General features: G+C 67.0%; 46 protein-coding genes and 1 pseudogene (2 of these 47 running past the window's edge). 37 read left to right on the top strand and 10 right to left on the bottom strand.

The features are described 5' to 3' along the window. The 19 genes from ACN22W_RS00525 to ACN22W_RS00615 form a co-directional block, all read left to right on the top strand. Positions 1-840, top strand: the 3' portion of a protein-coding gene (locus ACN22W_RS00525) for an ABC transporter substrate-binding protein (protein ID WP_193097390.1). Its footprint begins 318 nt before the window's first position; only the last 840 of its 1,158 coding nucleotides appear in the window; its start codon lies beyond the left edge, outside the window; the stop codon is at positions 838-840. Between the two features lie 199 nt (positions 841-1,039). Then, complete coding sequence (locus ACN22W_RS00530) at positions 1,040-2,095, top strand: branched-chain amino acid ABC transporter permease (protein WP_419685702.1); 1,056 nt, start codon at positions 1,040-1,042, stop codon at positions 2,093-2,095. A 4-nt stretch (positions 2,096-2,099) separates the two neighbouring features. Next, positions 2,100-3,884 carry an ABC transporter permease subunit gene (locus tag ACN22W_RS00535; RefSeq protein ID WP_129513363.1) on the top strand — a complete coding sequence of 595 codons (1,785 nt, stop codon included), beginning with the start codon at positions 2,100-2,102 and terminating at the stop codon, positions 3,882-3,884. Further along, entirely contained in the window at positions 3,884-4,639 is a 756-nt protein-coding gene (locus ACN22W_RS00540) for an ABC transporter ATP-binding protein (RefSeq protein WP_419685704.1), read from the top strand. The genes ACN22W_RS00535 and ACN22W_RS00540 overlap by 1 nt, the downstream gene beginning before the upstream one ends. A 608-nt stretch (positions 4,640-5,247) precedes the next feature. Continuing rightward, positions 5,248-7,218, top strand: coding sequence for a tRNA uridine-5-carboxymethylaminomethyl(34) synthesis enzyme MnmG (gene mnmG / locus ACN22W_RS00545; protein WP_419685706.1), 1,971 nt, complete (start codon positions 5,248-5,250; stop codon positions 7,216-7,218). After that, the gene (gene rsmG / locus ACN22W_RS00550) at positions 7,215-7,901 is read left to right on the top strand and encodes a 16S rRNA (guanine(527)-N(7))-methyltransferase RsmG (RefSeq protein ID WP_419685707.1); all 687 of its coding nucleotides are present in this window, start codon (positions 7,215-7,217) and stop codon (positions 7,899-7,901) included. Before mnmG ends, rsmG begins: the two co-directional genes overlap by 4 nt. Before the next feature lie 50 nt (positions 7,902-7,951). Further along, positions 7,952-8,731, top strand: coding sequence for a ParA family protein (locus tag ACN22W_RS00555; protein WP_129513366.1), 780 nt, complete (start codon positions 7,952-7,954; stop codon positions 8,729-8,731). Between the two features lie 31 nt (positions 8,732-8,762). After that, complete coding sequence (locus ACN22W_RS00560) at positions 8,763-9,656, top strand: ParB/RepB/Spo0J family partition protein (RefSeq protein ID WP_129513367.1); 894 nt, start codon at positions 8,763-8,765, stop codon at positions 9,654-9,656. Between the two features lie 10 nt (positions 9,657-9,666). Then, entirely contained in the window at positions 9,667-10,797 is a 1,131-nt protein-coding gene (locus ACN22W_RS00565; RefSeq protein ID WP_343494385.1) for an SLC13 family permease, read from the top strand. A gap of 564 nt (positions 10,798-11,361) precedes the next feature. Next, entirely contained in the window at positions 11,362-11,898 is a 537-nt protein-coding gene (locus ACN22W_RS00570; protein WP_129513369.1) for an ATP synthase subunit I, read from the top strand. A 112-nt stretch (positions 11,899-12,010) separates the two neighbouring features. Next, on the top strand, positions 12,011-12,862 hold the full coding sequence (atpB, locus tag ACN22W_RS00575; protein WP_412023366.1) for a F0F1 ATP synthase subunit A: 852 nt from the start codon (positions 12,011-12,013) through the stop codon (positions 12,860-12,862). Positions 12,863-12,940: 78 nt separating this feature from the next. Continuing rightward, complete coding sequence (atpE, locus tag ACN22W_RS00580; RefSeq protein ID WP_025990054.1) at positions 12,941-13,210, top strand: F0F1 ATP synthase subunit C; 270 nt, start codon at positions 12,941-12,943, stop codon at positions 13,208-13,210. Positions 13,211-13,337: 127 nt separating this feature from the next. Beyond that, on the top strand, positions 13,338-13,808 hold the full coding sequence (locus ACN22W_RS00585) for a F0F1 ATP synthase subunit B (RefSeq protein ID WP_048247917.1): 471 nt from the start codon (positions 13,338-13,340) through the stop codon (positions 13,806-13,808). A 2-nt stretch (positions 13,809-13,810) separates the two neighbouring features. Beyond that, entirely contained in the window at positions 13,811-14,350 is a 540-nt protein-coding gene (locus ACN22W_RS00590; RefSeq protein WP_048247914.1) for a F0F1 ATP synthase subunit delta, read from the top strand. A 48-nt stretch (positions 14,351-14,398) separates the two neighbouring features. Continuing rightward, positions 14,399-15,940 (top strand): F0F1 ATP synthase subunit alpha, encoded by a 1,542-nt coding sequence (gene atpA / locus ACN22W_RS00595; protein ID WP_096506711.1) that lies wholly within the window; start codon positions 14,399-14,401, stop codon positions 15,938-15,940. Between the two features lie 70 nt (positions 15,941-16,010). Next, positions 16,011-16,886, top strand: a complete 876-nt coding sequence (gene atpG / locus ACN22W_RS00600; RefSeq protein ID WP_193097392.1) for a F0F1 ATP synthase subunit gamma — start codon at positions 16,011-16,013, stop codon at positions 16,884-16,886. A 66-nt stretch (positions 16,887-16,952) separates the two neighbouring features. Then, complete coding sequence (gene atpD, locus ACN22W_RS00605; protein WP_129513371.1) at positions 16,953-18,347, top strand: F0F1 ATP synthase subunit beta; 1,395 nt, start codon at positions 16,953-16,955, stop codon at positions 18,345-18,347. Positions 18,348-18,495: 148 nt separating this feature from the next. Further along, entirely contained in the window at positions 18,496-18,921 is a 426-nt protein-coding gene (locus ACN22W_RS00610) for a F0F1 ATP synthase subunit epsilon (protein ID WP_048247907.1), read from the top strand. 243 nt (positions 18,922-19,164) lie between these two features. After that, a complete protein-coding gene (locus tag ACN22W_RS00615) occupies positions 19,165-20,892 on the top strand; it encodes an AMP-binding protein (protein WP_419685710.1) in 1,728 nt (575 codons plus the stop codon). 296 nt (positions 20,893-21,188) lie between these two features. Here the strand turns inward: ACN22W_RS00615 and ACN22W_RS00620 are convergent, their stop codons facing one another. Continuing rightward, on the bottom strand, positions 21,189-21,344 hold the full coding sequence (locus ACN22W_RS00620; RefSeq protein ID WP_412022722.1) for a hypothetical protein: 156 nt from the start codon (positions 21,342-21,344) through the stop codon (positions 21,189-21,191). 279 nt (positions 21,345-21,623) lie between these two features. Further along, entirely contained in the window at positions 21,624-22,418 is a 795-nt protein-coding gene (locus ACN22W_RS00625; RefSeq protein WP_419685712.1) for a transporter substrate-binding domain-containing protein, read from the bottom strand. Positions 22,419-22,566: 148 nt separating this feature from the next. Here ACN22W_RS00625 and hemE point away from each other — a divergent pair, with 148 nt between their 5' ends. The 4 genes and pseudogenes from hemE to ACN22W_RS00645 all read left to right on the top strand — a co-directional run bounded on the left by hemE (position 22,567) and on the right by ACN22W_RS00645 (position 31,907). After that, complete coding sequence (hemE, locus tag ACN22W_RS00630) at positions 22,567-23,661, top strand: uroporphyrinogen decarboxylase (RefSeq protein WP_319022246.1); 1,095 nt, start codon at positions 22,567-22,569, stop codon at positions 23,659-23,661. A gap of 448 nt (positions 23,662-24,109) precedes the next feature. After that, positions 24,110-26,371 (top strand): annotated as a pseudogene (locus tag ACN22W_RS00635) (primosomal protein N'). 379 nt (positions 26,372-26,750) lie between these two features. Beyond that, entirely contained in the window at positions 26,751-30,683 is a 3,933-nt protein-coding gene (gene putA, locus ACN22W_RS00640; protein WP_419685713.1) for a trifunctional transcriptional regulator/proline dehydrogenase/L-glutamate gamma-semialdehyde dehydrogenase, read from the top strand. Positions 30,684-30,767: 84 nt separating this feature from the next. Next, complete coding sequence (locus ACN22W_RS00645; RefSeq protein WP_048247892.1) at positions 30,768-31,907, top strand: branched-chain amino acid ABC transporter substrate-binding protein; 1,140 nt, start codon at positions 30,768-30,770, stop codon at positions 31,905-31,907. Positions 31,908-32,015: 108 nt separating this feature from the next. Here ACN22W_RS00645 and ACN22W_RS00650 read toward each other — a convergent pair whose 3' ends face one another. Both ACN22W_RS00650 and ACN22W_RS00655 read right to left on the bottom strand, forming a co-directional pair. Next, positions 32,016-33,527 carry a class I adenylate-forming enzyme family protein gene (locus tag ACN22W_RS00650; RefSeq protein ID WP_419685716.1) on the bottom strand — a complete coding sequence of 504 codons (1,512 nt, stop codon included), beginning with the start codon at positions 33,525-33,527 and terminating at the stop codon, positions 32,016-32,018. Between the two features lie 46 nt (positions 33,528-33,573). Beyond that, a complete protein-coding gene (locus ACN22W_RS00655; RefSeq protein WP_419685717.1) occupies positions 33,574-35,226 on the bottom strand; it encodes an acyl-CoA dehydrogenase family protein in 1,653 nt (550 codons plus the stop codon). A 120-nt stretch (positions 35,227-35,346) separates the two neighbouring features. Between ACN22W_RS00655 and ACN22W_RS00660 the strand changes: the two genes are divergently transcribed. From ACN22W_RS00660 to ACN22W_RS00675, 4 genes are all read left to right on the top strand, one after another. After that, positions 35,347-36,015, top strand: coding sequence for a TetR/AcrR family transcriptional regulator (locus tag ACN22W_RS00660; protein WP_419685719.1), 669 nt, complete (start codon positions 35,347-35,349; stop codon positions 36,013-36,015). Positions 36,016-36,255: 240 nt separating this feature from the next. Next, positions 36,256-37,410, top strand: a complete 1,155-nt coding sequence (locus ACN22W_RS00665) for a pyridoxal phosphate-dependent aminotransferase (protein WP_419685720.1) — start codon at positions 36,256-36,258, stop codon at positions 37,408-37,410. 52 nt (positions 37,411-37,462) lie between these two features. After that, on the top strand, positions 37,463-38,251 hold the full coding sequence (locus ACN22W_RS00670) for an ABC transporter substrate-binding protein (RefSeq protein WP_129513382.1): 789 nt from the start codon (positions 37,463-37,465) through the stop codon (positions 38,249-38,251). Between the two features lie 13 nt (positions 38,252-38,264). After that, complete coding sequence (locus ACN22W_RS00675; RefSeq protein ID WP_419685722.1) at positions 38,265-39,695, top strand: FAD-binding oxidoreductase; 1,431 nt, start codon at positions 38,265-38,267, stop codon at positions 39,693-39,695. Positions 39,696-39,740: 45 nt separating this feature from the next. Here ACN22W_RS00675 and ACN22W_RS00680 read toward each other — a convergent pair whose 3' ends face one another. Both ACN22W_RS00680 and cadR read right to left on the bottom strand, forming a co-directional pair. Beyond that, the gene (locus ACN22W_RS00680; RefSeq protein WP_343494375.1) at positions 39,741-40,313 is read right to left on the bottom strand and encodes a PadR family transcriptional regulator; all 573 of its coding nucleotides are present in this window, start codon (positions 40,311-40,313) and stop codon (positions 39,741-39,743) included. Between the two features lie 68 nt (positions 40,314-40,381). Next, positions 40,382-40,813, bottom strand: a complete 432-nt coding sequence (gene cadR, locus ACN22W_RS00685) for a Cd(II)/Pb(II)-responsive transcriptional regulator (protein WP_129513385.1) — start codon at positions 40,811-40,813, stop codon at positions 40,382-40,384. Positions 40,814-40,894: 81 nt separating this feature from the next. Here cadR and ACN22W_RS00690 point away from each other — a divergent pair, with 81 nt between their 5' ends. Both ACN22W_RS00690 and ACN22W_RS00695 read left to right on the top strand, forming a co-directional pair. Beyond that, entirely contained in the window at positions 40,895-43,549 is a 2,655-nt protein-coding gene (locus ACN22W_RS00690) for a heavy metal translocating P-type ATPase (RefSeq protein ID WP_419685724.1), read from the top strand. A gap of 10 nt (positions 43,550-43,559) precedes the next feature. Then, positions 43,560-43,925 carry a zinc ribbon domain-containing protein gene (locus ACN22W_RS00695; RefSeq protein ID WP_193097405.1) on the top strand — a complete coding sequence of 122 codons (366 nt, stop codon included), beginning with the start codon at positions 43,560-43,562 and terminating at the stop codon, positions 43,923-43,925. Between the two features lie 80 nt (positions 43,926-44,005). Here ACN22W_RS00695 and ACN22W_RS00700 read toward each other — a convergent pair whose 3' ends face one another. Then, complete coding sequence (locus ACN22W_RS00700) at positions 44,006-44,884, bottom strand: AraC family transcriptional regulator (RefSeq protein ID WP_419685726.1); 879 nt, start codon at positions 44,882-44,884, stop codon at positions 44,006-44,008. A 276-nt stretch (positions 44,885-45,160) separates the two neighbouring features. On the opposite strand from ACN22W_RS00700, the gene ACN22W_RS00705 reads away from it, so the two are divergent. From ACN22W_RS00705 to eutC, 4 genes are all read left to right on the top strand, one after another. Beyond that, positions 45,161-46,624 carry a mechanosensitive ion channel gene (locus ACN22W_RS00705; protein ID WP_129513389.1) on the top strand — a complete coding sequence of 488 codons (1,464 nt, stop codon included), beginning with the start codon at positions 45,161-45,163 and terminating at the stop codon, positions 46,622-46,624. 186 nt (positions 46,625-46,810) lie between these two features. Further along, positions 46,811-48,223 carry an ethanolamine permease gene (gene eat, locus ACN22W_RS00710; RefSeq protein ID WP_048247867.1) on the top strand — a complete coding sequence of 471 codons (1,413 nt, stop codon included), beginning with the start codon at positions 46,811-46,813 and terminating at the stop codon, positions 48,221-48,223. Between the two features lie 91 nt (positions 48,224-48,314). After that, complete coding sequence (locus ACN22W_RS00715; RefSeq protein WP_193097408.1) at positions 48,315-49,712, top strand: ethanolamine ammonia-lyase subunit EutB; 1,398 nt, start codon at positions 48,315-48,317, stop codon at positions 49,710-49,712. Continuing rightward, positions 49,709-50,500 (top strand): ethanolamine ammonia-lyase subunit EutC, encoded by a 792-nt coding sequence (eutC, locus tag ACN22W_RS00720; protein ID WP_419685728.1) that lies wholly within the window; start codon positions 49,709-49,711, stop codon positions 50,498-50,500. The genes ACN22W_RS00715 and eutC overlap by 4 nt, the downstream gene beginning before the upstream one ends. A gap of 10 nt (positions 50,501-50,510) precedes the next feature. On the opposite strand, the gene ACN22W_RS00725 is transcribed toward eutC, so the two are convergent. Further along, positions 50,511-51,395 carry a LysR family transcriptional regulator gene (locus tag ACN22W_RS00725; protein ID WP_419685730.1) on the bottom strand — a complete coding sequence of 295 codons (885 nt, stop codon included), beginning with the start codon at positions 51,393-51,395 and terminating at the stop codon, positions 50,511-50,513. Between the two features lie 150 nt (positions 51,396-51,545). On the opposite strand from ACN22W_RS00725, the gene ACN22W_RS00730 reads away from it, so the two are divergent. Next, on the top strand, positions 51,546-53,159 hold the full coding sequence (locus ACN22W_RS00730) for an MFS transporter (protein WP_419685731.1): 1,614 nt from the start codon (positions 51,546-51,548) through the stop codon (positions 53,157-53,159). 111 nt (positions 53,160-53,270) lie between these two features. Here the strand turns inward: ACN22W_RS00730 and ACN22W_RS00735 are convergent, their stop codons facing one another. Further along, a complete protein-coding gene (locus ACN22W_RS00735) occupies positions 53,271-53,699 on the bottom strand; it encodes a pyridoxamine 5'-phosphate oxidase family protein (protein WP_419685733.1) in 429 nt (142 codons plus the stop codon). Positions 53,700-54,035: 336 nt separating this feature from the next. On the opposite strand from ACN22W_RS00735, the gene ACN22W_RS00740 reads away from it, so the two are divergent. The 3 genes from ACN22W_RS00740 (at position 54,036) to ACN22W_RS00750 (ending at position 57,517) form a co-directional block, all read left to right on the top strand. Further along, positions 54,036-55,562 (top strand): aldehyde dehydrogenase family protein, encoded by a 1,527-nt coding sequence (locus ACN22W_RS00740; RefSeq protein ID WP_193097411.1) that lies wholly within the window; start codon positions 54,036-54,038, stop codon positions 55,560-55,562. Between the two features lie 168 nt (positions 55,563-55,730). Continuing rightward, complete coding sequence (locus tag ACN22W_RS00745) at positions 55,731-56,282, top strand: hypothetical protein (protein WP_419685735.1); 552 nt, start codon at positions 55,731-55,733, stop codon at positions 56,280-56,282. Positions 56,283-56,482: 200 nt separating this feature from the next. After that, the gene (locus tag ACN22W_RS00750; protein WP_129513397.1) at positions 56,483-57,517 is read left to right on the top strand and encodes a helix-turn-helix domain-containing protein; all 1,035 of its coding nucleotides are present in this window, start codon (positions 56,483-56,485) and stop codon (positions 57,515-57,517) included. Positions 57,518-57,565: 48 nt separating this feature from the next. On the opposite strand, the gene ACN22W_RS00755 is transcribed toward ACN22W_RS00750, so the two are convergent. Next, positions 57,566-57,671, bottom strand: the end of a protein-coding gene (locus ACN22W_RS00755; RefSeq protein ID WP_419685737.1) for an ADP-heptose--LPS heptosyltransferase. Its footprint extends 992 nt past the window's final position; only the last 106 of its 1,098 coding nucleotides appear in the window; the start codon falls outside the window, past its right edge — the gene reads right to left on this strand; its stop codon occupies positions 57,566-57,568.

Genomic DNA, 57,671 nt, shown 5'->3' on the forward strand with positions numbered 1-57,671 from the left:
GTGTCGCAGGGCAAGACGCCGACGATTTCGCTCGCGGCGAGCGCGCAGATCATCGCGCCGATGGACGCGAAGCGCGCGTGGATGTTCAAGGTGCCGCAGAACGACCAGCTGATGGCGGACGCGATCGCCGGTTACATGGCGAAGCACGGCGTGAAGACGGTCGGCTTCATCGGCTTCGCCGATGCGTACGGCGACAGCTGGTACAACACGTTCAACGCGGCGGCCGCGAAGAACGGCCTGAAGGTCGTGTCGAACGAGCGCTTCAACCGTACCGACGCGTCGGTGATGGGGCAGGTGCTGAAGCTGATGGGCTCGAATCCCGATGCGGTGCTGATCGCCGGGTCCGGCACGCCGGCGGCGCTGCCGGCCAAGACGCTGAAGGAGCGCGGCTACAAGGGCAAGGTGTACCAGACGCACGGCGTCGCGAACAACGACTTCCTGCGCGTGTGCGGCAAGGATTGCGAAGGCGAGATCCTGCCGGCCGGCCCGGTGCTCGTGACCGACCAGCTGCCCGATTCGAATCCGGTGAAGAAGGCGGCGCTCGGGTACAAGGCCGCGTACGAGAAGGCCTACGGCGCGGGCTCGCTGGCGACGTTCGGCGGCCACGCATGGGATGCGGGGCTGCTGCTGCAGCGTGCGATTCCCGACGCGCTGAAGAAGGGCCAGCCGGGCACCGAAGCGTTCCGCGAAGCGCTGCGCGCGTCGCTCGAAAGCGTGAAGGATCTGCCCGTGTCGCACGGCGTGATCAACATGACGCCGACCGATCACAACGGCTTCGACACGCGTGCGCGCGTGATGGTGCAGATCGTCGACGGCAAGTGGAAGTTGCAGGCCGAGTAAGCATCACGTGAAACCGGCGTGCGCGGCGCGAACGGTGCCGCGCGCGCCGTCGGCAGGGCGCCGGGCCTGACGGGCCGCGCCCGTGCCGCATGGAACCACCGGGCACGCCGCGTGGCGCCTGACGCGCCGATCTTGCGGTCCGTGCACCCCGGCCGTTCCCGTCGCCGTTTCTCCGCAACATTCTCGATACACGAAACGTATGGATCTCTCGATTGCGGCGATCCTCGCGCAAGACGGCATCACGACCGGCGCCATTTATGCATTGCTGTCGCTGGCGCTCGTGCTGGTGTTTTCCGTCACGCGGGTGATCTTCATTCCCCAGGGCGAATTCGTCGCCTACGGTGCGCTGACGCTTGCAGCGTTGCAGGCGCAGAAATTTCCCGCCACCTGCTGGCTTTTATTCGTGATGGGCATCGCGTGCTTCCTGCTCGAAGTCGGCGGCCTGATCCGGCATCGCGAACGCCGCCATCAGCTCGGCCGCACGCTCGCGACGCTCGGCAGCCGCTACATCCTGCTGCCGCTCGCGGTGTTCGCGATTACGCGCAGCGTTGCCGCGCAGCCGTTGCCGATGCTCGCGCAGATCGCGCTGACGCTTGCGATCGTCGTGCCGATGGGGCCGTTCGTCTACCGGCTCGTGTACCAGCCGATTGCCGAAGGCACCACGCTGCTGCTGCTGATCGTGTCGGTCGCCGTCCATTTCGCGATGGTCGGCCTCGGGCTCGTGATGTTCGGCGCGGAAGGTTCGCGCACCAACGGGTTCTCGGATGCGTCGCTGTCGATCGGCAGCATGACGGTGTCGGTGCAGAGCATCCTGGTCGTCGTCACCGCACTCGTGCTGATCGGTGCGCTCTACGTGTACTTCGGCCGCACGATCGCGGGCAAGGCGCTGCGCGCGACGTCGGTGAACCGGCTCGGCGCGCAGCTCGTCGGCATCGGCACGACCGACGCAGGGCGGCTCGCGTTCACGTTCGCGGCGGGGCTCGGCGTGCTGTCCGGCATCCTTGTCGGCCCGCTGACGACGATCTACTACGACTCGGGCTTCCTGATCGGCCTGAAGGGCTTCGTCGGCGCGATCATCGGCGGGCTCGTCAGTTATCCGCTCGCGGCCGCCGGCTCGCTGCTCGTCGGCGTGCTCGAATCGTATTCGTCGTTCTGGGCGAGCGCATACAAGGAGGTGATCGTGTTCACGCTGATCATTCCGGTGCTGCTGTGGCGGAGCTTCGCGACGCCGCACGCGGAAGAGGAAGAGGAGTGACACGATGAAGACGATGGTACGCAACAAGACCTTCTGGGTGTTTCTCGTGGTGCTGTTCTCGCTGCCGGTGCTGCCGGGCGTGCTGCAGGTGCCCGAGTACTGGATCACGCTGCTGAACTACATCGGCCTCTACGCGATCGTCGCGATCGGGCTCGTGCTGCTGACGGGCGTCGGCGGGATGACGAGCTTCGGGCAGGCCGCGTTCGTCGGCATCGGTGCGTATGCGACCGCGTTCCTGACGACGCGGTACGGCGTGTCACCGTGGCTCGCGCTGATCGTCGGCGTCGTGCTGACGGCGCTCGTCGCGCTCGTGCTCGGCGCGGTCACGATGCGGCTGTCCGGGCACTTCCTGCCGCTCGGCACGATCGCGTGGGGCCTCGCGCTGTTCTACCTGTTCGGCAACCTCGAACTGCTCGGCAAGTACGACGGGATCAACGGGATTCCGGCGCTGAACCTGTTCGGCATCGCGCTCGAAAGCGGCCGCAGCCTGTACTTCCTGATCTGGGCCGTCGTGCTGGCCGCGATCGTGTCGGTGCAGAACCTGCTGAACAGCCGCCCGGGCCGCGCGATCCGCGCACTGCGCGGCGGCGGTGTGATGGCCGAGGCGATGGGCGTGAACACCGCGTGGATGCGCGTCGTGATCTTTGTCTACGCGGCCGTGCTCGCGGCCGTGTCGGGTTTCCTGTACGCGCACCTGCAGCGCGCGGTGAATCCGACCCCGTTCGGCCTGAACCACGGGATCGAATTCCTGTTCATGGCCGTGGTCGGCGGCGTGTCGCACGTGTGGGGCGCGGTGCTCGGCGCGGCGATCCTCACCGTGCTGCAGGACTACCTGCAGACGCTGTTGCCGAAGCTGCTCGGCTCGGAAGGCAACTTCGAGATCATCGTGTTCGGCGTGCTGATGGTGCTGCTGCTGCAGTACGCGCGCCAGGGCGTGTGGCCGTTCGTCGCGAGGCTGTTCCCGCGCGGGCCGCGCGCGCATGTGCCCGAGCACGCCGATCCGTTGCCGCAGCGCGCGAAGCCCGCGGCCGGCGAGCCGCTGCTCGTTGTCGACAACGCGCGCAAGCAGTTCGGCGGGCTCGTGGCCGTCAACGATGTCAGCTTCGACGTGAAGGCAGGGCAGATCATCGGGCTGATCGGCCCGAACGGTGCCGGCAAGTCGACCACGTTCAACCTCGTCACAGGCGTACTGAAGCCGACGAGCGGCACGATCACGTTCCGCGGCGAGCGCATCGACGGGCTCACGTCGCGCCAGATCGTCCGCCGCGGCATCGGCCGCACGTTCCAGCACGTGAAGCTGTTGCCGGCGATGACGGTGCTCGAGAACGTCGCGATCGGCGCGCATCTGCGCGGCCATACGGGCGTCTGGCGCAGCATCGCGCGCCTCAATGCCCACGAGGAGGCGCAGTTGCTGGCCGAAGCCGCGCGCCAGATCCGCCGCGTCGGGCTCGAAAAGCACATGTACGACGAAGCGGGCAGCCTCGCGCTCGGGCAGCAGCGGATTCTCGAGATTGCTCGGGCGCTGTGCTGCGATCCGACACTGCTGCTGCTCGACGAGCCGGCCGCCGGGTTGCGTTACCAGGAGAAGCAGCAACTCGCCGACCTGTTGCGGCGGCTGAAGGCGGAAGGCATGAGCGTGTTGCTCGTCGAACATGACATGGATTTCGTGATGAACCTCACCGATCGGCTGGTGGTGATGGAATTCGGCACGCGGATCGCGGAAGGGCTGCCGCAGGACGTGCAGCAGGATCCGGCCGTGCTCGAAGCGTATCTGGGCGGGGTGGAGTGATGACGGACACGACGATGCCGATTCTCGAAGTGCGCGGGCTGGCGGTCCGGTACGGGAAGGTGGAGGCACTGCACGGCGCGGCGATCAAGGTCGGTGCGGGGCAGATCGTCAGCGTGATCGGCCCGAACGGCGCCGGCAAATCGACGCTGCTGAACGCGATCATGGGGGCGCTGCCGGTGACCGGACATGCGTCGGGCGCGGTCGTGTATCGCGGCAGCGACGTCGGCGCATTGCCAGTCGAGCAGCGCGTCGCGCGCGGGATGTGCCTCGTACCGGAAAAGCGCGAGCTGTTCAGCACGATGACGGTCGAGGACAACCTCGTGCTGGGCGCGTATCGGCGCAAGCGTGCTGGTGAAGCGAACTTCCTGGACCAACTCGATCACGTGTTCGCGTTGTTTCCGCGGCTGAAGGAGCGGCGCAAGCAGGCGGCCGGCACGCTGTCGGGCGGCGAGCGGCAGATGCTTGCGGTCGGGCGAGCGCTGATGGGCAAGCCCGACCTGCTGATGCTCGACGAGCCGAGCCTCGGGCTGGCGCCGCTGATCGTGAAGGAGATCTTTCATATCATCAGTGCGTTGCGCGGTACGGGTGTTGCGACGTTGCTGATCGAGCAGAACGCACGGGCCGCGTTGCAGATCTCCGACTACGGTTATGTGCTGGAGACGGGCGAGTTTGCGCTGGAGGGGCCGGCAGCCGAACTCGCGCAGAATCCGCGCGTGATCGAGACGTACCTCGGGCTGGCGAAGAAAACGGCCTGATTGTTCGAGCGGTTGGCGGGAAACGGGCGGCGTGTTTCACGTGAAACACGCCGCTTTTGTTTGGAGGATCGGGCGATGCCTCGATGGCCCGAGGCCGGGGGATAAGTATCGGGTGAATAGTTGGAAGTTCTGTGTGGTGCTGGCGGATAAGGTGTCCACAGTGCGGTTGATGATCCTGCGTCTTGCTTCACAGGTTGGGTTCACGGTGCATGGATTTCTGCACAGACCAGCGATGTGCTGGTTCTCGGTGGATAAGTGCCGGATCAATAGCCGGAAAGTCTGTGAGGAAGAGGGCGGGCGCGGCAGGCAGAGGGTGTTGTGTCCGGGTTGTTGCGTCGACCACAGGCTTTGATTGCCGCATGTGTTCCTCGTGCGGCTTTCCCGATGCGGTGGTCTTTGCACAGCCGCTGCGATGTGCGGCGAACTGACCGAGAGTATTGTCGGAGCAGGCCTAGCACCACGAATTCATGTGGCTACCGTCGAAAAATCGACGAAATGCACAGACCCTACCATTCGGACGGCCTTCGGGTGAAAAGCGAACCCGCTATAATTCCGCCCATACATTTCTCAGATAGGTTCGTGCGCAGTCCTGCGTACGGAATCCCACCATGCTTTTTCCCACAGAATTTGACGTCATCGTCGTCGGTGGCGGTCACGCCGGCACGGAAGCCGCGTTGGCGTCCGCCCGAATGGGCGCGAAGACACTGCTGCTGACCCACAACATCGAAACGCTCGGGCAGATGAGCTGCAATCCGTCGATCGGCGGCATTGGCAAGGGCCATCTGGTCAAGGAAGTCGATGCGCTGGGCGGCGCGATGGCCGCCGCGACGGACGAGAGCGGTATTCAGTTCCGGATCCTCAATTCGTCGAAGGGCCCGGCCGTGCGTGCGACGCGCGCGCAGGCCGATCGCATCCTGTACAAGGCCGCGATCCGTCACCGGCTCGAAAACCAGCCGAACCTGTGGCTGTTCCAGCAGGCTGTCGACGACCTGATGGTCGAAGGCGACCGTGTGGTGGGCGCCGTCACGCAGATCGGCATCCGCTTCCGCGCTCGCGCGGTCGTGCTGACCGCCGGCACGTTCCTCGACGGCAAGATCCACGTCGGCCTGAACAACTACACGGGCGGCCGCGCGGGCGATCCGGCGGCCGTGTCGCTGTCGTCGCGCCTGAAGGAACTGAAGCTGCCGCAGGGTCGCCTGAAGACCGGTACGCCGCCGCGTATCGACGGCCGTACGATCGACTTCTCGAAGCTGGACGAGCAGCCGGGCGACCTCGATCCGATCCCCGTGTTCTCGTTCCTGGGCCGTACGGAGCAGCATCCGCAGCAGCTGCCGTGCTGGGTCACGCACACGAACGAGCGCACGCACGACATCATTCGCGGCGGCCTCGACCGTTCGCCTATGTATACAGGCGTGATCGAAGGCGTCGGGCCGCGTTATTGCCCGTCGATCGAGGACAAGATCCACCGGTTCGCATCGAAGGAATCGCACCAGATCTTCCTCGAGCCGGAAGGGCTGACGACCAACGAGTTTTACCCGAACGGGATCTCGACGAGCCTGCCGTTCGACGTCCAGCTCGAGCTCGTGCATTCGATGCGCGGCCTCGAGAACGCGCACATCCTGCGCCCCGGCTACGCAATCGAGTACGACTATTTCGACCCGCGCGCGCTGAAGGCGTCGCTCGAGACGAAGGCGATCAATGGGCTGTTCTTTGCGGGCCAGATCAACGGCACGACCGGCTATGAAGAAGCGGCCGCGCAAGGCCTGCTGGCCGGCCTCAATGCGGGCCGCTATGTGCAGGAGAAGGACGCATGGTGTCCGCGCCGCGACCAGGCCTATCTGGGCGTGCTGGTCGACGATCTCGTGACGCGTGGTGTGGCCGAGCCGTACCGGATGTTCACGAGTCGCGCCGAGTATCGCCTGAGCCTGCGTGAAGACAACGCCGACATGCGCCTGACCGAGATGGGTCGCGAACTGGGGCTCGTCGACGACGCGCGCTGGGATGCGTTCAGCCGAAAGCGCGACGCTGTTTCACGTGAAACCGAACGCCTGAAGTCGACGTGGGTCACGCCGAAGACGCTGCCGCCGGAAGAGGCGACCGCGCTGCTTGGCAAGGCGATCGATCACGAATACAGCCTCGCCGAGTTGCTGCGCCGCCCGGGTATCAGCTACGACGGCGTATGTGGTCTGAAGGGCGGCGAATGCGGCCCCGCGGAGCCGCTGGCCGACGATCCGGTGATGCTCGAGCAGATCAAGGAACAGGTCGAGATCGGCATCAAGTATCAGGGTTATATCGAGCGCCAGGCATCCGAGATCGAACGCAACGATGCGAACGAGAACACGCGCCTGCCGGACGGCATCGATTACCGCGAAGTTCGCGGTCTGTCGTTCGAGGTGAGCCAGAAGCTCAACGAGTTCCGACCGGAAACGATCGGGCAGGCGTCGCGCATCTCGGGCGTCACACCGGCGGCCATCTCGCTGCTGATGGTGCACCTGAAGCGCCGTGGCCTGGGGCGTCGTAATGGCACTGCCGCAGAGGCAACGGAGCAGGGGGACGGTGCCGTCCCGACGCAACAATGACGGCGCGTCGCGCGCCGGCGGTTAATCGGGACGTACTGGAACAGATGCTCGTCGACGGCACGACTGCGCTCGACATCACGCTGACGGATGCACAACGCGACCAACTGCTCGATTATGTCGCGCTGCTCGGCAAGTGGAACGCGGTCTACAACCTGACCGCGATCCGCGACCCGAAGCAGATGCTGATTCAGCATATCCTCGATTCGCTTTCCATCGTCCCGCCTCTGCGCGGCCGTGCATCGGCCCGCGTGCTCGACGTCGGTTCGGGTGGCGGGTTGCCGGGTATCGTGCTGGCGATCGTCGAGCCGGACTGGCAGGTCACGCTGAACGATATCGTGCAGAAGAAGTCTGCATTCCAGACGCAAATGCGTGCGGAGCTGAAGCTCTCGAACCTGTCGGTCGTCACCGGGCGGGTCGAATCGCTGCAGCCGGGCGTCGAAGTGCCGGAAAAATTCGACATGATCGTCTCTCGCGCCTTCGCTGATCTGTCCGACTTCGTTAAACTTGCTCGACATCTGGTTGCGCAGGGCGGATCGATCTGGGCGATGAAGGGCGTACACCCGGACGACGAGATTGCACGGTTGCCGGAAGGCAGCCGCGTAAAGCAGACGATGCGGCTGGCGGTGCCGATGCTCGATGCCGAACGGCATCTGATCGAAGTGGCCGTCGACGAAGCGAATTGAAGGCGCGCTGTAGCGCGCCGATTGTTTGAAGTAAGAGGAACACACCTACGATGGCAAAGATCTTCTGCGTTGCAAACCAGAAGGGGGGCGTCGGCAAGACGACGACATCGGTCAATCTCGCCGCAAGCCTTGCAGCGCAGGAGCAACGAGTCCTGCTGATCGATCTCGACCCGCAGGGCAACGCGACGATGGGTAGCGGGATCGACAAGGCCGCGTGCGAATCGACCGTGTACGAAGTACTGGTCGACGGCGTGTCGGTGAGCGACGCGCGCGTGCGCCCGGAGGGCGTCACCTACGACGTGCTGCCCGCGAACCGCGAGCTGTCTGGTGCCGAGATCGAACTGATCAGCATCGACAACCGCGAGCGCCGGCTGAAGGCCGCGCTCGAGTCCGTCGCCGACGACTACGATTTCGTGCTGATCGATTGCCCGCCGACGTTGTCGCTGCTGACGCTGAACGGGCTGTGCGCGGCGCATGGCGTCGTGATCCCGATGCAGTGCGAGTACTTCGCGCTGGAGGGGTTGTCGGACCTCGTCAACACGATCAAGCAGGTTCACGCGAACATGAACCGCGACCTGAAGATCATCGGCTTGCTGCGCGTGATGTTCGATCCGCGCATCACGCTGCAGCAGCAAGTCTCCGATCAACTGAAAGCGCACTTCGGCGACAAGGTGTTCGACGCGGTGATTCCGCGCAACGTGCGCCTGGCGGAAGCGCCGAGTTACGGGCTGCCGGGCGTCGTGTTCGACCGCAGCTCGCGCGGTGCGCAAGCGTATCTCCAGTTCGGTGCCGAGATGATCGAACGCGTCCGCGCGTTCGAGGTGTCGTGATCCGGACATGAGCGAAGCGAGGAAGAAAGACATGAACGCGGTACCAAAGAAGAAGGGCTTGGGACGTGGCCTCGAAGCGCTGCTCGGTGGCAGTGCCGATATCACCGAAGCGGTGAAGATCGAAGGGGCGCCGAACACGCTCGCGCTCGGCAAGCTGCAGGCCGGCAAGTACCAGCCGCGGACGCGGATGGACGAAGGCAGCCTGCAGGAGCTGGCGGCAAGCATTCGCGCACAGGGCGTGATGCAGCCGATCCTGGTACGGCCTATTTCATCAGACAAATACGAGATCATCGCAGGTGAGCGGCGCTTCCGCGCGGCGCGCCTGGCCGGCCTCGACGAAGTGCCGGTGCTCGTGAAGGACGTGTCCGATCAGGCCGCCGCGGCGATGGCGCTGATCGAGAACATCCAGCGCGAGGATCTGAATCCGCTTGAAGAGGCGCACGGTATCCAGCGCCTGCTCGACGAGTTCGGTTTCACGCACGAGCAGGCGGCCGAATCGGTCGGCCGTTCGCGCAGCGCGGTGTCGAACCTGCTGCGCCTGCTGAACCTCGCGTCGCCGGTGCAGACGATGCTGCTGGCCGGCGATCTCGACATGGGGCACGCGCGTGCGCTGCTCGCCGTCGATGCGGCAACGCAGATCACGCTCGCCCATCAGGTCGTCAACAAGCGCATGTCGGTGCGCGAGACCGAGAAGCTCGTCGCACATACGACGAAGGAAGCGCCGGCCGTGAAGGCGCGCGCGAAGGACGATGGCGGCCGCGATACGCGCCGTCTTGAAGAAGAGTTGTCCGACTTGCTCGCATCGACGGTGAAGATCAAGCTCGGCCGCCGCGGGCGAGGGCAGGTGATGATCGACTTCGGCAGCCTCGACTCGCTCGAGGGCATTCTCGCGCGGCTGCGCGGCAACGTCGCGACCGAAGAGTAACGGGTTGCCGATGGAGAAGACGGGCGCACCGGCGCCGCGCCGGTGGCTCGGATGGCTTGCGCAGGAGCCGGTACTGTCGGTGCTCGCGCTTGGCCTGATCGTGCTGCAATGGGTGCGTCCGCAACCATTTTCCGTGCTGGCCGGTCGCGTCGACTGGCAGACGGTCGCGACGCTCGCGGGCCTGCTGATGCTGACCAAGGCACTCGAGTTGTCCGGTTGCCTGATGTGGCTCGCACACCGTATCGTGCATCACGTGCACTCCGAACGCGGGCTCGCGATGCTGCTCGTCGTGTTTGCCGCGGTGCTGTCGATGTGGCTCACCAACGACGTCGCGCTGTTCGTCGTCGTGCCGTTGATGGTGTCGCTGCGCGCGCTGACGCCGCTGCCGTTCCGGCGGCTCGTGATCGTCGTCGCGCTGGCCGTCAATGCGGGGTCCGTCGCGACGCCGCTCGGCAATCCCCAGAACCTGTTCCTGTGGCAATTGAGCGGCGTGTCGTTCGGCCACTTCGTGGTCACGCTCGGGCCGCTCGCGATCGCGTTGATGGTGCTGCTGCTCGCGCTGACCGCGTGCGCGTTTCGCGCGAAGCCGCTCGACCTGTCGGGCGACGTTGTCGCACTTCCGGTGCAGCGCATGCATGCGTTGATCGCCGCGGTCCTGTTCGCCGCGTTCGTGCTGCTCGCCGATGCGCACCACCCGCTGCCGGGCCTGGTGGCGGTCGCGATCATGCTGCTCGTCGTAAAACGTGATGCAGTCCTCAGGATCGACTGGCTGCTGCTGCTGATTTTCGTGCTGATGTTCGTCGTGCTGCGCAGCGCGGCTGCGCTGCCTGCTATCCATGACGCGATTGCGCGCGCCCAGCTCGATTCGCCGCTGCGTGTCTTTGCGGCCGGCGCCGTGCTGTCGCAGGGGATCAGCAACGTGCCGGCGGCCATCCTGCTGTCCGAATTCACGCGCGACTGGCGCGCGCTTGCATTCGGCGTATCGGTCGGCGGCTTCGGGTTCGCGATCGGTTCGCTCGCGAACCTGATCGCGGTGCGTCTCGCGAAGGAGCCGCGCATGTGGCTGCCGTTCCACCTCGTCTCGATTCCGTTCGCGCTCGCGAGCGCCGCACTGGGCGCGTGGCTGCTCGTGCACGGCTGAACGATGCGGGCGTGTGCGGCACAGGCGCGCCATTCGGGTGGTGGGGTGGGTGCACAGCGTTCGCGGTGGTTGCGGGGCTGTTGATAAGTGCGACCATCCACAGTCGATCGTCTGTGGTGGCATGACAACTGATTGGATGGATCGACGCACCAGCGTCAGATCGAATTTCGCGCATCGGGTGCGGCGGATCGGTTGCCGTGCCTTGCTTGTTCCGGTGCGTCGCACAGAACAATTCCGGCCGGCTGCGCCACAGCGAATTTCCTGCGGGGATCGCGCCGCACTACCGACACGCGCGCCCAGCATCGTTTGCGCGCGATTCCATCGTCGACGCATTTTTCCCGGCAAGAAATACCTGCGCGAAAAACCGACCTTACAACTGTCATCGTACGTCGTCGGTTCGCCCGTTTTTCACATGATGAGGCGACGTTTTACGCAGATTTTTGTCGCGTCTAAAGCCTTGAATCACCTGCAACTATCGCTTACAATCGCCCGGATTTGTTAGCTAGGCACCCCCGAAAGCTTTCGGAAAGATTGGGGCGGATTGGGATTTTGCGGAAGGTTGCGATGGCGGGTCAGGAGGAGCCGAACAATGGGCACGACAAGCACAGCGCACGCCGTAATACCGCACCGGTTGTCGAGACGCGGCACGTAGCCGACGACGATTGGGATGCCGAGCAGCAAGACGACACAACAATCGTTCCGCTTACGCGGGCCGAAGCGGAAACGCTGTTCGGGCCGGATGTAAGCCGACCCTCGCGGGTCACGCCCTACCGGGTGGTGATCGCGCAAGTGGTCTTGTCCTTGGTTGCAACGCTGGCGTGGTGGCTGTTTTCCTCGAAGCCGCCGGGCGCCGCTGCGCAATCTGCATTTCTGGGCGGAGCGATTGGCTGGGTGCCGAGCGCATTGTTTGCGGCGCGTTTGAGGCGAGGCGGTGCCGACACCGTGATGGGTTGGGTGGTCGGCGAAGTACTCAAGATGGGTGCGACGATCGCGCTGTTCGTGGCGATCGCCGTGTGGTACCCCGGTGTGCACTGGGTGCCGTTGCTCATTACGTACTTGCTCGTGCTGAAAACGTACTGGATTGCGTTGGCCTGGCGATAGGCTGTGAGACCTTGCGCAGTTCGACAGGAACATGCGCAGGCGCGTTCCCGCAATAAATTGTTGCGGCGAAGCGGATAGACCGATTTTCGACAATTTGGGTGGCACTAACGATATGGCAACCAGCGAAGGCTCGCGTGCTCTGGATCCGTCCGAGTACATTGCGCACCACTTGCAGAATTTCTCCACCGCGCATCAGACGTCGATTTTCGATATTCACGTCTGGAATCTCGACACGCTGTTCTGGTCGATCGTCTGCGGTCTCGTTACGATCCTGATCCTGTACATGGCTGCCCGCAAGGCTACGCCGGGCGTGCCGGGTCGTTTCCAGTGCATGATCGAAATGATCGTCGAGATGGTGGAAGACCAGTCGAAAGCGGTCGTTCACGGCAATCGTACCTTCATTGCTCCGCTCGCGCTGACCGTGTTCATCTGGGTCGCTCTGATGAACTCCCTCGACTTTCTCCCCGTCGACCTGCCGGGCCGCGTGATCGGCGTGCTGGGCCTGTCGGAAGTCATCCCGCATCATCGCATCGTCCCGACGGCCGACCTGAACGGCACGCTCGGCATCGCACTCGGCGTCTTCGTGCTGATGATCTACTACAGCATCAAGATCAAGGGCGCGGGCGGCTTCGTGCATGAACTCGTGTCGGCTCCGTTCGGTGCGCATCCGCTGCTGTGGATCCCGAACCTCGGCCTGAACATCGTTGAATATGTCGCCAAGACCGTGTCGCTCGGCATGCGGCTGTTCGGCAACATGTATGCAGGCGAACTGCTGTTCCTGCTGATCGCGTTGCTTGGCAGCATGTGGGGTTTCGGTGCGGACGCATCGGTGCTGGGCTTCATCGGCCACATCCTCGCGGGCAGCATCTGGGCGATCTTCCACATCCTGATTGTTTTGCTGCAAGCGTTCATTTTCATGATGCTGACGCTGGTGTATCTCGGCCAGGCTCACGAATCGCACTAAGCAGCCGGACAATCAAGCAGGTTTGTTTTTAGTTTTTCTTTTAATTCCAGTTCCAAGTCTTTTCACAAAGGAGTGATCATGCAAGCTTTCATCGCCAACATCCAAGGTCTGACCGCTATCGGTATCGGTATCATCATCGGCCTCGGTGCGATCGGCGCCTGTATCGGTATTGGTCTGATGGGTGGCAAGTACATCGAAGCATGCGCACGTCAGCCTGAGCTGATCAACCCGCTGCAAACGAAGATGTTCCTGCTGGCTGGTCTGATCGATGCGGCGTTCCTGATCGGTGTCGGCGTGGCAATGCTGTTTGCATTCGCGAACCCGCTCCTGTCGAAGCTCGCAGGCTAAGGTTCCTCGGAAGATTTGCGCCAGCGATCGCCGGCGCAGGGTGGAACGGATGACGAGCGCCAATCGAATTCACATTCGACGCGCTCCTCCTCGTTTCAATTTCCGGAATAGCAGATAAGGAAACACCGTGAATCTTAACGCAACCCTGTTTGCGCAAATGGTCGTGTTCCTGATCCTCGCGTGGTTCACGATGAAGTTCGTGTGGCCGCCGTTGATCAACGCCCTCGACGAGCGCTCGAAGAAAATTGCCGATGGCCTCTCGGCCGCGGAAAAGGGTCAGGCGGAACTCGCAGCGGCGCACAAGCGCGTCGACCAGGAACTCGCGCAGGCCCGTAACGACGGTCAACAACGCATTGCCGACGCTGAAAAGCGCGCGCAGGCCGTTGCCGAAGAAATCAAGGCTCAAGCCCATGCCGAAGCCGCCCGCATCATCGCTCAGGCGAAGGCGGACGCGGATCAGCAAATCGTGAAGGCGCGTGAAACGCTGCGCGGCGAAGTCGCCACGCTGGCGGTCAAGGGCGCCGAGCAGATCCTGAAGCGCGAAGTCGATCAAACGGCCCACGCCGAACTGCTGAATCAACTGAAAGCCGAGCTCTGATCATGGCCGAACTTGCAACCATCGCCCGCCCTTACGCAGAAGCGCTGTTCCGCGTGGCCGAGGGTGGTGATATCGCCGCCTGGTCCACGCTCGTGCAAGAGCTGGCTCAGGTTGCGCACCTGCCCGAAGTGCTGTCTGTCGCGTCGAGTCCGAAAGTGAGTCGCGCGCAGGTCAACGAGCTGCTGCTCGCCGCGGTGAAATCGCCGCTCGCGACCAGCGCGGAAGCGAAGAACTTCGTGCAGATGCTGGTCGAAAATCACCGTATCGCGCTGCTGCCGGAAATCTCCACGCAGTTCGACGAGCTGAAGAATGCGCGCGAAGGCGCGGCAGACGTGCAGATCGTCAGCGCGTTTCCGCTCGAAGGCGCACAGCTCACCGACCTCATCGCCAGCCTCGAACGCAAGTTCAAGCGCAAACTGAAGCCGACGGTCGAGACCGATGCGTCGCTGATCGGCGGCGTGCGCGTGACGGTCGGCGACGAAGTGCTCGATACCTCGGTCCGCGCGCGGCTCGCCAGCATGCAGACAGCCTTGAGCGCTTGAGCGCCCAGGCAGCCGGCACGCAACAGAATTGACTATCAGGAGCGAATAATGCAACTCAATCCCTCTGAGATCAGCGAGCTGATCAAGAGCCGGATCCAGGGCCTTGAAGCGAGCGCAGACGTTCGCAACCAGGGCACCGTGATCTCCGTGACCGACGGTATCGTGCGTATCCACGGCCTGTCGGACGTGATGCAGGGCGAAATGCTCGAGTTTCCGGGCAACACGTTCGGCCTCGCGCTGAACCTCGAGCGCGACTCGGTCGGCGCGGTGATTCTCGGCGAATACGAACACATCTCGGAAGGCGACATCGTCAAGACGACGGGCCGCATTCTGGAAGTCCCGGTTGGTCCGGAACTCGTCGGCCGCGTGGTCGATGCGCTCGGCAACCCGATCGACGGCAAGGGCCCGGTCAATGCAAAGCTGACCGACGCGATCGAAAAGATCGCTCCGGGCGTGATCTGGCGTAAGTCGGTGTCGCAGCCGGTGCAGACGGGCATCAAGTCGATCGACGCGATGGTGCCGATCGGCCGTGGCCAGCGTGAGCTGATCATCGGCGACCGTCAGTGCGGCAAGACCGCGGTGGCGCTCGACGCGATCATCAACCAGAAGGGCAAGGACCTGATCTGTATCTACGTCGCGATCGGCCAGAAGGCTTCGTCGATCATGAACGTGGTTCGCAAGCTCGAAGAAACGGGCGCGATGGAATACACGATCGTCGTCGCCGCGTCGGCATCGGATTCCGCCGCAATGCAGTACCTGGCACCGTACGCCGGCTGCACGATGGGCGAATACTTCCGCGACCGCGGTCAAGACGCGCTGATCATTTATGACGACTTGACCAAGCAAGCCTGGGCATACCGTCAGATCTCGCTGCTGCTGCGCCGCCCGCCGGGCCGTGAAGCATACCCGGGTGACGTGTTCTATCTGCACTCGCGTCTGCTCGAGCGTGCGGCTCGCGTGTCGGAAGAGTACGTCGAGAAGTTCACGAACGGCGAAGTGAAGGGCAAGAGCGGTTCGCTGACGGCACTGCCGGTCATCGAAACGCAGGCAGGCGACGTGACCGCGTTCGTTCCGACGAACGTGATCTCGATTACCGACGGCCAGATCTTCCTGGAAACCGACCTGTTCAACGCAGGCATCCGCCCGGCAATCAACGCCGGCGTGTCGGTGTCGCGAGTCGGTGGCGCCGCTCAGACGAAGGTCGTGAAGAAGCTGTCGGGCGGTATCCGTACCGACCTCGCGCAGTACCGTGAACTCGCCGCATTCGCGCAGTTCGCATCGGACCTCGACGAAGCGACCCGCAAGCAGCTCGAGCGTGGCCGCCGCGTGACGGAACTGCTGAAGCAGCCGCAGTACCAGCCGCTGCAGGTGTGGGAACTGGCCGTGTCGCTGTACGCCGCAAACAACGGCTACCTCGACGACCTCGACGTCAAGCAAGTGCTGGCGTTCGAGAAGGGCCTGCGCGACAACCTGAAGACCAGCCACGCTGACCTCATCAAGCGCATCGAAGACACCAAGGATCTCTCGAAGGACGACGAAGGCGCGCTGCGCGCGGCGATCGAATCCTTCAAGAAGTCCGGTGCCTATTGATCCGCGAGTGACACACTGAGGCCGCGCGGGTGTGTGATGCGCCCGCGCCGCTTCGGTCAAGGAGCAAGCTATGGCTGGAATGAAGGAAATTCGCGGCAAGATCAAGAGCGTGCAAAACACGCGCAAGATCACGAAGGCGATGGAGATGGTGGCCGCATCGAAGATGCGTCGCGCGCAGGAACGCATGCGCGCAGCTCGTCCGTACGCGGACAAGGTCCGTGCCATCGCCGCGCACATGAGCCGCGCGAACCCGGAGTACCGCCACCCGTTCATGGTGGCGAACGAAGGCGTGAACACGGCCGGCATCATCCTTGTCACGACGGACAAGGGTCTGTGCGGTGGTCTGAACACCAACGTGCTGCGTGCGACGGTGCAGAAGTTCAAGGAGCTGGAAGAGAAGGGCCAGAAGGTCGAAGCCACCGCGATCGGTAGCAAGGGCCTCGGGTTCCTGAACCGCTTCGGCGCGAAGGTGATGTCGCAGGTCGTGCACCTCGGCGACACCCCGCACCTGGACAAGCTGATCGGCGCCGTGAAGACGCAGCTCGATCTGTACTCGGAAGGCAAGCTGTCGGCGGTCTATATCGCGTACACGCGCTTCGTCAACACGATGAAGCAGGAAGCCGTGATCGAGCAACTGCTGCCGCTGTCGTCGGAACACTTCGAAACGGATGACGGCACGCCGTCGACTTCGTGGGACTACATCTACGAGCCGGACGCGCAGGCAGTCGTTGACGAACTGCTCGTGCGTTACGTCGAGGCGCTGGTGTACCAGGCCGTCGCGGAGAACATGGCGTCCGAGCAATCGGCGCGCATGGTCGCGATGAAGGCCGCGTCCGACAACGCGAAGACGGTGATCAGCGAACTGCAGCTCGTGTACAACAAGAGCCGTCAGGCCGCGATTACGAAAGAACTGTCGGAGATCGTCGGCGGCGCAGCCGCTGTTTAAGCGCGCGCCCGGGACGACAACTGCGCCTTTGCGCGAGTAAAGAATCAGGTATTTAAAGGAAAAGCGATGAGTACTGCTGCTTTGGTAGAAGGCAAGATCGTACAGTGCATCGGCGCCGTTATCGACGTGGAATTCCCGCGCGACAGCATGCCGAAGATCTACGACGCGCTTATTCTCGATGGCTCGGAACTGACGCTCGAAGTCCAGCAGCAGCTGGGCGACGGCGTGGTCCGGACCATCTGTCTGGGTGCATCCGACGGCCTGCGCCGCGGTCTGGTGGTGAAGAACACGCGGAAGCCGATCTCGGTGCCGGTCGGCAAGCCGACCCTCGGCCGGATCATGGACGTGCTCGGCCGCCCGATCGATGAAGCGGGCCCGATCGAGAGCGACGTGACGCGCTCGATCCACCAGAAGGCGCCGGCGTTCGACGAACTGTCGCCGTCGACCGAACTGCTCGAAACGGGTATCAAGGTCATCGACCTGATCTGCCCGTTCGCCAAGGGCGGCAAGGTCGGTCTGTTCGGTGGTGCTGGCGTGGGCAAGACCGTCAACATGATGGAGCTCATCAACAACATCGCGAAGGAACACGGCGGTTACTCCGTGTTCGCGGGCGTGGGCGAGCGTACCCGTGAAGGGAACGACTTCTACCACGAAATGAAGGACTCGAACGTTCTCGACAAGGTCGCGCTGGTGTACGGCCAGATGAACGAGCCGCCGGGCAACCGTCTGCGCGTCGCGCTGACCGGCCTGACGATGGCCGAGCACTTCCGTGACGAAGGCCTCGACGTGCTGTTCTTCGTCGACAACATCTACCGTTTCACGCTGGCCGGTACCGAAGTGTCGGCACTGCTCGGCCGTATGCCGTCGGCAGTGGGCTATCAGCCGACGCTGGCTGAAGAAATGGGCAAGCTGCAAGAGCGCATCACGTCGACCAAGAAGGGCTCGATTACGTCGGTCCAGGCCGTGTACGTCCCTGCGGATGACTTGACCGACCCGTCGCCGGCTACGACCTTCGGCCACTTGGACGCAACCGTCGTTCTGTCGCGTGACATCGCTTCGCTGGGTATCTACCCGGCGGTCGACCCGCTCGACTCGACGTCGCGCCAGATCGACCCGAACGTGATCGGTGAAGAGCACTACACGATCACGCGTCGCGTTCAGCAGACGCTGCAGCGCTACAAGGAACTGCGCGACATCATCGCGATTCTGGGCATGGACGAACTGTCGCCGGAAGACAAGCTGTCGGTCGCGCGTGCACGTAAGATCCAGCGTTTCCTGTCGCAGCCGTTCCACGTTGCTGAAGTGTTCACGGGCTCGCCGGGCAAGTACGTGCCGCTGAAGGAAACGATCCGTGGCTTCAAGATGATCGTCGACGGCGAGTGCGATCACCTGCCGGAGCAGGCGTTCTACATGGTCGGCACGATCGACGAAGCCTTCGAAAAGGCCAAGAAGATCCAGTAAGGGTCATGTGATCGGAGTAAGCGCTGAAGCGCTCACTCCCGCCGACCGCCGCAGGGCAAGAGTCAGTGCTGAGGCGCTAACTCTTGCCAACCGCGGCATGGGGCGGGGGTAAGTGCCAAAGCACTCACTCCCGCCGACAGGAGTCGATATGGCAACCATCAAAGTAGACGTCGTCAGCGCGGAAGAGCAGATCTTCTCGGGCCAGGCGAAATTCGTCGCGCTGCCGGGCGAAGCGGGTGAACTGGGCATTCTGCCGGGTCACACGCCGCTGATCACGCGGATTCGTCCGGGTGCGGTGCGCATCGAAGTCGAGGGCGGCAACGACGAATTCGTGTTCGTCGCGGGCGGCATTCTCGAAGTGCAGCCGGGTGCCGTGACGGTGCTCGCCGATACCGCGATCCGCGGCAAGGACCTCGACGCGGCGAAAGCCGAGGAAGCGCGCAAGCGCGCCGAGGAAACGCTGCAGAACGCGAAGTCGGATCTCGACCTCGCGAAAGCGCAATCCGAGCTCGCGACCGCGATGGCGCAGCTCGAGGCGATCCAGCGTCTGGCGAAGATTCGCAGCCGGCACTGAGCCGCGCCGCGTATCCCGCGAAAGAAAGGCAGCCTTCGGGCTGCTTTTTTTTCGTCTGCCGTTTGCGCGCCAGGTCGTTTCGTCCGGTCGTGCTATTTCATCCGTCCGCCGCGATTTGATGTCAGAGTGTTGTCAGCAGAGCGGGTCATCATCCGCGGTGAGGCTGTCCGTCGCGATCGCGGCGGCGGAGGCGGGCGCCGGAAGTGCGCGCGGGCCGATCGGACACAAAGGACGGAGACATTCATGGCAGCAGACCTTGGCGTAGCGGCGCTGATCGCGCCCGAAAACGGCTTGTCGTACGTGCGCGGCGCGACCGACGTGCCGCTATCCGAAGCGACGATCGGCCGCTTCCTGCTCGACACGGCCGGCCGCTTTCCCGATCGCCTGGCCGTCGTGTTCCGCGAGCAGCAGGTGCGCTGGACCTGGCGCGAGTTCGCGAACGAGGTCGACGTGCTGGCGGCCGGCCTGGCCGCGCTCGGCATCGTGAAGGGCGACTGCGTCGGCATCTGGTCGCCGAACCGCAGCGAGTGGCTGCTGACGCAGTTCGCGACCGCCCGGATCGGCGCGGTGCTCGTCAACATCAATCCGGCCTACCGGCTGTCGGAGCTCGAATACGCGCTGAACAAGGTCGGCTGCAAGGCCGTGATCGCGGCCGAGCGCTTCAAGACTTCCGCGTACGTCGAGATGCTGCAGACCATCGCGCCGGAGCTCGCGACCGCGACGCCGGGCGACCTGCATGCGGCACGCGTGCCGAGCTTGCGCACGGTCGTGTCGATGGGCGACGTCGCGCCGGCCGGCATGTTCCGTTTTGCTGACCTGATGGCGCGCGGTCGCCAGGCCGTCGATTCCGCGCTGCTCGATGCGATCGGCGCGACGCTCGTGTCCACCGACGCGATCAACATCCAGTTCACGAGCGGCACGACCGGCAGCCCGAAGGGCGCGACGCTCACGCATCGCAACGTCGTCAACAACGGGCGCTCGATCGCGACGGCGATGCGTTTCACCGAGCAGGACACGCTGTGCATTCCGGTGCCGCTGTACCACTGCTTCGGGATGGTGCTGGCCGTGCTCGCTTGTGTGTCGAAGGGGGCGGCGATGGTGTTCCCCGGCGAAGCGTTCGACCCGGTCGCGACGCTCGCGGCCGTGGCCGACGAGCGCTGCACCGCGCTGCACGGTGTGCCGACGATGTTCATCGCGGAGCTCGATCACCCGCAGTTCGCGACCTTCGAGCTGTCGACGCTGCGCACCGGGATCATGGCCGGTTCGCCGTGCCCGATCGAGACGATGAAGCGTGTCGTGTCGCAGATGCACCTGTCGGAGATCACGATCGCGTACGGGATGACGGAGACGAGCCCCGTGTCGTTCCAGAGCTCGACCGACGATCCGCTCGAGAAGCGCACGACGACGGTCGGGCGCATCCAGCCGCATCTGGAAGTGAAGATCGTCGATCCGGGCGGCGAGATCGTGCCGGTCGGCGCGACGGGCGAGCTGTGCACGAAGGGTTATTCGGTGATGCTCGGCTACTGGGACGACGACGCGAAGACACGCGAGGTGCTGGTCGACGGCTGGATGCATACGGGCGATCTCGCGACGCTCGACGCGGACGGCTACTGCAACATCGTCGGCCGGCTGAAGGACATGGTGATTCGCGGCGGCGAGAACGTCTATCCGCGCGAGATCGAGGAATTCCTGTTTCGGCATCCGAAGATCCAGAGCGCGCAGGTGTTCGGCGTACCCGATGCGAAATACGGCGAGGAGCTGTGCGCGTGGATCGTGCTGCGTGCAGACGAGCAGATGACCGAGGACGACGTGCGTGCGTTCTGCAACGGGCAGATCGCGCACTACAAGATTCCGCGCTATATCCGCTTCGTCGACGAGCTGCCGATGACGGTGACGGGCAAGGTGCAGAAGTTCGTGATGCGCGACCGGATGATCGAGGAACTGAAGCTCGACGTGCAGAAGACCGCGTAAATCGGCCTGGCGGCTCGGCGGCCAAAAAAAAGCGCGACGGCCTGAAGGCCGTTGCGTTTTCGATGGACGAAAAAAAGCGGGCTTATTAGCCCGCTAAAAACCACACGCTACGGGGTTAGCGCGAGGAGACCAAAGATGAAACCGAGTCCGGCGGGGGGCCGGAAACGACTCCAACAGGGATGCCCCTGGGAAGGGCTTCGGTACGTGACCGACTGGCTCGCAGCGCTTCGCGTCCGCTCACACTTGGCACACGAGACCGCATCCGTGTTGAAACCGTTGAGGCCATTGTGGGCGAATTAATGACCCGTTGCGGTAACAAAGTGTTTCAGGTTGTAACGCCCGCCAGATAAGGCTTCCCGGGATTTTTTGCTGTTTTCGGGATCCTGAAAAAGGTCATTTTTACCCATATTTTCCTCAGCGTTTTTATCGCATGCGCACGATGCGTTTTTCATGCGTATCAGGCTCGATGAACTGCCGATTTGCACGCGAGAAAGTGCGCCGCGCGGCAGATACCGCGCATGACGATTCATTCGTCGGAAAGATTTTGAAACGTGATCGGAATGCGCGGAAGTCGGCCGTTCGGCCAATTCGGCGGTTTCGGGCGGGTTTCTCGCCGCCGGCGTGCGGCGCCGAAGTGTAACGGCGGTCGGCCGGCCGCCGTCGCGCAGCCACTTTTACGGGCGGCGGCCACGGGGTCGGTGCCCGTTATCGGCCGCCGCGCGCCGGCTCGCTTACTTCAGCCACTTGTCCGAAATCGCCTGGTATTCGCCGGTCGACAGCGCGAGATGCAGCCACTGGTCGACGTACTGCTGGAACGCGACATCGCCGCGCGGCACCATGTAGGCCTTCTCGCCGAACTGGAACGGCTTGTCCGGATGCACCGAGCACAAGCCCGGATTCAGCTTTTGCTGCAGCAGCGTCTCGGACGCATCCGTCACCATCACGTCGGCCTTGCCCGCGAGAATCTGCTTGAAGATCGTCACGTTGTCCGGGTAGACGGTCAGGTTCGCGTGCGGGAAATACTGCTTCGCGAAACGCTCGTTGGTACCGCCCGGGTTCACGATCACACGCGTTTCGGGCCGGTCGATCTGCGCGACGGTCTGGTATTTGTCGGCGTCCGCGCAGCGTGCGATCGGCGCCTTGCCGTCGACGACGTACGGCTGCGTGAAGAACACGCGCTTCTGGCGCTCGAGCGTCGTCGATACGCCGCCCACCGCGATGTCGCACTTCGCGACGAAATCGCCGGTCAGGTTCGGCCAGCTCGTCTTCACGTAGTCGGTCTTCACGCCGAGCGACTTCGCGAGCGATTCGGCCATGTCGATGTCGATGCCCTCGAAGCGGCCGTCCGCGCGATAGTACGAATACGGCTTGTAGTCGCCCGTCGTGCAGACGCGCAGCGCGCCGCGCGCGAGCACGTCGTCGAGCCGCGAGCCGGCGCCGGGTGCGGCCGCACCCGCGCCGGTCTGCGCGTGCGCGGCGGCGCAGCAAAGCAACGCGGCCGCGGCGAGCGTGGCGAATGTCTTCATCGGTCTCCTCCTTGGTTTCGTTCGATATGAGCGTCCGATCATAACGGAGCCATCGCGCGCGTCATATGGCCGCCATCGCGTCGGATGCGCAGCCCGGCGGCGGCAGTCCGGTAAAATGCCGGTTTGCTCTCGCATCGTCGCTCCTACCGTGGCCCATACCCTGCTCAACGACACCTTCCTGCGTGCGCTTCTGCGCGAGCCGACCGACTACACGCCGATCTGGCTGATGCGCCAGGCCGGCCGCTACCTGCCCGAATACAACGCGACGCGCGCGCGCGCCGGCAGCTTCCTCGGTCTCGCGAAGAATCCCGACTACGCGACCGAAGTGACGCTGCAGCCGCTCGAGCGCTTTCCGCTCGACGCCGCGATCCTGTTCTCGGACATCCTGACGATTCCGGACGCGATGGGGCTCGGCCTCGACTTCCAGGTCGGCGAAGGGCCGAAGTTCGCGCACCCGGTGCGCACCGAGGCCGACGTCGCGAAACTCGCGGTGCCGGACATCGACGAGACGCTCGGCTACGTGACCGGCGCGGTGCGCGAGATCCGCCGCGCGCTCACCGATGGCCAGGGCCGCCAGCGCGTGCCGCTGATCGGCTTCTCGGGCAGCCCGTGGACGCTCGCGTGCTACATGGTCGAAGGCGGCGGGTCGGACGATTTCCGCACGGTGAAGTCGATGGCGTATTCGCGCCCCGACCTGATGCACCGGATCCTCGACGTGAATGCGCAGGCGGTGGCCGCGTACCTGAACGCGCAGATCGAAGCGGGCGCGCAGGCCGTGATGATCTTCGATACGTGGGGCGGCGCACTGGCGGACGGCGCGTACCAGCGCTTTTCGCTCGACTACATCCGCCGCGTGGTCGCGCAGCTCAAGCGCGAGCACGACGGCGAGCGTGTGCCGGTGATCACGTTCACGAAGGGCGGCGGGCTGTGGCTCGAGGAAATCGCGGCGATCGGCGTCGACGCGGTCGGGCTCGACTGGACGGTCAACCTCGGCGCCGCGCGCGAGCGCGTCGCGGGGCGTGTCGCGCTGCAGGGCAACCTCGACCCGACGATCCTGTTTGCGCCGCCGGCCGCGGTGCGCGAACAGGCGCGCGCGGTGCTCGACAGCTACGGCAACCATCCGGGCCACGTGTTCAACCTCGGGCACGGCATCTCGCAATTCACATCGCCCGACCACGTCGCCGAACTCGTCGACGAGGTGCACAACCACAGCCGCGCGATCCGTAGCGGAGCCGCCGGCTGAACGCAAGCGCCGTCATGCTGCACTGCAGGGTGACGATGTTTCGTTTTTGAAACTAAACAGGGCGCAACCCCGCACCGGTTGCCGATTCGTTGCTTGTCAAGACTTGACTTATACACATTTTCCACGTTGCAGCGCGGTAGAGCCCCGTATCGGTCAATTTGTCTCGCTATGGTCTGGTAATTTGAATAGCAGCCTTATGGAATAAGGCTCCGCGGGGCGCCGCAACAAGCGGCGAAAAACGGCGGAAAGCACGGCCCCGCACGCGTTGCGGCCATTGAGCGACGAGTTCTCAACAAAGTTATCCACAGGCTGGGCAGGGTATACGGCGATTCCTAATGCGAATCCAAAACTTAGCGCCGAATCTGAAGTTTTACTTTAAGTTCGCTGCCGCGATGCGGACGCGGATGCAAGCCGTCCACGCGGCGCGTGCCGCCGCCGGAGCGCCGTGATGGACGGCACCTACCTGCGCGTCGCGCTCGACCATCCGCTTGCGACCCTGTTTGACTACCGCTGCGACGCGCAGCCGGCGCCCGTGCCCGGCACGCTCGTGCAGGTGCCGTTCGGCAAGCGGCAGGCCGTCGGGCTCGTTTGCGAAGTGACGACTCACACCGACGTGCCGCCGTCCCGGCTGCGCGCGATCGACGCGATCTGCTCCGACCTGCCGCCGCTGTCGGCGGACTGGCTCGCGCTCGTGTCGTTCGCCGCCGACTACTATCAGCGCGGGCGCGGCGAGGTCGCGTTGCCGGCCCTGCCGCAAGCGCTGCGCGACGCCGGGCGCTGGGGGCGGCTGCTGGCGCCCGAGGTGCGCTAACGGCCGACGGACGCGGGCCGCGCGGCACTGCCCGACGCGTTGCCCGCGCGCGGGGCCGCGCTGCGGCGGCTCGCGCAGGCGCTCGTCGATACCGGCTCGCTGACGCTGCCCGATGCGCGCGCGCTGCATCCGAAGGCGGCCGCGACGCTCGACGACTGGGCGGCGCGCGGCTGGGTCGACGTCGAGGAGATCGGCTGGGCCGATACGCCTGTGCCCAAAGCTGTGGATAACCTGTCGACAACCGGTGGACGAGCTGTGCCGCCGGCGCTCACCGACCAGCAGGCCGAGGCGCTCGACGCGATCCGCGCCGCGCAGGGCTTCGCGCCGTTCCTGCTGCACGGCGTGACGGGCAGCGGCAAGACCGAGGTCTATCTGCATGCGCTCGCGTCGCTGCTCGATGCGCGGCCGGACGCGCAGGCGCTCGTGCTTGTCCCCGAAATCAACCTGACGCCGCAGTTCGAGGCCGCGTTTCGCGCGCGCTTCGCGGGGGCGCTCGCCGACGACGCGATCGTCACGTTGCACAGCGGGCTCGCCGAGGGCGAGCGGGCGCGCAACTGGCTCGCCGCGCATACGGGCCGCGCGCGGATCGTGCTCGGCACGCGCCTCGCGGTGCTCGCGTCGATGCCGACGCTCGCGCTGGTCGTCGTCGACGAGGAGCACGAGCCTGCGTACAAGCAGCAGGAAGGGCTGCGCTATTCGGCGCGCGATCTCGCCGTGTGGCGCGCGAAGCAGCTCGGCATCACGGTCGTGCTCGGTTCGGCGACGCCGTCGCTCGAAACCTGGTGGCAGGCCGAGCAGGGCCGCTACACACGGCTCACGCTGTCGCGCCGCGCGGTGGCCGACGCAACGCTGCCGACCGTGCGGCTGATCGATCTCGAAGAGGAACGGCGGCGCGGGCGCGCGTCGTTGGGCGGGCTGTCGGGGCCGCTCGTCGCCGGGTTGAAGGGGCGGCTCGAGCGCGGCGAACAAAGCCTCGTGTTCCTGAACCGGCGCGGTTACGCGCCACAGCTCGCGTGCGACGCATGCGGCTGGGTCGCGGGCTGCCCGCGCTGCAGCGCGTACGTCGTGCTGCACAAACCCGAACACGCGCTGCGCTGCCATCACTGCGGCTGGGAGTCACGCATTCCGCGGTCGTGCCCCGAGTGCGGGAACGTCGACATCGCGCCGCTCGGGCGCGGCACGCAGCGCATCGAGGAGGCGCTCGCCGAAGCCGTGCCGGGCGCACGCGTGCTGCGGATCGACGCGGACAGCACGCGCCGCAAAGGCAGCGCGCAGGCGCTCTTTTCCGACGTGCACGCGGGCGAGGTCGACATCCTCGTCGGTACGCAGATGATCGCGAAGGGGCACGACTTCCAGCGCGTGTCGCTCGTCGGCGTGCTCAATGCCGACACCGCGCTGTTCTCGCACGACTTCCGCGCGAGCGAGCGGCTGTTCGCGCAGCTGATGCAGGTGAGCGGCCGCGCGGGACGCGCCGGGCTGCCGGGCGAGGTGCTCGTGCAGACGCGTTACCCGCGTCACGCGCTGTACCACGCACTCGGGCGGCAGGACTACATCGGCTTCGCGAATTCGACGCTCGGCGAGCGCCGCGACGCGCACCTGCCGCCGTTCGTCTATCAGGCGCTGCTGCGCGCCGAAGGGCGCACGCTCGACGCGGCGCTCGGGTTCCTGCTGCAGGCCGCGGCCGCGCTGCCGGGGCTGCCGGGCGCCGATCGCGTGACCGTGTACGACGCGGTGCCGATGACGATCGTCAAGGTCGCGAACGTCCACCGCGCGCAGTTGCTGCTCGAAAGCGCGTCGCGGGCGGCGCTGCAGCATGCGCTGCGCGCGTGGCAGCCGGAGCTGCGCGCGCTGAAGGGCGTGCTGCGGTGGAGCGTCGAAGTCGATCCGCTGGATATCTGAGCGGCGCCCGCGCGGCCATCGCGCGGCGCGCTGCCCGGTGTTGACGCCCGGGCCGCCGGGCACCCTCGAACTGTCTCTCGTCGCGCGCCGGCAACCCGGCGCCGCACCCGCCGGCACGCCCAGTGCAACCCGTTTTGTTCCGCTTTCGCACACACCGCGGGTTGCCCACGCGTGTCAAACCGGCCCGCTCAGGGAAAACACCGATCCGCCGACCACGGGCAACCCCTAGGTTGCAACCGTCTAAGTGGCTGATTATATTGACTATCCAAAGGGTGCAACCTATCTCTCAATTTGGTTGCACCTTTTTATTGCGTGCCGTAGGATTTCGCGCATCCTCTCACACCACATTGCCGGGCTCGCACCGGCGCACGAACCCACCATGGCAAGCACGACTCTCGGCGTCAAAGTCGACGATCTTCTCCGCTCGCGCCTCAAGGACGCTGCCGCGCGTCTCGAGCGCACCCCCCACTGGCTGATCAAGCAGGCGATCTTCGCGTATCTCGAGCGGATCGAGCACGGTCAGTTGCCGCCCGAGCTGTCGGGCCACAGCGGCGTCACGGAGCTCGCCGACGGCCAGGCCGCGGACGGCGACGACGACAACTCGCCGCATCCGTTCCTCGAGTTCGCGCAGAACGTGCAGCCGCAATCGGTGCTGCGCGCGGCGATCACGGCCGCATACCGCCGCCCCGAACCGGAATGCGTGCCGTTCCTGCTCGGCCAGGCACGCTTGCCCGCGAACCTGCAGGCGGATGTGCAGGCGCTCGCGACCAGGCTCGTCGAGGCGTTGCGCGAGAAGAGCTCGGGCGGCGGCGTCGAAGGGCTGATCCATGAGTTCTCGCTGTCGAGCCAGGAAGGCGTCGCGCTGATGTGCCTCGCCGAAGCGCTGCTGCGCATTCCCGATCGCGCGACGCGCGATGCGCTGATCCGCGACAAGATCAGCAAGGGTGACTGGCGCTCGCACGTCGGCCACGCGCCGTCGCTGTTCGTCAACGCGGCGACCTGGGGGCTGATGATCACGGGCAAGCTCGTGACGACCAACAGCGAAGCGGGCCTGTCGTCGGCGCTCACGCGCCTGATCGGCCGCGGCGGCGAGCCGCTGATCCGCAAGGGCGTCGACATGGCGATGCGCCTGATGGGCGAGCAGTTCGTCACCGGCGAAACGATTTCCGAAGCGCTCGCGAACAGCCGCAAGTACGAAGCGCGCGGCTTCCGCTACTCGTACGACATGCTCGGCGAAGCGGCGACGACCGAAGAGGACGCGCAGCGTTACTACGCATCGTACGAGCAGGCGATCCACGCGATCGGCAAGGCGGCCGGCGGCCGCGGCATCTACGAAGGCCCGGGCATCTCGATCAAGCTGTCGGCGCTGCACGCGCGCTACTCGCGCTCGCAGCAGGACCGCACGATGAGCGAGCTGCTGCCGCGCGTGCGTGCGCTCGCGCTGCTGGCGCGCCGCTACGACATCGGCCTGAACATCGACGCCGAGGAGGCCGACCGCCTCGAACTGTCGCTCGACCTGCTCGAGGCGCTGTGCTTCGATCCGGATCTCGCGGGCTGGAACGGCATCGGCTTCGTCGTGCAGGGCTACCAGAAGCGCTGCCCGTTCGTGATCGACTACCTGATCGATCTCGCGCGCCGCAGCCGTCACCGCCTGATGATCCGCCTCGTGAAGGGCGCGTACTGGGACAGCGAGATCAAGCGTGCGCAGGTCGACGGCCTCGAAGGCTATCCGGTCTATACGCGCAAGATCTACACGGACGTGTCGTACCTCGCGTGCGCGAAGAAGCTGCTCGCGGCGCCCGACGCCGTCTATCCGCAGTTCGCGACGCACAACGCACACACGCTGGCCGCGATCTACCAGCTCGCGGGCCAGAACTACTACCCGGGCCAGTATGAATTCCAGTGCCTGCACGGGATGGGCGAGCCGCTGTACGAGGAAGTCACGGGCCGCGACAAGCTGAACCGTCCGTGCCGCGTCTATGCGCCGGTCGGCACGCACGAGACGCTGCTCGCGTACCTGGTGCGCCGCCTGCTGGAAAACGGCGCGAACACGTCGTTCGTGAACCGCATCGCCGACAAGACCGTGCCGGTGAAGGAACTGGTCGCCGATCCGGTTGATGAAGCGGCGAAGGTCGTGCCGCTCGGCGCGCCGCACGCGAAGATCCCGCTGCCGCGCAACCTGTACGGCGACGAGCGTCCCAACTCGATGGGCCTCGACCTGTCGAACGAACATCGTCTCGCGTCGCTGTCGTCCGCGCTGCTCGCGAGTGCGCATTTCCCGTGGCGCGCGGCACCGATGCTCGCCGACGACGCGCTCGCCGATGCGCCGGCCCGCGACGTGCGCAACCCGGCCGACCAGCGCGACGCGGTCGGCACGGTCAGCGAAGCGACGGCCGAGCACGTCAGCGCGGCACTCGCGCACGCGGTGGCTGCCGCACCGATCTGGCAGGCGACGCCGGTCGATGCGCGCGCCGATTGCCTGGTGCGCGCGGCCGACCTGCTCGAAGCGCAGATGCACACGCTGATGGGCCTGATCGTGCGCGAAGCCGGCAAATCGCTGCCGAACGCGATCGCCGAGATCCGCGAAGCGGTCGACTTCCTGCGCTACTACGCCGCGCAGATCCGCGAGGAATTCTCGAACGACACGCATCGCCCGCTCGGCCCCGTGGTCTGCATCAGCCCGTGGAACTTCCCGCTCGCGATCTTCATGGGCCAGGTGGCCGCAGCGCTGGCAGCCGGCAACACGGTGCTCGCGAAGCCGGCCGAACAGACACCGCTGATCGCCGCGCAGGCCGTGCGCCTGCTGCGCGAGGCCGGCGTGCCGGCCGGCGCGGTGCAACTGCTGCCGGGCGACGGCGAGACCGTCGGCGCGGCGCTGGTCGCCGATCCGCGCACGCGTGCGGTGATGTTTACGGGCTCGACCGAAGTCGCGCGCCTGATCAACAAGACGCTGTCCGCGCGCCTCGATCCGGACGGCAAGCCGATTCCGCTGATCGCCGAAACGGGCGGCCAGAACGCGATGATCGTCGATTCGTCGGCGCTCGCGGAGCAGGTCGTCGCGGACGTGATGCAGTCGTCGTTCGACTCGGCCGGTCAACGGTGTTCGGCGCTGCGCGTTCTGTGTCTGCAGGACGATGTCGCGGACCGCACGCTGACGATGCTCAAGGGCGCGATGCACGAACTGGCGCTCGGCAACCCCGACCGGCTGTCGACGGACGTCGGCCCGGTGATCGACGGCGAAGCGAAACAGACGATCGACACGCACGTCGCGACGATGAAGGACAAGGGCCACGCGGTCACGCAACTGCCGGCGCCCGAAGCCTGCACGCACGGCACGTTCGTGCCGCCGACGCTGATCGAGATCGGCAGCATCGACGAGCTGAAGCGCGAAGTGTTCGGCCCCGTGCTGCACGTGGTGCGCTACCGCCGCAGCCAGCTCGACAAGCTGCTGGAACAGATCCGCGCGACCGGCTACGGCCTGACGCTCGGCATCCACACGCGGATCGACGAAACGATCGCGCACGTGATCTCGAATGCGCACGTGGGCAACATCTACGTGAACCGCAACGTGATCGGCGCGGTGGTCGGCGTGCAGCCGTTCGGCGGCGAAGGGCTGTCGGGCACGGGCCCGAAGGCCGGCGGCGCGCTGTACCTGCAGCGTCTGCTCGCGACGCGTCCGTCGGGCCTGCCGCGCACGCTCGCGCAGGCGCTGGTGGCGGACGGCGCGGTCGAGGGCGATGCACGCGGCAACCCGGCGGCAGCGCTCACCACGCTGCGCGACTGGCTGATCGAGCAGCGCGAGCCGGTGCTGGCCGCGCGTTGCGACGGTTATCTCGCACAGGTGCCGGCCGGTGCAACCGCGGTGCTGACCGGGCCGACGGGCGAGCGAAACACGTATACACTCGGCCCGCGCGGCACGGTGCTGTGTGTCGCGGCGACGCCGGGCGGCGCGCGCGCGCAGTTCGCCGCGGTGCTGGCGACCGGCAACCGCGCACTGTTCGCCGGCGCGGCGGGCGAGGCGCTCGTCGCCGCGCTGCCGGCGTCGCTGAAGTCGCACGCGGTCGTGCGCAAGCAGGCCGACGCGGCGTTCGACGCGGTGCTGTTCGAAGGCGACAGCGACGAACTGCAGACGCTCGTGAAGGACGTCGCGCAGCGGCCGGGCCCGATCGTGTCGGTGCAGGGCGTGTCGGTGGGCGCGTTCGAGAACGGCGACGCGGAAGACTACGCGCTCGAGCGGCTGCTGACGGAGCGCTCGGTGAGCGTGAATACGGCCGCGGCAGGCGGCAATGCGAATTTGATGACGATCGGCTGATCATCCTTGCCGTTCGGATCAAACAAAGGAAGCGGCAAGGCGATCCCGAAGCCGCTCCATTTACCCTGGTACCAAGGAGATGCTATGCAACACACGATGAAAAAGCTGGCAGGCGCGACGTTTGTCGCCGTCATGTCGCTGGCGGGGACGGCCCATGCAGATGACGTGAAGATCGGTTACGCAGGGCCGATGACGGGTGCGCAGGCGCACTACGGCAAGGATATGCAGAACGGGATCGTGCTCGCGCTGGAAGATTTCAACGCGACGAACCCGAAGATCGGCGGCAAGCCGGTGAAGTTCGTGCTGAGCACGCAGGACGACCAGGCTGACCCGCGCACGGGCACGACGGTTGCGCAGAAGCTGGTCGACGACGGCATCAAGGGCATGCTCGGCCACTTCAACTCGGGCACGACGATTCCGGCTTCGCGCATCTACGCGAACGCGGGCATTCCGGAAATCGCGATGGCGACGGCGCCGGAATACACGCAGCAAGGTTACAAGACGACCTTCCGCATGATGACGTCCGACACGCAACAGGGCTCGGTGGCCGGCACGTTCGCGTCGAAGGATCTCGGCATGAAGAAGATCGCGATCGTCGACGACCGCACGGCCTACGGCCAGGGTCTCGCCGACCAGTTCGAGAAGGCCGCGAAGGCCGGCGGCGCGACGATCGTCGACCGCGAATTCACGAACGACAAGGCTGTCGACTTCAAGGCGATCCTGACCAAGCTGAAGTCCGTGAAGCCGGACCTCGTCTACTACGGCGGCGCCGATTCGCAGGCAGCGCCGATGGTCAAGCAGATGAAGACGCTCGGCATCACGGCACCGCTGATGAGCGGCGAAATGGTGAAGACGCCGACGTTCCTGAAGATCGCGGGCAACGCGTCGGAAGGCACGATCGCGTCGCTGGCCGGTCTCCCGCTCGAAGAGATGCCTGGCGGCAAGACGTACGCCGACAAGTACAAGAAGCGCTTCGGCGAAGACGTGCAGACCTACTCGCCGTACGCATACGACGGCGCGATGGCGATGCTCAACGCGATGAAGAAGGCCGATTCGACCGATCCGGCGAAGTACCTGCCGGTGCTCGCGAAGAGCGACATGGCGGGCGTCACGTCGACGCACGTCGCGTATGACGCGAAGGGCGACCTGAAGAACGGCGGCATCACGATGTACAAGGTCGAGAAGGGTGAGTGGAAGCCGCTGAAGAGCATCGGCGGCAAGTAAGCAGCCTTTGAATCGCGGGCGGCGGCGCGTGTCGCTGCCCGGTCGATCAAGCGAAAAAGCCACCGGGCCCGACGGCCCGGTGGCTTTTTTCATCTGCGCGAGCGGGCGCTAGTCGTCCTTGCGCACGCGCAGCAGGAACTTCTGCAGCTTGCCCGTCGGTGTGCGCGGCAGTGCCTGCGCGAACACGAACTCGCGCGGGATCTTGTACGCGGCGAGCCGTTCGCCGCAGAACGCGCGCAGCGCGTCCGCGTCGGGCACCGCGCCCGTCCGCAGCACGACGTGCGCGACGACCGTCTCGCCCCAGTCGGGATGCGGGACGCCGACCACGGCCGCCTCGGCGATGTCCGGGTGAGCGCCGAGCACGTCCTCCACTTCCTTCGAATAGACGTTCTCGCCGCCCGTCACGATCATGTCCTTCAGCCGGTCGACGATGAACAGGTAGCCATCCTGATCGATCCGCGCGATGTCGCCGGTGCGATACCAGCCCTCCGGCGCGAACGCGGCGCGCGTTGCGGCCGCGTCGTCGAGATAACCGAGCATCATGCTGTCGGCCTTCAGCCAGATTTCACCAGTCTCGCCCGGCCGCGCGTCGATGCCGTCCATCCGCACGACGCGCAGGTCGACGCCCGGGCCGCCGTGGCGGCCGATCGAACCGGCCTTCGCGACCTGCTCGTCCGGATACAGCGTCGAGCCGGCCGGCCCCGTTTCCGTCATCCCGTACACCTGGAAGAACGCATCGCTGCGATAGGCGCGTGCGAGCCGTTCGGCCTGCGCGGCGCCGATCGGGCCGCCGCCGTACAGCCATGCGCGCACGCTCGACAGATCGAATGCCGCGAAGCCGTCGACCGTGTCGAGCGGCAGCGTGTACGACACCGGCGCACCGAAATACAGCGTCACGCGCTCGCGCTCGATGGCCTGCAGGAAGCGCAGCGGATGGTATTCGCGCAGCAGCACGACGGTGCCGCCTGCATACAGCGTGCCGCCGAACCAGTTGTTGAGCGGCGACGAATGCCAGATCGGCATTGCCATCAGCGTGCGCTCGTGGCGGCCGATGCCGATCGCGAGCGCCGCCGACATCGCCGCGAGCGTCACGGTGCGGTGGCTGTGCACACAGCCTTTCGGGCGGCCGGTCGTGCCGGACGTGTAGAGGATCTGTGCGATGTCGCCGTCGGCGGGATCGATGCCCGCGAGGCCGTCCATGGCGGCGCACATCGTGTCGAAGCACGGCACACCGTCGAGCTCGCCTTCGGTCACGAGCCGCCGTGCGGGATGCACGATGCGTTCGAGCACCGGCGCGAGCGTCACGTCGAACAGGAGCGCCTTGCTGCGGCTGTGTTCGAGCACGTAGTCGACTTCCGGCGCCTGCAGCTTGTGGTTGATCGGCACGAACGTCGCGCCGAGCCGCCACGCGCCGAACATCAGGTCGACGAACGCCGGCGTGTTGAAGCACATCGCGGCGACGCGGTCGCCGGCCGCGATCCCGAGCGCGCTCAGCACGCCCGCCGCGCGATGCGAGCGCTCGCGCGCGGCCGCATAGGTGATCGTCGCGGATTCGCTGACGAGGAACGGCTTGTCGGGCGTCGCGCGGGCGGCGCGGTCGAGGGCGGCGACGAGGTTCATCGGGGGCTCCGGGCGGGGCGAACGAAGGCGAACGAACGGGCGTTCGTCAGGCGGGATACGCGCGCTGCAGCAACGCGGCGACGTCGATCGCGTGCGGGTCGAAGCCACCCGCGATGCGGCCCCAGTCGGGTGCCGCGAGCCGCGTCGCGACGAACGCGTCGGCGACGGCCGCCGGCGCATCGCGGCGCAGCAGGCACGCCTGCGCGACGAGCGCGAGCCGCTGCGCGAACACGCGGCCCGATGCCTCCAGCGTGTCGGCGGGCGCGCCGAGCATCGCGCGCAGCGCGTCGAGCGCCGCGCGGATGCGCGGTTCGCCCGCGCCGAGGTCGGCGAGCTCGGCGAACAGCGCGGCGGCCGCGTCGGGCTCGCGCGATACCGCGCGCAGCACGTCGAGGCACATCACGTTGCCCGAGCCTTCCCAGATCGAGTTGACGGGCGCCTCGCGGAACAGCCGCGCGATCGGGCCGTCGTCGACGTAGCCGTTGCCGCCGAACACTTCCATCACCTCGCCGGTCAGCTCGACCGCGCGCTTGCAGACCCAGAATTTCGCGGCGGGCGTGACGATCCGCTTCCATGCGCGTTCGCGCGGCGAGTCGTCGCGCTCGAACGCGTCGGCCAGGCGCATCACGAGCACGAGCGCGGCTTCGCTTTCGAGCGCGAGATCGGCGAGCACGGTGCGCATCAGCGGCTGCTCGGCGAGCGCGCGGCCGAACGCGTGACGCTGGCGCGTGTATGCGATCGCCTGCACGACGCCCTGGCGCAGCATCGCCGCGCTGCCGAGCACGCAGTTCAGCCGCGTGTAGGTGGCCATCTCGATGATGGTCGGAATGCCGCGGCCTTCGTCGCCGAGCATGATCCCCCACGCATCGTTCAGCTCGATCTCGCTGCTCGAGTTGCTGCGGTTGCCGACCTTGTTCTTCAGCCGCTGGATCTCGACCGCGTTCTTCGTGCCGTCCGGCCGCCAGCGCGGCACGTAGAAGCACGACGGGCTGCCGCCTTCGGTGTGCGCGACGACGAGGTGCGCGTCGCACATCGGCGCGGAGAAGAACCACTTGTGGCCGCGCAGCCGGTATTCGCCGCCGCGCTCGCCCGCGCCGACGGCGGTCGCGAGCGTCGTGTTCGCGCGCACGTCGGAGCCGCCCTGTTTCTCGGTCATCCCCATGCCGAACCAGATCGCGCGCTTGTCGGCGACCGGCACGTCGCGCGGATCGTAGTCGTCGCTGTAGAGCTTGTCGCGCAGCAGGTTCCACAGCGCGGGCTCCTTCTGCAGCACGGGGATCGCGGCCTGCGTCATCGTCGCCGGGCACAGCGTGCCGGCCTCGATCTGGCCATGCAGGTAGAAGCCTGCGGCGGTCGCGGCCCAGCGGCCGCGGCGCGACTCGCGGAACGCGAGCGACACGAAGCCTTCGTGGCGGTACTGGCCGAGCAGCGTGTGCCACGCCGGGTGGAAGTCGACGCGGTCGATGCGCCGGCCGCGCCGGTCGAACGTGTGCAGTTCCGGCGTGTGCTGGTTCGCTTCGTCGGCGAGCCGCGCGGTGTCGGCGCTGCCGAGCCGCGCGCCGTACGCGTCGAGTTGCGGCATGGCCCAGTCGGCGCCCGCGCGGGCGAGTGCGTCGCGCAGCGCGACGTCCGTCGCGAAGAGGTTATAGTCGGTCAGTTCGTCGAACTGGTTCGTGACGGCGTGAGTCGATTCGGTCATCGAGGTGGTCTCCGGTCTCATGCTTCGCGGGCGGCCGGCGTCATCCAACACGGGTGGCGCTGCGGCGCTGGTTCCGGCTCCCGGTAAAACGCATTCCCTGCTGATTTCAGAGTAGCAAATATGCCGCCGCGACATGTTCAGGTTCCGGCGCCGCCCGACCAGCCGGCGGCGCAACCCGCGCCCGCGTTGCGCCGCCGGCCGCGCCAGTCGCGCGCGCAGGCGAGTTCCGACGCGCTGCAGCAGGCATTCGTTCAGCTTTTGCTCGAACGCGGCTACGCGAAGGCGACGATCCGCGAGATCGCGGCCGTCGCGGGCGTGAGCGTCGGCACCTTCTACGAGTATTTCGGCGACAAGCAGAGCCTCGCCGCACTCTGCATCCACCGGTACGTGCTGGCGATGGCCGACCGGCTGCGCGATCTGGCGCAGCGGTTGCGCGGCGCGCCGCGGGCCGAACTCGCCGTGGCGCTCGTCGACCTGCAGGTCGACGCGATCGGCGCCGACGCGGCGCTGTGGAGCGCGCTGTTCGCGCTGGAGCGGCAGGTGTCGCCGCTCGCCGCCTACCGCCGGCACTACGACGCGTATGTCGCGCTGTGGCGCGATGCGCTCGCGCACGCGGCCGATCCGCCGCCGGCCGCGCGGCTCGACGGGCTTGCGCGGATGGCGCACACGGTCTGCTACGGCGGCCTCTCGCAGGCGTTGCTGACGCTCGGGCCCGCGCTCGACATGGCCGCGTTGCGCGGCGAACTGCGGGCCGTGCTGCTTGCGTATCTGGCGGCGGCGGGCCGGTAGCATGCCCTAGGGCCCGTGATTAGCGTGAACAGGCCCTAGGGGTAATGCCTGATTCGCATGTGAGGCCGGCAGGTCGGCCTTGCCGATGCGTGCTTCACACCGGGCGGCATGAGAAAAATGCATGGCCGCCATGACGAACTTTCGATTGTCCGCCGATATTGGCTGGGGCTAAATCATGCGGCAGATGCAGGGCCGCGCGCTGCGCGCGGGCCAGCCCGAAGGACATCAGAAGGAGGAGTCATGCGAAGCGCCACCGCGCCCCGTTCGAAACTGCCCGACGTCGGGACGACGATCTTCTCGGTGATCGGCCAACTGGCCGCTCAGCACGATGCGTTGAACCTGTCGCAGGGCGCGCCGAATTTCGCGCCCGATCCGGCGCTCGTCGAAGGCGTCGCCCGTGCGATGCGCGACGGGCACAACCAGTACGCGCCGATGGCCGGGCTCGCGTCGCTGCGCGAGCGGCTCGCGGAGAAGACCGAGGCGCTGTACGGCGCGCGCTACGACCCGGCGACCGAGATCACGGTGATCGCGAGCGCGAGCGAAGGGCTCTACGCGGCGATCAGCGCGCTCGTGCATCCGGGCGACGAGGTGATCTATTTCGAGCCGTCGTTCGACAGCTATGCGCCGATCGTGCGGCTGCAGGGCGCGACGCCCGTCGCGATCAAGCTGTCGCCCGAGCATTTCCGCGTGAACTGGGACGAGGTGGCCGCGGCGATCACGCCGCGCACGCGGATGATCATCGTGAACACGCCGCACAACCCGACCGCGACCGTGTTTTCGGCCGACGATCTCGCACGGCTCGCGCAGCTCACGCGCGATACCGGCATCGTGATCCTGTCCGACGAAGTCTACGAGCACGTCGTGTTCGACGGTGCGCTGCACCAGAGCGTCGCGCGCCACCGCGAGCTGGCCGAGCGCAGCGTGATCGTGTCGTCGTTCGGCAAGTCGTTCCACGTGACGGGCTGGCGGGTCGGCCATTGCCTCGCGCCGGCCGAGCTGATGGACGAGATCCGCAAGGTGCACCAGTTCATGGTGTTCGCGGCCGACACGCCGATGCAGGTCGCGTTCGCGGAGATCCTCGCGCGGCCGGACAGCTATCTCGGCCTGTCGGCGTTCTACCAGGCCAAGCGCGACCTGCTCGCGCGCGAGCTGGCCGATTCGCGTTTCGAGCTGCTGCCGAGCGAAGGCTCGTTCTTCATGCTCGCGCGCTTCCGGCACTTCTCGGACGAAAGCGACAGCGATTTCGTGCTGCGCCTGATCCGCGACGCGCGCGTCGCGACGATTCCGCTGTCGGCGTTCTATACCGACGGCACCGATGCCGGCGTGATCCGGCTCAGTTTTTCGAAGGACGACGCGACGCTGGTCGAAGGCGCGCGGCGGCTGCGTTCGCTGTAGTACGGAAACCGGCGACGGGGACGTCGCATCGACCAGGCACAAGGAGATCACGATGAAGCACACGGCAACCCTGAAACTCGCATTCGCACTCGCGTGCGCAATCGGCTCCGGCGCGGCACTCGCCGATGCGCAGACGCTGCGCTTCGGCCTCGAAGCGCAATATCCGCCGTTCGAATCGAAAGCGCCGAACGGCGACCTGCAGGGCTTCGACATCGACGTCGGGAACGCCGTCTGCCAGACGGCGAAGCTGTCGTGCAAATGGGTCGAGACGTCGTTCGACGGCCTGATTCCGGCGCTGAAGGGCCGCAAGTTCGACGCGATCAACTCGGCGATGAACGCGACCGAGCAGCGGCGCCAGGCGATCGATTTCACGACGATCATCTATCGCGTGCCGACCCAACTGATCGCGCGCACCGGCAGCGGCCTGCTGCCGACCCCCGAATCGCTGAAGGGCAAGCGCGTCGGCGTGCTGCAGGCGTCGATCCAGGAAACCTACGCGAAGGCGCACTGGGAGCCGGCCGGCGTCGCGATCGTCCCGTACCAGGACCAGAACCAGGCGTACACGGACCTCGTGTCGGGCCGCCTCGATGCGACGCTCGTGCTCGCGCCGTCCGGCCAGCGCGGCTTCCTGTCGCGCCCGGACGGCAAGGGCTTCTCGTTCGTCGGCCAGCCCGTGCACGACGACCGGATCCTCGGCAGCGGTATCGCATTCGGCCTGCGCAAGGGCGACGACGCGCTGAAGGCGAAGCTCGATGCGGCGATCGACAAGCTGAAGGCGGACGGCACGGTGAAGTCGCTCGGGCTGAAGTATTTCGGCGATATCGACATCTCGACGAAGTAAGCGGGGCCGCGCGATGCAGAACCGGGAAACGGCCGCCGCGGGTAGCGCACAGGGCGGCGCGCCGCTGTCGGGCGAGGCGCTCGAAGCCGTGCTCGTCGCCGAACTGGGCGACGCGCTGGTCACGCGCTCGGCCGACATCGATCCCCGCTACTTCACGGCGTACAACGAGCCGGCCGGCGTCCGGCCGCGTGCGCTGGTGCGCCCGCGCAGCGTCGACGACGTGTCGCGCACGCTTGCGCTGTGCGCGCGGCTCGGCCAGCCGGTGGTGCCGCAAGGCGGGCTGACGGGGCTCGCGCGCGGCGCGGTCGCGCTCGGCGGCGAGATCGTGCTGTCGATGGAGCGCTTCGCGGGCATCGACGCGCTCGACGCGGCGGCCGGCACGATGACCGTGCGCGCCGGGACGCCGCTGCAGACGGTGCAGGAGGCCGCGGAAGCGGCGGGCTTCACGTTCGGCGTGGATCTCGGCGCGCGCGGCTCGTGCCAGATCGGCGGCATGCTCGCGACCAATGCGGGCGGCACGCGCGCGATCCGCTACGGGATGATGCGCGAGCAGGTGCTCGGGCTCGAGGCCGTGCTCGCGGACGGCACGGTCGTGTCGTCGATGAACCGGATGCTGAAGAACAACGCGGGCTACGACCTGAAGCAGCTGTTCATTGGCAGCGAAGGGACGCTCGGCGTCGTCACGCGCGCCGTGCTGCGGCTGCATCCGTTGCTCGCCGCGCCGGCCACGGCGCTCTGCCGCGTGCGCGACTACGACGCGGTGGCGGGATTGTGGAACCGCATGCGTACGCTGCCCGAAGTCGTCAGTTTCGAGGCGATGTGGCCGTCGTTCTACGACTACGTTGCGCATCACACGCCGGGCGTGGCCGCGCCGTTCGCGGGCGACGGCGGTTTCGCGGTGCTGATCGAATGCGCGACGAGCGCGCCGGGCGGCGATGCGCACCATGCGCTGGAAACCGGCCTCGCAGCCGGGATCGACGCAGGGCTCGTCGAAGACGCGGTGCTCGCGACGTCGGAGCGGCAGGCGCGCGACCTGTGGACGCTGCGCGAAGGTCTCGCGATCGATGCGCTGCCCCATCTCGTCAACTTCGACGTGAGCCTGCCGACGGGCGAACTCGGCGCGTTCGCCGAGCGCTGCGAGGCGGCGCTGCGGGCGCGCTGGCCGGACGTCACGTGCCTGTTCTTCGGCCATGTCGGCGACGGCAACGTGCATATCGGCGTGTCGCTGGCCGGCATGACCGACGCGGACGCCGACGCGCTCGATCACTGCGTGTACGCGGTGGTGCGGGACATGGGCGGCTCGGTGTCGGCCGAGCACGGCATCGGCGCGCTCAAGCGTCCTTATCTCGCGCACACGCGCAGCGACGCGGAAATCGGGCTGATGCGGCGGCTGAAGACCGCGCTCGACCCGCACGGCATCCTGAATCCCGGCAAGGTACTTTGACGGGGGCGATTCCCGTTGCAGACGGGAATCGGCCTTCGTTCCTTGTCAGCCGTCCACCCAGCGCAGTGCGCCGATCTTCAGGTGTTCGACGACGCTGCGCGCCCAGTCGAGCTCAGCGTTGAGCAGCACGAGCGCATGTTCGTTCTGCAGCAGGAACAGGCGCGGCACCTGGTCGGCCTGCGCGGCGTTGCGCAGCGTTTCGAGGCGTTCGCGCTCGGCGTCGAGCCGGGCAATGCGAAGCTCGAGCTGGTGCCGTGCATCGTCGGCGTCGAGCAGCGGCAGGAACGCGAGGCCGGCGCCGAAGGCGGGAAACTCGCGTGCGGGCTCGGCCAGCAGCGCATGCAGCCAGGTTTGCCCGGCCGCGTGCCCGGCCTCGGTCAGCGCATAGAGCGTGCGCTCCGGAAATGCACCGTCACGCTCGGTGTCGTGCACGGCGATCAGCCCGTCGCGCAGCAGCCGGTCGATCGTCTGGTAGAGGCTCGTGCGCTGCCGCACGTTGACGACTTCGTCGTACCCGCGGGCCTTCAGTTGCTGCAGCATCCCGTACGGATGCATCGGCGTTTCGGTGAGCGTCGCGAGGACGGCCAGCGCGAGCGGGGATGGGCGACTCGTTGGCATGAATAGTTATGACATATCTAGTAATAATATAACTATTCTCAACCAGACTATCTTATTTCACAAGGGTTTCAGCCGAGGTGCGAACGCTTCGCGGCCGGCGCGACGGTTTCCATCGTCGCGAGACCGTGCACGATTCCGCAATCCTCGACCGAATGCTCGCCGACACACTGGCGGCGCAATTCGGTGAGCTGGTCGCGCAGATGCGTGAGTTCCGCGAGGCGCGCGTCGACGTGTCCGATGTGGTCGTCGAGCAGCGAATTGATCGAATCGCAGCGGTCGGCCGGCACGTCGGTGAGCTGCAGCAGCGCGCGGATCTCGTCGTGCGCCATGTCGAGCGCGCGGCAGTTGCGGATGAAGCGCAGCCGTTCGACGTGCACGTCGGTGTAGTTGCGGTAGTTCGAGTCGGTGCGCTCCGCATCCGGCATCAGACCCTCTTTCTCGTAGAAGCGGATCGTTTCGGGTGTACAGCGGGCCGCTTTGGCCAGTTCGCCGATCTTCATGCCTTTCTCCCGTGTAAGGGTTGACCTTGTAGTGGCTTCAGGGTGTTAACTCTACACCGTCAAGCCACAAAGGAGGTTGTCATGACCGACGCCCAGCGTACCCACGACCCACGACACCGTCATGCCGACGGCGCCGATACGTGCTGCGCCGACTCGCGCGACACGCAGACGGCGACCGTTGCCGACGCGGCGCCGGCGGCCGGCGAGCGCGCGCATGCCCACGACCATGATCATGGCCATGGCGGCAAGGGGCACGATCACGACCATGCAGCCGACGATGCGCATCAGCACGGCGCGGCGTGCTCGCACGACCACGCCGCGCACGATGACGCGGGTCACGACCACGATCACGATCATGCGCACGGCGATGCGCATGTCCATGGCGCCGCGTGCTCGCACGACCACGCCAGGCATGACCATGCCGGTCACGACCACGACCACGACCACGACCACGACCACGACCACGACCACGACCACGACCACGACCACGACCACGACCACGACCACGACCACGACCACGACCACGCGGCCGGCGACTGCTGCGCGCCTGCCGCGCTGACGCTCGCGCCGCTGCCGGTCGCGCAGGCGACCGCGTCGGGCCACGTGCGCTCCGCGTTCCGGATCATGCAGATGGACTGCCCGACCGAGGAAACGCTGATCCGCAAGAAGCTCGGCGGGATGAACGAAGTATCGGCGCTCGAATTCAACCTGATGCAGCGGATGCTGACCGTCGAGCACGTGCCCGGCGCGCAGCCGGCGATCGAAAGCGCGATCCGCACGCTCGGGATGACGCCCGAGGCCGCGTCGCCCGGCGCACCGACGGCACGCGTCGCCGACGCGCCCAAGCCGTGGTGGCCGCTGGCGCTGGCGGGCGTCGCCGCGGTCGCGTCCGAGGGCGCGACCTGGGCCGGCCTGCCCGTGTGGCTGGCGGCGGCGCTCGCGCTCGTCGCGGTGCTCGCGTGCGGGCTCACCACGTACAAGAAGGGCTGGATCGCGATTCGCAACGGCAACCTGAACATCAATGCGCTGATGAGCATCGCGGTGACGGGCGCGATGGCGATCGGCCAGTGGCCCGAGGCCGCGATGGTGATGGTGCTGTTCACGATCGCCGAACTGATCGAGGCGAAGTCGCTCGACCGCGCGCGCAATGCGATCCAGGGCCTGATGCAGCTCGCGCCGGACACCGCGACCGTGCGGGAAGCCGACGGCTCGTGGCGCACGATCGAGGCCGCGCAGGTCGCGCTCGGCGCGGTCGTGCGCGTGAAGCCGGGCGAGCGCATCGGGCTGGACGGCGAAGTCGTCGCGGGCCGCTCGACGGTCAACCAGGCGCCGATCACCGGCGAGAGCCTGCCCGTCGAGAAGACGGCCGGCGATGCGGTGTACGCGGGCACGATCAACGAATCGGGTTCGTTCGAATACCGCGTGACGGCCGTCGCGGCCAACTCGACGCTGGCGCGGATCATCCACGCGGTCGAGGAGGCACAGGGCGCGAAGGCGCCGACGCAGCGCTTCGTCGATCAGTTCGCGCGCGTCTACACGCCGATCGTGTTCGCGGTCGCGCTGCTGGTCGCGGTGGTGCCGCCGCTCGTCGCGGGCGGCGGGTGGCAGGACTGGATCTACCGCGCGCTGGTGCTGCTCGTGATCGCGTGCCCGTGCGCACTGGTGATCTCGACGCCCGTGACGATCGTGTCGGGCCTCGCGGCCGCGGCGCGGCGCGGGATTCTCGTGAAGGGCGGCGTGTATCTGGAAGAAGGGCGCAAGCTCGCGTGGCTCGCGCTCGACAAGACCGGCACGATCACGCACGGCAAGCCGGTGCAGACCGACTTCGACGTGCATGCGTCCGACGCCGATGCCGCGCAGGTCCGGCACCTCGGCGCGAGCCTCGCCGCGCGCTCGGATCATCCGGTGTCGCAGGCGATCGCGACTGCGGCGCGCGATGCCGGAACGGCGGCGTTCGCCGATGTGCAGGACTTCGAAGCGCTGGTCGGGCGCGGCGTGCGCGGCACGATCGACGGCGCGCGCTACTGGCTCGGCAACCATCGGCTCGTCGAGGAGCTCGAGCGTTGCTCGCCGGCCCTCGAAGCGAAGCTCGACGCACTCGAGCGGCAGGGCAAGAGCGTCGTGGTGCTGGTCGACGACGCACGCGTGCTCGGCATCTTCGCGGTGGCCGACACGATCAAGGACACGAGCCGTGAGGCGATCGCCGATCTGCACGCGCTCGGTATCCGTACCGCGATGCTGACGGGCGACAACCCGCATACCGCGCAGGCGATCGCGCAGCAGGCCGGCATCGACGACGCGCGCGGCAACCAGTTGCCGGAAGACAAGCTCGCGGCGGTCGAGGAGCTGTCGGCCGGCGGCGCGGGCGCGGTCGGGATGGTCGGCGACGGGATCAACGATGCGCCGGCGCTCGCGCGCGCCGACATCGGTTTCGCGATGGGCGCGATGGGCACCGACACGGCGATCGAGACGGCCGACGTCGCGCTGATGGACGACGACCTGCGCAAGATTCCCGCGTTCGTGCGGCTGTCGCGCGCGACGCACCGCGTCCTGGTGCAGAACATCGGCTTCGCGCTCGGCGTGAAGATCGTGTTCCTCGGCCTGACGGTCGCGGGGCTCGGCACGATGTGGATGGCGGTCTTCGCCGACGCGGGCGCGAGCCTGATCGTCGTGGCCAACGGCTTGCGGCTGCTGTCGTCCTCCGGGGCGTTCGGCGACGCGCGGGCCAAGCGTTGAGGAGCGGGCGATGAGCTTTCTGAAACGGATCCTGGGCGGCCACGGCGGTGGCCATGGCGGCGGGCAGGGCAGCAGCGGCCACGGTGGCGGGCATCATGGCGGGCAGCGCCGGGAAGGGCATGGCGGCCACGAAGCGCGCGGCCGCGATCGTCACGGCTGGGGCTGGCAGGCGCCGGCCGACGGGCAGGGCGGCCAGGGCGGCAACGTGCCGCTGAGCCAGCTCGCCTGCGCGGGCTGCGGCGCGCTCAACGCGGCGGATGCGCGCTTCTGCACGCAGTGCGGTGCGGCGCAACGCGGCAAGGCGTGCAGCCGCTGCCACGCGGCGCTGGCCACCGACGCGCGTTTCTGTCCGGGGTGCGGCACGCAGGCCGCCTGAGTGTGCAGGCCGTTCGTGCCGGCCGCACATGAATGCCGGCCGGCGCGGTTCGTTTCAGGGCCGGCGCACCGGCCCTTCGATCAGCGCAGCGGCAGGTGGATCTCGGTGCGCAGGTCGGCCGGCGCGGCATCCATCGGCGTATTGAGGTACAGCTCGAACGGCGGCGCGTCGGCGGCTTCGCGACCCGAGTGGCGCAGCCAGTCGCCGTAGAGCCACTGGTAGGCGGTCTTCAGGTCCGCATACGGGCCCGTGTGCAGCAGCACCGCGTATTCGCCGCCCGACACCGTCACGCGTTCGACGGGCGGCACGGGCTCGATGTCCGGCGCACCGTCGGCCGGTGTGAAGCAGGCCTTCGCGCGCAGTTGCGCTTCCGGTGTCGTATCCGGATCGTCGTAGAAAATGCCGATCATCTTCGCGCCCGGGCCGATCAGCCCGTGTTGCCCGACCCACGCGCCGATCCGGCCGAACGCGTCGCCGACCTTCATGTACGCGCCGGTGTGCGCGACCGCGTAGCCGCGCAGTTCCGGCAGGCGCCGGATCTCGACTTCGTGCTTGAACATGTCTTGCTCTCCTCTCTGTAGCGGATAAATCGGCCGGTGAGCCCCCGTGCGCCGGTGCTGGGCGGGCGGCACGCCGTAGGCGTCGCGAAACGCGCGTGCGAACGCATGCGTCGAACCGTAGCCCGCGCGCCGCGCGATTTCGTCGATCGGCCGGTCGGTGCAGACGAGATCCTCGGACGCGCGAACGATCCGCATCCGCCGCACCGTCAGCACGATCGACTCGCCGTACAGCGCGCGATAGACGCGCTGCCAGTGATACGGCGACAGGCACGCGACTTCGGCGAGCCGGTTCAGGTCGAGCGGGCCGTCGAGGTGCGTGCGGATGTAGTCGTGGACGCGCGCCACGCTGGCCGCATAGCGGATCCACGCGGGCGTCTCGGTTTTCGTTTCGACTGTCATCGGCGTGTCCGGGCAGGAACCGACGTCACGGTAGCACGGCCCGAATGGACAAATCTTGCGGAAATGCGTAGCGGCCGGCTAATCCGCCCCTTTTTATTTCATCGAAATGGGGTCTTGCCCCCCCGTGATCAACAACTAAAGTTAAAGACGGTGAAATCGGGTGAAGGCGTCATTTTTCTCGGGTACTTTGCTCAAGCGGCAACGCACGTGTTTCGAAGTACGCAGGTAGTTCGTCGATGTTCAATCGCAACGCCACGTTTTTCGGGAGAACAAGAAATGGATGCTTCCAGCTTCATCACGTCGCTGCAGGCCACGCTAGGCGGATATCTGCCAAAGATCGCCGGCGCGATCGGCATCCTGGTGATCGGCTGGCTGATCGCGGTGGTCGTGCGGGCGGGCGCGCTGCGCCTGCTCAGCGCGCTGAAGGTCGATCAGCGGATCAACGAAAGCACCGGCCAGGGCGCGTATGTCGAGCGGATCATCGCCGGCGGCCTGTTCTGGCTCGTGCTGCTCGTCACCGCGGTGGGCATCTTCAACGTGCTCAACCTGTACGCGGTCTCCAATCCGTTCTCGCTGCTCGTCACGCATATCGTCAACTACCTGCCGAACCTGATCGGCGGCGCGGCGCTGACGCTGATCGCGTGGCTCATCGCGTCGCTGCTGCGCAGCCTCGCGAACCGCGCGCTGAAGGCGAGCAAGATCGACGACAAGCTGTCCGAAGGCGCGGGCATGCAGCCGATGAGCGGCTATCTCGGCGACGTGCTGTTCTGGCTCGTGATCCTGATGTTCCTGCCGGCGATCCTCGCGTCGTTCGCGCTGTCGGGGCTGCTGTCGCCCGTGCAGGGGATGGTCGACAAGCTGCTCGCGATCGTGCCGAACCTGTTCGCGGCCGCGGTGATCGGCTTCGTCGGCTGGGTCGTCGCGCGCGTGCTGCGCGGCCTCGTGACGAACCTGCTCGTAGCTGCAGGCGCCGACCGCCTCACGCAGCGTCTCGACAGCCCGACGCCCGTGCGCGTATCGAGCCTGATCGGCACGATCGTCTACGTGTTCGTGTTCGTGCCGACGCTGATCTCCGCGCTCGATGCGCTGAAGATCGACGCGATCTCGGGTCCCGCGACCAACATGCTGAACCAGTTCCTCGGCGCGGTGCCGGACATCGTCGCGGCGATCGTGATCGTGCTCGTCACGTTCTACTTCGCACGCTTCGTCGCGTCGCTCGCGCAGAAGCTGCTGGAAGCCGCCGGTGCCGACGGGCTGCCGGCCGTGCTCGGCGTCGAGCGCGTGTTCTCGGGGATCCTGCAGCCGTCGGTGCTGGTGGCGCGGCTGATCGTGTTCTTCGCGATGCTGTTCGCGTCGGTCGAAGCCGCGAACCGGCTCGGTTTCTCGCAGGTGCGCGACGTCGTCACGCTGTTCATCGAGTTCGGCGGCCACGTGCTGATGGGCGGCTTGATCCTCGTGATCGGCGTGTGGCTCGCGGGCCTCGCGCGCCGCGTGATCGAGCAGGCCGACCGTGAGCACAGCGTACTGTTCGCGCGCATCGCGCAATTCGCGATCCTCGGCCTCGTGTTCGCGATGGGGCTGCGCGCGATGGGCATCGCCAACGAGATCGTCCAGCTCGCGTTCGGCCTCGTGCTCGGCGCGATCGCGGTGGCCGTCGCGCTGTCGTTCGGCCTCGGCGGCCGCGAAGCGGCCGGCAAGCTGCTCGACCGCTGGTTCAACCAGCGCGGCGGCGGCCAGTAAGTGCCGGTGGTCCGGCCGCGTCGTGCGGCCGGACGGCCATGGCGACGATCGTGGCCGGCGTTTCCGTCAGCGAAACGTAACCCGCGATCTTTGCCGAATTTCGATAACACGTCGTTTAATGACTCTCTAGCATCGATTCTCAGTCGCGCACGCCGACAGGCCCGGCGCCTTTGAGGAGAAAGTCCGATGAAAGCAGAGTCGAATGGCCGGCCCGCCGCCGGCGCCAAGTCGTCCGGCCAGCCCGCGCTGCAGCAGACGCTCGGGACCTGGCAACTGTGGGGCATCGCGGTCGGTCTCGTGATTTCCGGCGAATACTTCGGCTGGAGCTATGGCTGGGCGAGCGCCGGTACGCTGGGCTTCGTCATCACCGCGCTGTTCGTCGCGGCGATGTACACGACCTTCATTTTCAGCTTCACCGAGCTGACGACGTCGATCCCGCACGCGGGCGGCCCGTTCGCGTATGCACGCCGCGCGTTCGGCCCGACCGGCGGTTATCTCGCCGGCGCCGCGACGCTCGTCGAGTTCGTGTTCGCGCCGCCGGCGATCGCGCTCGCGATCGGCGCGTACCTGCACGTGCAGTTTCCGGGCCTCGAGCCGAAGCATGCGGCGATGGGCGCGTATCTCGTGTTCATGGCGCTGAACATCGTCGGCGTGCAGATCGCCGCGACCTTCGAGCTCGTCGTCACGCTGCTCGCGATCTTCGAACTGCTGGTGTTCATGGGCGTCGTGTCTCCGGGCTTCGCGTGGAGCAACTTCATGAAGGGCGGCTGGTCGGGCGCCGATCATTTCAGCGTCGGCGCATTCCACGGGATGTTCGCGGCGATCCCGTTCGCGATCTGGTTCTTCCTCGCGATCGAGGGCGTCGCGATGGCCGCCGAGGAAGCGAAGAACCCGAAGCGCTCGATTCCGATCGCCTACGTGGCCGGGATCCTGACCCTCGTCGCGCTCGCGATCGGCGTGATGGTGTTCGCCGGCGGCGCGGGCGACTGGACCAAGCTCGCGAACATCAACGATCCGCTGCCGCAGGCGATGAAGTACATCGTCGGCGCGAACAGCGGCTGGATGCACATGCTCGTGTGGCTCGGGCTGTTCGGGCTCGTCGCATCGTTCCACGGGATCATCCTCGGCTATTCGCGCCAGATCTTCGCGCTGGCCCGCGAAGGCTACCTGCCGGAGTGGCTCGGGAAGGTGCATCCTCGCTTCAAGACCCCGCATCGCGCGATCCTCGCGGGCGGCGTGATCGGCATCGCGGCGATCTACAGCGACGAGCTGATCCAGTTCGGCGGGCAGACGCTGACCGCGAATATCGTGACGATGTCGGTGTTCGGTGCGATCGTGATGTATATCGTCAGCATGGCGTCGCTGTTCAAGCTGCGCCGCTCGCAGCCGAACATGGCGCGGCCGTTCCGCGCGCCGCTGTACCCGATCTTCCCGGCATTCGCGATCGTTGCAGCGGTCATCTGTCTCGGTACGATGGTGTACTTCAACGGGCTGGTCGCGCTGGTGTTCCTCGGCTTCCTCGCGTTCGGCTACGCGTACTTCCTCGCGACCCGTTCGCAGCGCGAGAGTGCGCCGGGCGACGCGCTGCTGGAGGAGTGAGCAGGGTGAAGGTGAACGGCCGTTCCTGACGGCATCCGGCGCGCCCCGTCGAACGGGCGCGCCGTCGGCTTTTGGCAAGGAGACTCGCACGATGTCCTACACGGAGACGATCGGTCCGCGCACGTACCGCTTCGCGGACCTGAAGACGCTGCTCGCGAAGGCGAGCCCGCTGCGTTCCGGCGACCAGCTCGCCGGTGTCGCGGCGGCGAGCGAGGAGGAACGCGTGGCCGCGAAGATCGCGCTCGCGGGCGTGCCGCTGAAGGCGTTCCTGAACGAAGCGGTGATTCCGTATGAAGACGATGAAGTCACGCGCCTGATCGTCGACGATCACGACGCGCAGGCGTTCGCGGAAATCTCGCACCTGACGGTCGGCGATTTCCGCAACTGGCTGCTGTCGCCCGCGGCCGACGGCGCGGCGCTCGAACGGATCGCGCCGGGCCTCACGCCCGAGATGGTCGCGGCCGTGTCGAAGCTGATGCGCAACCAGGACCTGATCGCGGCCGCGCGCAAGCGCCGCGTGGTCACGCGCTTTCGCAACACGGTCGGGCTGGCCGGCCGGATGTCGGTGCGGCTGCAGCCGAACCACCCGACCGACGACGTGAAGGGCATCGCCGCGTCGATGCTCGACGGGCTGATGTACGGCTGCGGCGACGCGATGATCGGCATCAACCCGGCAACCGACAGCCTCGCGGCGATCGTGAAGCTGCTCGCGATGATCGACGGGTTCCGCGAACGCTATGGCGTGCCGACGCAGTCGTGCGTGCTCACGCACGTGACCAACACGATCGCGGCGATCGAGAAGGGTGCGCCGGTCGATCTCGTGTTCCAGTCGATCGCGGGCACCGAGAAGGCGAACGCGAGCTTCGGGATCTCGCTCGCGCTGCTCGGCGAGGCGCGCGAGGCCGCGTTGTCGCTCAAGCGCGGCACCGTCGGCAACAACCTGATGTACTTCGAGACGGGCCAGGGCAGCGCGTTGTCGGCGAACGCGCATCACGGCGTCGACCAGCAGACCTGCGAGGTGCGTGCGTATGCGGTTGCACGCAAGTTCGAGCCGTTCCTCGTGAACACGGTGGTCGGCTTCATCGGCCCCGAATACCTGTACGACGGCAAGCAGATCATCCGCGCGGGGCTCGAGGATCACTTCTGCGGGAAGCTGCTCGGCGTGCCGATGGGTTGCGACATCTGCTACACGAACCACGCGGAAGCCGATCAGGACGACATGGATACGCTGCTCACGCTGCTGGGCGCGGCCGGCATCAACTTCATCATGGGGATTCCGGGCGCGGACGACGTGATGCTGAACTACCAGAGCACGTCGTTCCACGACCAGCTCTACGTGCGCGAGGTGCTCGGCCTGCGCCGCGCGCCGGAGTTCGAGGAGTGGCTGGAGACGATGGAGATCGCCGACGCGCACGGCGCGCTGCGCGCCGCGACGTCGCGCGTGCCGCTGCTGGCGGGCGCGAACGACTGGATGGGGATTTCGGCATGAGCGACGCCGTCGAAAAGAACCCGTGGGCGCAGCTGAAGTCGTTCACGAACGCGCGGATCGCGCTCGGTCGCGCGGGCAACAGCCTGCCGACCGCGCCGCTGCTCGCGTTCAACCTGTCGCACGCGCAGGCGCGCGACGCCGTGCATCAGCCGCTCGACGCGGATGCGCTGCGGGCCGAGCTCGGCGCGGCCGGCTTCGCGACGCTCGGCGTGCAGAGTGCCGCGCCCGATCGCCAGCATTACCTGCGCCGGCCCGATCTCGGCCGCAAGCTGTCCGACGAAGGGCGCGCGCTGCTGGCCGCTCACGGCGCGGCGCTCGACGATGCGCCGGACGTCGTGTTCGTGGTCGGCGACGGGCTGTCTGCGTTCGCGGCCGCGAAGCAGGCGCTGCCGCTGCTGCAGGCCGTGCGATCGAGGCTGGACACGGACGGCTGGCGGATCGGCCCGGTGGTGGTGGCGACGCAGGCGCGCGTCGCGCTCGGCGACGAGATCGGCGAACTGCTGCGCGCGAAGGTCGTCGCGATGCTGATCGGCGAACGGCCGGGGCTCAGCTCGCCCGATAGCCTCGGCGTGTACCTCACGTGGGCGCCGAAAGTCGGCTGCCACGATGCGCTGCGCAACTGCATTTCGAACGTGCGGCCCGAAGGGCTGCCGCACGCGGCCGCCGCGCACAAGCTGCATTACCTGATGACGCATGCGCGCCGGCTCCAGCTGACGGGCGTCGGGCTGAAGGACGACAGCGATGCGCTGCTGCCGCCGTCCGACACGGAGCGGATCGGGGCGGGGTGACGGCGCGCGGCTACTTGAACAGCCGCTCGCACAGAAAATCGACGAACACGCGCAGCTTCGGCGACAACTGCCGGCTCGACGGCCACACGATCGAGAATTGCCCCGGTGCGATCCGGTAGTCGTCGAGCACGGTGACGAGCGCGCCGTGTTCGAGCGCGTCGCGCGCGAGGAAGTCGGGCATGTAGCCGATGCCGAGCCCCGCGAGCACGGTGCCGCGCAGCGCTTCCATGTTGTTGCAGGTCATCGCGGTGCGCAGCTTCAGCGGCGTGCCGTCGGCGGCCGCGAGCGCCCAGTCCTGCAGCTTGCCGGTGGTCGGGAAGCAGTAGCGCACGCAATCGTGCGCTTCGAGATCGTGCGGCGTGCGCGGCGTGCCGGCCTGCGCGAGATACGCGGGCGTCGCGCACAGCACGAACGCGAACGGGCCGAGCCGCCGCGACATCAGGCGCGAATCCGACAAAGGGCCGCTGCGGATCACCGCGTCGAAGCCGCCTTCGACGACGTCGACCATCCGGTCGTTGAAATCCAGATCGAGTTCGACGTCCGGGTAGCGCTGCCGGAATTCGGGCAGCACGGGCAGCAGGAAGCGGTAGCCGATCACCGGCAGGCTCACGCGCAGCTTGCCGCGCGGGCGCTGTGCCGATGCCGTCACGGTCGCTTCGGCATCGCGGAAATCCTCGAGGATTTGCTGGCAGCGTTCGTAGAAGTGCCGCCCTTCGTCGGTCAGCGTGACGCGCCGCGTCGTGCGGTTGAACAGGCGCACGCCGAGCGACAGTTCGAGTTTCGCGATCGTCTTGCCGACCGCCGACGCCGAGATGCCGAGCGTGCGGCCGGCCGCGACGAAGCTGAGCGCGTCGGCGGTGCGGACGAAGGCGACGATGCCGGTCAGGTTTTCCATCGAAGTGCGTGCGTCGATGCGGGTGGCTGGATGAATTGCGGAATTTTAGTCCGTTATATGCGGAACTTAGCGTGGTTTTTCGAGGATTGAATCGGATTTATCTTCTGTCGCTCCAACGGCGCATCCGCGCCGGCTTTTCGAGGAGCGATGATGGATCACCCGTTTTCAGACGCTTCAGCCGTGTCGGCGCGCCGGCGCGCGTGGGTGCTGGCCGCCGTCTGCATGGCCGCCGTCGCGCTGCCGCTGTCGTTTTCGGGCGGCGCGGTCGCGACGCCGGCGATCGGCCGCGACCTGCACGGCGGCCCGGTCGCGATGAACTGGATCACCAACGCGTTCATGCTCGCGTTCGGCAGCTTCCTGATGGCGGCGGGCGCGCTGGCCGACCAGTTCGGCCGCAAGCGCGTGTTCGCGATCGGCGTCGGCGGTTTCACGCTGATGTCGGCCGCGCTCGCCTTCGCGCCGTCGATGCTCGCGGTCGACCTGCTGCGCGCCGCGCAAGGGCTCGCGGCGGCCGCGGCGCTCGCGGGCGGCACGGCGGCGCTCGCGCAGGAATTCGACGGCGCGGCGCGCACGCGTGCGTTCAGCCTGCTCGGCACGACTTTCGGCATCGGGCTCGCGTTCGGGCCGGTGCTGGCCGGTGTCCTGATTGGGCATTACGGCTGGCGCGCGATCTTCGTGACGGGCGCGGTGGCCGGCGTGCTGTCGCTGGTGTTCGGGCTGCCGCGCATGCACGAGTCGCGCGATCCGCATGCGACCGGGCTCGACTGGCCCGGCACGGCCGCGTTCACCGCCGCGCTGACGCTGTTCACGTTCGGCGTGATCGAGGCGCCCGCGCGCGGCTGGTCGAGCCCGCTCGTGATCGTGCTGCTGGCCGGCGCGGCACTCGGCGCGTGTGCGTTCGTGATGATCGAGACGCGCGTCGCGCGGCCGATGCTCGACCTGTCGCTGTTCCGCATCGCGCGCTTCGTCGGCGTGCAGGTGCTGCCGGTGTCGACCTGCTGCTGCTACATCGTGCTGCTCGTCGTGCTGCCGCTGCGCTTCATCGGCATCGACGGCTTCAGCGAAATCGACGCCGGCTGGCTGATGCTCGCGATCTCCGCGCCGATGCTGGTCGTGCCGCTCGTCGCGGCGACGCTTACGCGCTGGCTGTCGGCCGGCGTGATCTCGGGGCTCGGGCTGCTGGTCGCGGCGGCCGGGCTCGTGTGGCTCGGCATCGCGCTGCGCGGCGGCGCGGGGCCTGCGGCGATCGCGCCGATGCTCGCGATCGGCGTCGGGGCCGGCATGCCGTGGGGGCTGATGGACGGGCTGTCGGTGAGCGTCGTGCCGAAGGAGCGCGCGGGGATGGCGACAGGCATCTTCAGCACGACGCGCGTGGCCGGCGAGGGGATCGCGCTCGCGATCGTCGGTGCGGTGCTGGCCGCGCTCGCGCAGACGGGGCTACGGCAGGCGGCCGGCGCCGCCGGCACGCCCGACGCGACGCTGCGTGCGGCCGCGCGGCTCGCGACCGGCGATCTCGCCGGCGCCGCGGCCGCGCTGCCGGGCGTCGGCCATGCGGCGCTGCTCGCGAGTTATACGCATGCGTTCGACCGGCTGCTGACCGGGCTGGCCGTCGTCACGGTGTTGTGCGCGGTGGTGGTGTTCGTGTTTCTCGGTGAACGGCCGGTGGCCGCCGAAACGGGCGACGACACGGACGGGCATGCGCATGCCGACGTGCCGGCACGCAGCCGGATCGAACCGGCCTGCGTGGAGACGCACGGGGGCTGAGCGGTTGCGTTATCGAGTCGTCGAGCAGCATGGCGCTTCGGCCATCGCAGCCGTCGCGCCGTCGTGTTTCATCGTGACCGGCATCCGCACGCCGACGCTGCGCTCATCGCATCACGCCAACACGAGCGGCGGCAGTGCCGCATCGGCACGCGCTTGCGCCCGTTCGACCGCGACCACCACATAGCGCTTCGCGTCGGGCCACAGATGCGCGCGGCTTCCCGCATCCTCGTCGATCGTCGCGCGCCCCTGCACGAGCCAGGTCGTCTGGCGCACGAAATCGACGAACAGCAGCGCGATGGCCGGATTCACCAGCAGGTTGCCGATCGTGTTGAACAGGTTGTTGCCCGCGAAGTCGGGCAGCACGAGCGTGCGGCAGTCGGGCAGGTCAACCAGCGGCGCGAACGAGCCGTCGGCGCGCGGCTGGCGGCCGCGGTACGAGCAATCGCTGTCGCCCGCCGCGTCGGCGGTCGCGACGATCAGGAACGCCTGCTCGCGGATGAACGCGACGGCGTCGTCGGTCAGGGGGCCGGGGTCGCTCATGGGGTCGATCGGCGCGAACGCCGTTGCGTGTGGACAGGATGCGCGATTCGCACGCAAGCGACATGCCACGCGGCGCCGCCCGCCTGCCCGTGCCGCCCGGCACACCCACTGTGGAAGTTTCGAACACCGGCCACGCCGCTGCGCAGTCGCGGTGTTCAGAATCGGCACACTCGCCGTGCTGCATGCGCGGCCACGGTACGGCGCCCACCCGAGCCGGCCGCGGTCGCGCTGCTTCCGTTTCGCTCCCGTCCTGATTGGCACGCATGTTGCGTAAACGAGTGCAGCGCGGTCCAACCGGCGCTGTACTCACACAAGCACGATGAACAGGAGACATGTATGAACCCGTTTGACCTGAAGCAACTGGGCCTCGACGTCGAATACCCGTACCGTCAGCAGTACGACAACTACATCGGCGGCAAGTGGGTGGCGCCGGTGAAGGGCGAGTATTTCGAGAACGTGTCGCCGATCAACGGCCAGCCGTTCTGCCGCGTGCCGCGCTCGGGTGCCGACGATATCGAGCTGGCGCTCGACGCCGCGCATGCCGCGCGCCGCAAGTGGGGCAAGACGTCCGTGGCCGAGCGCGCGAACCTGCTGCTCGCCGCCGCCGAGCGGATGGAAAAGAACCTGAAGCTGCTGGCCGTGGCCGAGACGATCGACAACGGCAAGCCGCTGCGCGAGACGATGGCGGCCGACCTGCCGCTCGCGATCGACCACTTCCGCTATTTCGCGGGCTGCATTCGCGCGCAGGAAGGCGGCATTTCCGAAATCGACGACAACACCGTCGCGTATCACTTCCACGAGCCGCTCGGCGTCGTGGGCCAGATCATCCCGTGGAACTTCCCGCTGCTGATGGCCGCGTGGAAGCTCGCGCCGGCGCTCGCGGCCGGCTGCTGCGTCGTGATGAAGCCGGCCGAGCAGACGCCCGCGTCGGTGCTCGTGCTGATGGAACTGATCGGCGACCTGTTCCCGGCCGGCACGATCAACATCGTGAACGGCTTCGGCAAGGAAGCGGGCGAAGCGCTCGCGACCAGCAAGCGGATCGCGAAGATCGCGTTCACGGGTTCGACGCCGGTCGGCAAGCACATCCTGCGCGCGGCGGCCGACAGCCTGATCCCGTCGACGGTCGAACTGGGCGGCAAGAGCCCGAACATCTTCTTCGCCGACGTGCTCGACCAGGACGACGCGTTCCTCGACAAGGCGCTCGAAGGGCTCGCGATGTTTGCGCTGAACCAGGGCGAAGTGTGCACGTGCCCGTCGCGCATCCTGATCCAGGAATCAATCTACGAACGCTTCATCGAGAAAGCTGTCGCGCGCGTCGAGCGCATCAAGTCCGGTCACCCACTCGACCTGCAGACGATGATCGGCGCGCAGGCGTCGCAGCAGCAGCTCGACAAGATCCTGTCGTACATCGACATCGGCCGCGGCGAAGGCGCGCAATGCCTGACGGGCGGCGAGCGCACGGCGCCGGCCGCCGAACTCGGCACGGGCTACTACGTGAAGCCGACGATGCTGCTCGGCAACAACAAGATGCGCGTGTTCCAGGAAGAGATCTTCGGGCCGGTTGCGTCGGTGATGACGTTCAAGGACGAGCAGGACGCGATCGAACTCGCGAACGACACGTTCTACGGGCTCGGCGCGGGCGTGTGGACGCGCAACGGCACGCGTGCGTACCGGATGGGCCGCGAGGTCGAGGCCGGCCGCGTGTGGACCAACTGCTACCACCTGTACCCCGCGCATGCGGCGTTCGGCGGCTACAAGCAGTCGGGGATCGGCCGCGAGACGCACAAGATGGCGCTGTCGAACTATCAGCAGACGAAGTGCCTGCTGGTCAGCTATCAGGCCGAGGCGCTCGGGTTCTTCTGATCGCCGACACGGTGGCGAAGTGCCGGTCATCCGGCACTTCGCCCTGTTCGATTTCGACATCCGGCAGCCGGCGTCGGCCGCGCAGTGTCGCGGCCCGCGCTGGAAACGATACCGGCCGTCGCGTGTTCGCGGCGGCGTGGCGTGCGGACGCGCGTGACGGAAACCAGCATGACAGAACTGCCCCGATCCTTTGCGTGCCACCCCGTATTCCACGCGGGCGAACTCGACGCGCAGCACCGTTTCGGCGTCGCCGACGAAGCCGAGCGGATGAGCGACGTGGTGACGACGCGCGTGAGCATCGGCGTGCGGCAATTCGTCGAATCGCAGCCGTTCATGTTCATCGGCACCGCGTGCGGCGCTCGTACGAGCGTGACCTGCGACATCGTGCAGAGCCTGCGCGACGCGCGCGGCGAGCTGTTGCCCGTGGTCCGCGTGATCGACACGAAGACGCTGCGGTTCGCGTTGCCCGCACAGGGCGGCGCTGGCCGGATCGACGCGGCAGCGTGCGACGGCAGCGGTGTCGGGTTGCTGTTCGTCGATTTCATGCGCGGCATCCGCTACCGGATCAACGGCCGCGCCACGCTGCGTGCCGATCTGCCGGAAGCCGACGCGGCGCCCTGGCCGGCCGGCAGCACGATCGTCGAGCTGGCGGTCGCGCAGGCGTACGGCAACTGCGGCACGCGGGTCGTGCGGCTACGGCCGGCAGCCGGTAGTCGATAGCCTCGGTAACAAGCGGCGACGCGCATGCGCGGTCGTCGCGCGGATCGCACCGGCGGCGTGCGCCGCGCGCCGCGTCCGGGTGCGCCCGTATGGCGCGCACCGGCCGGGCAGCGTGGAATGACGGGCTGGTTGCCGGGCCGCACGGTTCGGCACGGGACTTGCGTGACAAACGCGGTTCCGGGCAGGTGAGGGAGGACACGATGGATCAACACGTGGCGTATATCGAAGAACCGACCGCCGAAGACACGCGGCGCAACGCGCAGGGCGACGATGCGCTGGCCGGGCAGGCCGTCGTCAGCGTCGCGCACGATGCGGACGAGCAGGCACGCAACCTGATCGGCTGGCGGCAGACCTACGACCAGCTCGCGGCCGGCCGTTTCGTCGGCACGCTGACCGAGCTGCCGCTCGACACGATGAAGCTGTTTCGCGAATCGACGAGCCACCTGCTGCGTCAGGCGTGCGAGGTGCGCGGCGATGCGTACTGGTTCGGCATTCCGCTCGTGTGCGATGGCACGGCGCGCGTCGATGCGTGTCGCATCGGGCCCGGCGCGCTCGCGTTCCGGCCCGGCAACGTCGAATTCGAACTGGTGACGCCCGCGCAGTTTTCGATCTACGGCGTCGTCGTGCGTGGCGACGTGCTGCGTCGTTATGCGGAGGAGGTCGAACACCGCGCGCTCGACGAGCAGCTGTTCACGCAGCGCGTGATGCAGGTCGGCGATGCGCGGCTCGCGCGCCTGTGTGCGCTGCTCGGCCGCCGGCTCGACGGCGCGGTGGCCGTGGCCGGCCCGCTGCCCGATGCGCAGCGCGACGAGCTGCAGGCCGAGGTGCTTGCCGCGCTGTTCGATGCGTGCACGCAACCGGGCGACGATGGCGCGGGCCGCACGCCGTCGACGCGCCGCTGGATCGTCGAGCAGGCGCGCGACTACGTGCTCGCGCACCGCACGCGCCCGGTCGGCGTGCCCGAGCTGTGCGAGCAGTTGCACGTGAGCCGGCGCACGCTGCAGTACTGCTTCCAGGACGTGCTCGGGATGGCGCCCGCGACCTATCTGCGCACGCTGCGGCTGAACGGCGCGCGGCGCGACCTGTGCGGTCGCGCGGCCGGCTCGGTGCAGGATGTCGCGGAGGCGTGGGGCTTCTGGCATCTGAGCCAGTTCGCGACCGATTACCGGCGGCTGTTCGGCAAGCGGCCGTCGGAGACGCTGCGCGATCGCGCGGTGATGGTCGCGGCGGGGTGACGACGGCGGCGCCTTCGGCCTACCGGCCGGCTGCCGCGTCCTGTTCCGTTATCCGGTGGTGGTCGCCGCCGCTTCGCGCAGCGCGGGCCACGCGAGCTTATCCCAGTCGACCGCGCGATACGCGGCTTCAACCGCCGCGAGATCGTCCGGCCGT

The sequence above is a fragment of the Burkholderia theae genome (genome assembly GCF_048565265.1).
Taxonomy (GTDB): domain Bacteria; phylum Pseudomonadota; class Gammaproteobacteria; order Burkholderiales; family Burkholderiaceae; genus Burkholderia; species Burkholderia theae.

What these genes read in the sequence shown, in the direction of transcription:
- ACN22W_RS00530 (WP_419685702.1), top strand. Translation starts at nt 1,040, where the DNA reads ATGGATCTCTCGATTGCGGCGATCCTCGCGCAAGACGGCATCACGACC.
- ACN22W_RS00680 (WP_343494375.1), bottom strand. Translation starts at nt 40,313, where the DNA reads ATGCCAACGAGTCGCCCATCCCCGCTCGCGCTGGCCGTCCTCGCGACG.
- ACN22W_RS00650 (WP_419685716.1), bottom strand. Translation starts at nt 33,527, where the DNA reads ATGAACCTCGTCGCCGCCCTCGACCGCGCCGCCCGCGCGACGCCCGAC.
- atpD (WP_129513371.1), top strand. Translation starts at nt 16,953, where the DNA reads ATGAGTACTGCTGCTTTGGTAGAAGGCAAGATCGTACAGTGCATCGGC.
- ACN22W_RS00750 (WP_129513397.1), top strand. Translation starts at nt 56,483, where the DNA reads ATGGATCAACACGTGGCGTATATCGAAGAACCGACCGCCGAAGACACG.
- ACN22W_RS00540 (WP_419685704.1), top strand. Translation starts at nt 3,884, where the DNA reads ATGACGGACACGACGATGCCGATTCTCGAAGTGCGCGGGCTGGCGGTC.
- ACN22W_RS00705 (WP_129513389.1), top strand. Translation starts at nt 45,161, where the DNA reads ATGGATGCTTCCAGCTTCATCACGTCGCTGCAGGCCACGCTAGGCGGA.
- ACN22W_RS00655 (WP_419685717.1), bottom strand. Translation starts at nt 35,226, where the DNA reads ATGACCGAATCGACTCACGCCGTCACGAACCAGTTCGACGAACTGACC.
- ACN22W_RS00740 (WP_193097411.1), top strand. Translation starts at nt 54,036, where the DNA reads ATGAACCCGTTTGACCTGAAGCAACTGGGCCTCGACGTCGAATACCCG.
- ACN22W_RS00565 (WP_343494385.1), top strand. Translation starts at nt 9,667, where the DNA reads ATGGAGAAGACGGGCGCACCGGCGCCGCGCCGGTGGCTCGGATGGCTT.
- ACN22W_RS00560 (WP_129513367.1), top strand. Translation starts at nt 8,763, where the DNA reads ATGAACGCGGTACCAAAGAAGAAGGGCTTGGGACGTGGCCTCGAAGCG.
- ACN22W_RS00660 (WP_419685719.1), top strand. Translation starts at nt 35,347, where the DNA reads ATGCCGCCGCGACATGTTCAGGTTCCGGCGCCGCCCGACCAGCCGGCG.
- ACN22W_RS00715 (WP_193097408.1), top strand. Translation starts at nt 48,315, where the DNA reads ATGTCCTACACGGAGACGATCGGTCCGCGCACGTACCGCTTCGCGGAC.
- mnmG (WP_419685706.1), top strand. Translation starts at nt 5,248, where the DNA reads ATGCTTTTTCCCACAGAATTTGACGTCATCGTCGTCGGTGGCGGTCAC.
- ACN22W_RS00610 (WP_048247907.1), top strand. Translation starts at nt 18,496, where the DNA reads ATGGCAACCATCAAAGTAGACGTCGTCAGCGCGGAAGAGCAGATCTTC.
- ACN22W_RS00745 (WP_419685735.1), top strand. Translation starts at nt 55,731, where the DNA reads ATGACAGAACTGCCCCGATCCTTTGCGTGCCACCCCGTATTCCACGCG.
- ACN22W_RS00700 (WP_419685726.1), bottom strand. Translation starts at nt 44,884, where the DNA reads ATGACAGTCGAAACGAAAACCGAGACGCCCGCGTGGATCCGCTATGCG.
- atpA (WP_096506711.1), top strand. Translation starts at nt 14,399, where the DNA reads ATGCAACTCAATCCCTCTGAGATCAGCGAGCTGATCAAGAGCCGGATC.
- ACN22W_RS00590 (WP_048247914.1), top strand. Translation starts at nt 13,811, where the DNA reads ATGGCCGAACTTGCAACCATCGCCCGCCCTTACGCAGAAGCGCTGTTC.
- atpE (WP_025990054.1), top strand. Translation starts at nt 12,941, where the DNA reads ATGCAAGCTTTCATCGCCAACATCCAAGGTCTGACCGCTATCGGTATC.
- ACN22W_RS00615 (WP_419685710.1), top strand. Translation starts at nt 19,165, where the DNA reads ATGGCAGCAGACCTTGGCGTAGCGGCGCTGATCGCGCCCGAAAACGGC.
- eat (WP_048247867.1), top strand. Translation starts at nt 46,811, where the DNA reads ATGAAAGCAGAGTCGAATGGCCGGCCCGCCGCCGGCGCCAAGTCGTCC.
- ACN22W_RS00730 (WP_419685731.1), top strand. Translation starts at nt 51,546, where the DNA reads ATGGATCACCCGTTTTCAGACGCTTCAGCCGTGTCGGCGCGCCGGCGC.
- ACN22W_RS00725 (WP_419685730.1), bottom strand. Translation starts at nt 51,395, where the DNA reads ATGGAAAACCTGACCGGCATCGTCGCCTTCGTCCGCACCGCCGACGCG.
- ACN22W_RS00675 (WP_419685722.1), top strand. Translation starts at nt 38,265, where the DNA reads ATGCAGAACCGGGAAACGGCCGCCGCGGGTAGCGCACAGGGCGGCGCG.
- ACN22W_RS00690 (WP_419685724.1), top strand. Translation starts at nt 40,895, where the DNA reads ATGACCGACGCCCAGCGTACCCACGACCCACGACACCGTCATGCCGAC.
- ACN22W_RS00570 (WP_129513369.1), top strand. Translation starts at nt 11,362, where the DNA reads ATGGCGGGTCAGGAGGAGCCGAACAATGGGCACGACAAGCACAGCGCA.
- cadR (WP_129513385.1), bottom strand. Translation starts at nt 40,813, where the DNA reads ATGAAGATCGGCGAACTGGCCAAAGCGGCCCGCTGTACACCCGAAACG.
- ACN22W_RS00695 (WP_193097405.1), top strand. Translation starts at nt 43,560, where the DNA reads ATGAGCTTTCTGAAACGGATCCTGGGCGGCCACGGCGGTGGCCATGGC.
- ACN22W_RS00620 (WP_412022722.1), bottom strand. Translation starts at nt 21,344, where the DNA reads ATGAAAAACGCATCGTGCGCATGCGATAAAAACGCTGAGGAAAATATG.
- eutC (WP_419685728.1), top strand. Translation starts at nt 49,709, where the DNA reads ATGAGCGACGCCGTCGAAAAGAACCCGTGGGCGCAGCTGAAGTCGTTC.
- atpG (WP_193097392.1), top strand. Translation starts at nt 16,011, where the DNA reads ATGGCTGGAATGAAGGAAATTCGCGGCAAGATCAAGAGCGTGCAAAAC.
- ACN22W_RS00535 (WP_129513363.1), top strand. Translation starts at nt 2,100, where the DNA reads ATGAAGACGATGGTACGCAACAAGACCTTCTGGGTGTTTCTCGTGGTG.
- ACN22W_RS00645 (WP_048247892.1), top strand. Translation starts at nt 30,768, where the DNA reads ATGCAACACACGATGAAAAAGCTGGCAGGCGCGACGTTTGTCGCCGTC.
- putA (WP_419685713.1), top strand. Translation starts at nt 26,751, where the DNA reads ATGGCAAGCACGACTCTCGGCGTCAAAGTCGACGATCTTCTCCGCTCG.
- ACN22W_RS00665 (WP_419685720.1), top strand. Translation starts at nt 36,256, where the DNA reads ATGCGAAGCGCCACCGCGCCCCGTTCGAAACTGCCCGACGTCGGGACG.
- ACN22W_RS00555 (WP_129513366.1), top strand. Translation starts at nt 7,952, where the DNA reads ATGGCAAAGATCTTCTGCGTTGCAAACCAGAAGGGGGGCGTCGGCAAG.
- ACN22W_RS00625 (WP_419685712.1), bottom strand. Translation starts at nt 22,418, where the DNA reads ATGAAGACATTCGCCACGCTCGCCGCGGCCGCGTTGCTTTGCTGCGCC.
- ACN22W_RS00670 (WP_129513382.1), top strand. Translation starts at nt 37,463, where the DNA reads ATGAAGCACACGGCAACCCTGAAACTCGCATTCGCACTCGCGTGCGCA.
- atpB (WP_412023366.1), top strand. Translation starts at nt 12,011, where the DNA reads ATGGCAACCAGCGAAGGCTCGCGTGCTCTGGATCCGTCCGAGTACATT.
- ACN22W_RS00735 (WP_419685733.1), bottom strand. Translation starts at nt 53,699, where the DNA reads ATGAGCGACCCCGGCCCCCTGACCGACGACGCCGTCGCGTTCATCCGC.
- rsmG (WP_419685707.1), top strand. Translation starts at nt 7,215, where the DNA reads ATGACGGCGCGTCGCGCGCCGGCGGTTAATCGGGACGTACTGGAACAG.